This is a genomic window from Streptomyces sp. NPDC015032, from assembly GCF_043080425.1.
Classification (GTDB): domain Bacteria; phylum Actinomycetota; class Actinomycetes; order Streptomycetales; family Streptomycetaceae; genus Streptomyces.
Window position 1 is genome coordinate 57,672 of the sequence record NZ_JBIBVN010000004.1, and the last position, 55,683, is coordinate 113,354.

Here is a 55,683-nt window from a genome sequence, read left to right on the forward strand (position 1 = left end):
GAACTCTCCGCGGGCCGCACCCCCGTCGAGGGATCGCTCACCGCCTCGGACATCCGCCGGATGCTCTCGGGGGGTTTCCGGCCCACCACCAACCCGGCCGAACTGGGCCGGGTCCGTACCGCGGTGATCTGCGCGCCCACCCCGCTCGGCGCCGACCGCACCCTCGACCTCACCGCCGTCGGCGAAGCGGTCCGCGCCCTGGCCGCCCGGCTGCGTCCGCACACCACCGTCCTGCTGGAATCAGCCGTACAGCCCGGCACCACCGAGAGCTATGTACTGCCCCTCCTCGAAGAGGGCTCGGGGCTCCGCGCCGGCCGCGACTTCCACCTCGCCCATTCCCCCAACCGCCTCGACCCCGGCAACAGGACCCACGTCTACACCAGCATCCCCAAGGTCATCGGTGGCCTCACCCCCGCCTGCACCGAGTCCGCCGCCGCCTTCTACGGCCGCCTCACCGACAAGGTCGTCCGCGCCCGCGGGCTGCGCGAGGCCGAGATGACGAAGGTTCTGGAGACCAACTTCCGGCACATCAACATCGCCCTGGTCAACGAGATGGCGGTGCTCTGCCACGATCTCGGCGTCGACCTGTGGGACGTCATCCGGTGCGCCGAGACCAAGCCCTTCGGCTTCCAGCCGTTCCGTCCGGGCCCCGGCGTCGGCGGCCACGGCGCCCCCGTCGACCCGGGCTACCTCCCGTACAACAGCCGGACCCCCGGCCACCCCCTGCGGATGGTCTCGCTCGCCCAGGAGATCAACAACCGGATGCCGCAGTACGTGATCCAGCGCTGCGCCACTCTCCTGAACGAGCACGGCAAGTCCGTACGCGGCGCCCGGGTGCTGCTCCTCGGAGTCACCTACAAGCCGGACCTCGCCGACCAGGAGGCATCCCCCGCCCGGGAGGTCGCGACCCGGCTCATGGACATGGGCGCCCAGATCGGCTACCACGATCCGCACGTCCTGGACTGGCGGGTCCGTGATCTCCCGGTCCCGCGCGCCGACTCGCTGTACGAGGCGGCGTCGAGCGCCGACCTCACGGTGCTGCTCCAGCACCACCGCACGTACGACCTCCAGGGGCTCGCCGTAAAGGCCCAGCTCCTCCTGGACACGCGGGGCGCGACCCCCGCGGGGGCAGCACACCGGCTGTGAGAAGAAAGGTTCCCCGAGGATTCAAAAGGGTTCCCCAAGGATTCCGGTGGGCGATGTCGTAGGCGGCTGCTAGCCTGCGGCGTCACATCTCGCACAATCGTGCGCTTCCGTCCCAGGGGGGATCCCACCATGAGCCAGCCCGTGCCGCCGCCGAACCAACCGCAGTAGCCGTACGACGCGCAGCCCGGCGGCGGCAACCCGTTCGCGGGCCAGCAGCCGGGACAGCCCGGCGCGCCGACCGGCAACCCGTACGCGGGGCAGCAGCCCGGACAGCCCGGCGTCCCGTTCGGCGGCGCCCCGTTCGCCCCGCCGGCCCCGGCCCGCAACAACATCGGCCTCGGCCTGGTCGCCGCCGTCGTCGCGGTCGTCGTCGCCGCGGGCATCTATGGTGCGATCATCGGCGCCACCAAGCACGAGATCGGCTACGCGGCCGTGGGTGTCGGCGCCATCGTCGGCTTCGCCGCGGGCAAGCTCGGCGGCCGCAACCCCGTCCTGCCGGTCGCCAGCGCCGTCCTCGCCCTGGTCGGTGTCTACTTCGGCCAGCTGCTCGGTGAGGCCATCATCATCAGCAAGCAGCTCCCGCTCTCGATCAGCGAGATCTTCTTCGACCACTTCAGCGACCTGAACAAGGTGTGGAAGGAAGACGCCGACCCGCTGACGTTCGTCTTCATCGCGATCGCCGGAGTCGTCGCCTTCTCGGCCGCCCGCAAGGCGTCCGACTGACCGCGGCCGGCTGATCACGACACATGGGAGGGCCCGGACCGCGTGCGCGGTCCGGGCCCTCCCCTGTGTCACAGCCCCGCGGTGCCTCAGCGGCGGTGCTGGGAGTCCGCCACCGTCACCTCGACGCGCTGGAACTCCTTGAGGTCGCTGTAACCCGTCGTCGCCATCGCCCGGCGCAGCGCACCGAAGATGTTCATCGAGCCGTCGGGGGTGTGCGAAGGACCGGTGAGAACCTCCTCGGTCGTGCCGACGGAGCCCAGGTCCACCAGCTTGCCGCGCGGCACGTCCTCGTGGACGGCCTCCATGCCCCAGTGACGGCCGCGGCCCGGCGCGTCCGTCGCACGGGCCAGCGGGGAGCCCATCATCACGGCGTCCGCGCCGCAGGCGATGGCCTTGGGCAGGTCACCGGACCAGCCGACGCCGCCGTCCGCGATGACGTGCACGTACCGGCCGCCGGACTCGTCCATGTAGTCGCGGCGGGCCCCGGCCACGTCGGCCACCGCGGTCGCCATCGGGACCTGGATGCCGAAGACGTTGCGCGTGGTGTGCGCGGCGCCCCCGCCGAAACCGACGAGGACACCGGCCGCACCGGTACGCATCAGGTGCAGGGCGGCGGTGTACGTGGCGCAGCCGCCGACGATCACCGGGACGTCCAGCTCGTAGATGAACTGCTTGAGGTTGAGCGGCTCGGCCGCACCCGACACGTGTTCGGCGGAAACCGTCGTACCGCGGATGACGAAGATGTCCACGCCCGCGTCGACGACGGCCTTGGAGAACTGCGCGGTGCGCTGCGGGGAGAGCGCGGCGGCGGTGACGACACCGGAGTCGCGCACCTCCTTGATGCGCTGCCCGATCAGCTCCTCCTGGATCGGTGCGGAGTAGATCTCCTGGAGGCGGCGGGTCGCCGACTCGACGGGCATCTCGGCGATCTCGTCGAGCAGCGGCTGCGGGTCGGCGTGCCGGGTCCACAGTCCCTCGAGGTTGAGGACACCGAGGCCGCCCAGCTCACCGATGCGGATCGCGGTCTGCGGGGAGACCACGGAGTCCATGGGAGCCGCCAGGAACGGAAGCTCGAACCGGTAGGCGTCGATCTGCCAGGCGATCGAGACCTCCTTCGGGTCGCGGGTTCGGCGGCTCGGAACGACGGCGATGTCGTCGAATGCGTACGCCCGGCGGCCGCGCTTGCCGCGCCCGATCTCGATCTCAGTCACGATGGTGTGGCCTTTCCCTCTATGTCTGCGCTGTCCAGTATCCCCGACACACGGCTGAGGGGCGGTCCCGGGAACCCCCGGGCCGCCCCTCGGCTGCGCTGGACGCGTTACTTCCTGCTGTAGTTCGGTGCCTCGACCGTCATCTGGATGTCGTGCGGGTGGCTCTCCTTGAGACCCGCCGACGTGATCCGGACGAACCGGCCCTTGGTCTCCATCTCGTCGATGGAGGCGGCGCCCACATACCCCATCGTCTGGCGAAGGCCGCCGACGAGCTGGTGCAGCACGTTGGCCAGCGGGCCGCGGTAGGGCACCTGGCCCTCGATGCCCTCGGGCACGAGCTTGTCGTCCGAGGCCACGTCGGCCTGGAAGTAGCGGTCCTTGGAGTACGAGCGGCCCTGCCCGCGGGACTGCATCGCCCCGAGGGAACCCATGCCGCGGTACGACTTGAACTGCTTGCCGTTGATGAAGAGGAGCTCGCCGGGAGACTCCTCGCAGCCCGCGAGGAGGCTGCCCAGCATGACCGTGTCGGCACCGGCGGCGAGCGCCTTGCCGATGTCGCCGGAGTACTGGAGACCGCCGTCGCCGATGACCGGGACGCCGGCCGCACGGGCGGCGAGGGCGGCCTCGTAGATCGCGGTGACCTGCGGGACGCCGATACCGGCGACCACGCGCGTGGTGCAGATGGAGCCGGGGCCCACGCCGACCTTGACGCCGTCGACACCGGCGTCGATCAGGGCCTGCGCGCCGTCACGCGTCGCGACGTTGCCGCCGATGACATCGACGCCGACGCTGGACTTGATCTTCGCCATCCAGCTCAGCGCGTTGCTGTTGTGTCCGTGCGAGGTGTCGACGATGAGGAAGTCCACGCCCGCCCCCGCCAGGGCCTGCGCGCGCTCCAGGGCCTCGGGGCTGGCACCGACGGCCGCGCCGACGAGGAGTCGGCCCTCGGCGTCCTTGGCCGCGTTCGGGTACTGCTCGGCCTTCACGAAATCCTTGACCGTGATGAGGCCCTTGAGCACGCCCGCGTCGTCGACCAGCGGAAGCTTCTCGATCTTGTGGCGGCGCAGCAGCTCCATGGCGTCGACGCCGGAGATGCCGACCTTGCCGGTCACCAGCGGCATCGGCGTCATGACCTCGCGCACCTGGCGGCTGCGGTCGGACTCGAACGCCATGTCGCGGTTGGTGACGATGCCGAGCAGCTTGCCCGCCGGGTCGGTCACCGGGACGCCGCTGATGCGGAACTTGGCACACAGTGCGTCGGCCTCGGCCAGCGTCGCGTCCGGGTGCACGGTGATCGGGTCGGTCACCATGCCGGACTCGGAGCGCTTCACGAGGTCGACCTGGTTGACCTGGTCCTCGATGGACAGGTTGCGGTGCAGCACACCGACGCCGCCTTGCCGCGCCATGGCGATCGCCATGCGGGACTCGGTGACCTTGTCCATCGCCGCGGAGAGCAGCGGAATGTTCACGCGTACGTTGCGGGAGATGCGGGACGAGATGTCGACTGCGTTGGGCAGCACTTCGGATGCGCCGGGCAGCAGCAGCACGTCGTCGTATGTCAGCCCGAGCGTCGCGAATTTCTCGGGCACTCCGTCGACGTTTGCAGTCATGACACCTTCCCCAAATGGCCTTGATCGGTGCGGATGTCCATGCTAACGGCCTTCGGGGGTGTCTCATTCCACGAGCAAGATCAACCAGAGGTTCTGTAGCTTCGTACGGCTCCGTACGGGAGTTTCATGCGGCTCCGTACGGGCAGCCGGCCCGTTTTCGGAGGACGGCTCCGCACGGGCAGCCGGCCCGTTTTCGGAGGACGGCTCCGGACGGGCCCGGCTCACTGCTCCGCCAGGGCCCGCAGCCTGCTCAGCGCCCGGTGCTGGGCGACCCGGACCGCCCCCGGCGACATGCCCAGCATCTGCCCCGTCTCTTCCGCGGTCAGACCGACCGCGACCCGCAGGACCAGCAGCTCACGCTGGTTGTCCGGGAGATTGGCGAGAAGCTTCTTGGCCCAGGCCGCGTCGCTGCTGAGCAGCGCGCGCTCCTCGGGCCCGAGCGAATCGTCCGGTCGCTCGGGCATCTCGTCGGAGGGCACGGCCGTCGATCCCGGGTGCCGCATGGCGGCCCGCTGGAGATCGGCGACCTTGTGGCCCGCGATGGCGAAGACAAAGGCTTCGAAGGGCCTGCCGGTGTCCTTGTAGCGCGGCAGCGCCATCAGCACCGCGACACAGACCTCCTGCGCCAGGTCCTCCACGAAGTGGCGGGCATCACCGGGCAGCCGGTTCAGCCGGGACCTGCAGTAGCGCAGCGCGAGGGGGTGGACATGGGCCAGCAGATCATGGGTGGCCTGCGCGTCCCCCTCGACGGCACGGTGCACCAGTGCACCGATCACCGTCGTCTCGTCGTCGCGCATCGGACCATGGTGCCTCGGAGCCGCTTCTTCCGCTCCGCCGCGTCCGTAGTTGTGCACCGAAGCGTTATGAGCGGGTGCGCCGGAAGTCATGTCCTGCGCCCTCCCCTTCCGCTCGACCGAATCGTCCCCGAGGAACTCCACATCTCAAGGATGCGGCATCGGCCGGGAAGCGTCACATGTCGTCGGCGCGGAAGGCACCGCCGACGGACCGGAGCCCGCCCCGCGCTCCCCGGCCGCATCGCCCCGTCCGCCGGTGTGCGGACGGGGAATCGATCGGCTGCCGGCCATGACCGGTCCTCAGCGGACCAGGCCCCAGCGGAAGCCGAGCGCCACGGCGTGCGCACGGTCCGAGGCGCCGAGTTTCTTGAACAGACGCCTGGCGTGCGTCTTCACCGTGTCCTCGGAGAGGAACAGCTCACGGCCGATCTCGGCGTTCGAACGGCCGTGACTCATTCCTTCGAGCACCTGGATCTCACGCGCGGTGAGCGTCGGCGCCGCACCCATCTCGGCCGACCGCAGCCGACGCGGGGCGAGCCGCCACGTCGGATCGGCCAGCGCCTGGGTGACGGTGGCCCGCAGCTCCGCGCGGGAGGCGTCCTTGTGCAGATAGCCGCGGGCGCCGGCGGCGACCGCGAGCGCGACGCCGTCCAGGTCCTCGGCGACAGTCAGCATGATGATCCTGGCGCCGGGGTCGGCGGAGAGCAGCCGCCGCACCGTCTCCACGCCCCCCAGACCGGGCATGCGTACGTCCATGAGAATCAGATCCGAACGGTCGGCGCCCCAGCGGCGGAGGACTTCCTCGCCGTTGGCCGCCGTCGTCACACGCTCGACGCCGGGCACGGTCGCGACCGCGCGACGGAGCGCTTCTCGGGCAAGCGGGGAGTCGTCGCAGACGAGGACGGATGTCATGACCGTCCTCCGCAGCTGATGCGCGTCACCTTGAGCCTCCAGGCTGTTACAAGTCGTCACCTGAGCGGTTGACGCTCTCGGACATCTGCCCGATCGCCATTTCTGTCAACCGCCTCCGCCCTCTCAACGATGGTCACTCGAAAGAGTTACGGGCCGGACCATTGGGATCGGCACTCTACGTGATGGCGCGCACACGGAGGAGAGCGGCACGGATCATCCAACCGTCAACCGAAATTTCATATAAACCTTTGCCCCATTTAGCGGGTTTTCTTCCCTTTTACTGGTGTCTGTGGCTAGATTCGCAATCAGTCATATTTACATCTACTTACACCGTAGATGTAGTGTCATGAGCACGGCCAAACATGGATGACAACGACGATTCCGACTCAGCATGGTTTGAGGGGACAAACAATGGCAGATTTCTCCCGCCTTCCCGGACCCAACGCCGATCTGTGGGACTGGCAGCTGTTGGCGGCCTGCCGCGGGGTCGACAGCTCGCTGTTCTTCCACCCGGAGGGTGAACGCGGGGCGGCACGGAGCGCCCGCGAGAACTCGGCAAAAGAGGTCTGCATGCGATGCCCGGTGCGAGCCGAGTGCGCGGCACACGCGCTGGCCGTACGAGAGCCCTACGGAGTGTGGGGCGGACTGACCGAGGATGAACGCGAGGAGCTCATGGGACGGGCCCGTAATCGCCTGATCGCGGCAGGGGCGCCGTCGGGCGTTCCGTCCCCGGCGGGGCACGGCTGAACCCGCCCCGCCCGCACGGCACATACAAAAACGTTTTTGTACTTCACCCGGCCACCGAGGGGGGCCGGGTCACAGGCAGGCCCTGTTCAGCGGGCGGCCGCCAGGGACAGCCGGTCCAGGGTGGCCGCGACCGTCGGCACCTGGGCCAGGTCGGGCAGCGTCAGGGCGACGATCTCGCGCTCGATGGCCGGTTCCACCATGACGGTGCGGGCCTGCTTGGGACGTACCGACTCGATCGCCAGCTCCGGCAGTACGGCCACGCCCAGCCCCGCGCCGACCAGGCCGACGACCGCCGGGTAGTCGTCGGTGGCGAAGTCGATCCGGGGGGTGAAGCCGGACTCCTCGCAGACCTCGACCAGCTGGCTGCGGCAGCGCGGGCAGCCCGCGATCCACGACTCGTCGGCCAGCTCGGCGATGGAGACCGTGGCCGAACCCGCCAGCCGGTGCCCCTCTGGGACCAGGCCGATCAGCCGGTCGGTGAGCAGCGGGCGCACGACCAGATCGTCCCACTCGGCGCCGGAGGCGCCGTAGCGGAAAGCCAGCGCGATATCGCAGTCGCCCTCGCGCAGCATCTCGACCGAGCGCGGCGGCTCGGCCTCGACCAGGGAGACCCGGGTGCCGGGGTGGGCCGCGCGCAGCGCCGCGAGGGCACCGGGAACGAGGGTGGAGCTGCCGCTGGGGAACGAGACGAGCCGGACCCGGCCGGCCCGCAGCCCGGCGATGGCGGCGACCTCCTCCTCGGCGGCGGTGAGCCCGGCGAGGATGCCGGAGGCATGCCGGACGAGCACCTCGCCCGCCTGTGTGAGCCGCATCTCGCGCCCGGTACGAATCAGGAGCGTGGTCCCCGCGGAGGCTTCCAGGGCCTTCATCTGCTGGCTGACCGCGGGCTGGGTGCAGCCCAGCTCGCGGGCCGCGGCGGAGAACGAGCCGGTGGCGGCAACGGCGCGCAGGACACGGAGATGGCGGGCTTCGATCACTCTTCAACCATAAGCGAATCTTGGGCCTGACGCGCGTAATCAGCATGCGACTTTGATGGATCCGAACGGGGCCAGAGCCTCTCGTTCGGATCCGGACGAGAGAGGCCCTACAGCACAGCCCTTAGCGTGCTCCCCATGAAACCGATGGAGCAGACAGACCCGGCGGAGTCGACGGAGCGGACGGCACCGACCGGGCCGATGAAGGTGCTGACCGTGAATGCGGGGCGGCCCGAAGCGGTCGGCCACACCGATGCCGCCGACGGCGTGACCGGGATCGGCAAGCAGCCGGTCGACGGTCCCGTACGGGTCACCGACCCCGGCCCCAAGGGCACCGGCGGCAGTGGCCTCGCCGGGGACACGGTGTGCGACCTGCGTCATCACGGCGGCTCCGACCAGGCCGTGTACGCCTTCGCCCGCGAGGACCTCGACGGCTGGGAGCGGGTGCTCGGACGCCGGCTGGCCAATGGCGCGTTCGGCGAGAACCTGACGACCAGCGGGCTCGACGTGAACGGCGCGAGGATCGGCGAGCGCTGGCGGATCGGCCCCGATCTGGTGCTGGAGGTCACGTCGAGCCGGATTCCGTGCCGTACGTTCGCCGGTCACCTCGGTGAGAAGGGCTGGGTCAGGCGGTTCACGCAGGCGGGCGCCCCGGGTGCCTATCTGCGGGTGATCGAGCCGGGTGAGATCCGCTCCGGGGATCCGGTCGAGATCGTGCACCGGCCGGGCCACGAGGTCACCGTGCGGCTGGACTTCGAGGCATCGACGACACGACGGGAATTGCTCCCGCACCTGCTCGCGGCCGGCAACGCGCTGCATCCCGAGACGCTGCGGGCCGCCCTGAAGTACGTGGAGAAGAAGGCGCCGCGCGAGTGATCGCGATGACCGGCGGGGCAAGGGGCGCCTGTCGGCCGCGACGCACCGGTCAGACGCTACCGTGCCGCGTATGACGACTGCACTGATTACAGGAGCGACCGCGGGAATCGGAGCCGCCTTCGCGCGGCGGCTGGCGGCCGATGGGCACAACCTGGTGCTGGTGGCGCGTGACACCGAGCGGCTGCGCGAGCAGGCGACCGAGCTGCACGACCGGCATGGCATCGAGGCCGAGGTGCTGACGGCCGATCTGTCCGAGGACAAGGGGATCGCTGCGGTCGAGGACCGGTTGAGCGACCGTCAGCAGCCGGTCGATCTGCTGGTCAACAACGCCGGGTTCGGCAACAAGGGCCACTACCTGGAAGTGCCCATGGCCGATGAGCTGAACATGTTGAAGGTGCACTGCGAGGCCGTGCTGCGGCTGACCTCGGCGGCCGCGGCCGGAATGCGGGAGCGGGGGCGGGGCGGCGTCGTCAACGTGGCCTCGGTGGCGGCGTTCGTACCACGCGGGACGTACGGCGCGTCCAAGGCGTGGGTCGTGCAGTTCACCCAGGGCGCGGCGAAGGACCTGGACGGTTCGGGGGTGCGGCTGATGGCGCTGTGCCCCGGCTTCGTACGGACGGAGTTCCACGAGCGGGCGGGATTGGGCACCGGCAATGTTCCGGGCTGGATGTGGCTCGACGCGGACAAGCTGGTGGCGACGGCCCTGACGGACCTGGCACGCGGCAAGGCCCTCTCCGTCCCGGACCCGCGGTACAAGGCGCTGATGGGGATCGTGAAGGTGGCGCCGCGCGGCCTGCTCGGAGGGGTCACCTCCAAGACGGGCCGCAAGTACGGTCCTCAGTGAACGGTCGGCCGCCGGGTGCGCGGCTGCCGGATGGGCGGTCAGCGCACCCCGCGGCCCGCGTAGGCGCCGATGTTGGGGGCGCCCGGCTTCAGCTCGTTGCCGAAGTAGTCCCTGCCACCGTTGTTCTCGACCCTGGACTCGGATTGATCGAACGCCAATGGATAGCGTTTGAATGATCGAAACTCCCATCGTTCGATCACGGTGGTCTAGGGTCGGAACAACGGCCCCGACACCGGCCGGACCGGGGGGCCGGGCCACACACTTGCGAGGGGACTGCTGCCGTGCGCGAAAGTGCTGCTGAACGTCATGACCGCCTGCTGGGACTGGTACGGGAGCGGGGTTCGGCCCGGGTCTCGGATCTGGCCTCGCAGCTGGGGGTCTCACCCGTCACGGTGCGCCGCGACGTGGAGGAGCTGGCCGGCCGGGGCCTGCTCGACCGGGTCCACGGCTCGGTCTCCTGGCCGCGGGACGCCGGTTCCGCCGCCGCGGGGCCCGGTGGCGGCAGCGGCCTGGTTCTCGGCATGCTCGCGCCCTCGTCGACGTACTACTTCTCCGAGGTCATCCGCGGGGCCCACGAGGCCGCCGCCGGGGCGGGCGCCCGGCTGATCCTGCGGATCTCCGACTACCGGCCGCGGGAGGACCAGGCCCGCACCGAGGGGCTGCTCTCCGCGGGCGCCGAGGGGCTGCTGGTCGCACCGGGCTGGCAGCACCCCGGCGACCCCGCCGCGTTCGGCGACTGGATCGCCTCGCTGCCCGTGCCGACCGTCCTGCTGGAGCGCAGGCCCACCGCCGGCTCCCCGCTGGACGGCCTGGACCGGGTCTGCTCGGACCACGCGCACGGGGTGCTGCTCGCCGTCCGCCACCTGGTGAATCTCGGGCACGGGGCACCGCTGCTGATGGCCCGTGCGGACTCGCCGACCGCCGTCGCGGTGCGGTCCGGATACGAGGAGGCCCTGGCCGTGCTCGGGCTGCGCGCCCCGCAGGACGTGATCGATTCCGTACCGGCCGAGCTCGCCCCGGACGCGTTCGAGCAGGCCGTGCGGGCACTGCGCGAGGCGGTCCACTCGGGCATGGCAACAGCGGCGCTGATCCACAACGACGTGGACGCGATCCAGGTGGTGCAGCGCCTGGCCGAGCTGGGCGTACGGGTGCCGGACGACCTGGCGCTGATCGCCTACGACGACGAGGTGGCGGCCCTCGCGGACACCCCGCTCACGGCGGTGGCACCGCCCAAGCGCGACGTGGGCCGCCATGCGACGGAACTGCTGGTGGAACGGCTCGGCCAGGAAGCGGGCGCACCCCGGCGGCATCTGACGCTGCTGCCGCAGCTGCGGGTCAGGGCCTCCTGCGGAGCGTCCCTGTCGTAGACAGTGCGGCAGTCGTAGACAGTGCGGCAGTCGTAGAGAGTGCGGCGGGCGTCGCAGACAGCGCGGCGGGCGCCACGACGGGCCCGTGCGCCCCTCACGCAGGGCATTCCGCAGCGCTTCCGTACGTAACTTATCTGATCTTTTTTCGATCAATCGCTCTTTCGCTCTTGACTTCGGTCACGGCTGGTCCAAGGATCACGGCCAACGCCAATGCCGTCGCCAGTTCAGGAGCCTCGCTGTGAGCCGCAGTTCGAGCAGAACATCCCTCGCCGTCGTCGGCGCCGCCACCGCCCTCGCCGTTCTCACGGCCTGTGGCGGCAGCGGCGACGACAAATCCGCCGCCGGAAGCGACGGAAAGCCCGTCAGCATCACCTTCTGGGGCTGGACCAAGGGGTCCAAGGAGGTCGTTGACGCGTTCAACGCCTCGCACAAGAACATCAAGGTGGTGTACGAGGAGATCCCGTCCGGCAACGCGGGCGGGTACGCCAAGATCTCCAACGCTGTGAAGGCGGGCAACGCCCCCGACCTGGTCTCCATCGAGTACCCGCAGCTTCCGGAGTACGTCAGTCAGGGCGCGCTCCAGGACATCGGCCAGTACTTCACCGACGACATCAAGAAGAAGCTGCTGCCGCAGGCAGTCGAACTGACGACGCTCGGCGGCAAGAACTGGGCCGTCCCCTTCGACGCCTCGCCGCAGTCGTTCTACTACCGCAAGGACCTGTTCGAGAAGTACGGCGTCGAGGTCCCCAAGACCTGGGACGAGTTCCGCAAGGCCGCCGAGAAGATCAAGAAGGCCGACAAGAAGGCCCGCATCGGAACCTTCTTCCCCGATGACCCGACCACGTTCCAGGCGATGGCCTGGCAGGCCGGCGCCCAGTGGTACAAGCCCGAGGGCGACACCTGGAAGGTCAGCACGGCCGACGCGGCCACCAACAAGGTCGCCGACTACTGGCAGGGTCTGCTCGACGACGACCTGATCCGCGCCAACGCCTCGTTCAGCCCGGAGTGGACCAACTCCCTCAAGAACGGCGGCACCGTCGGCTACCTCGGCGCCGCCTGGGGCGCGGGCGTCCTCAAGGGCACGCTGCCCGAGCAGAGCGGCAAGTGGGCGGTCGCCCCGATGCCCAGCTGGGACGGCAAGCCGGCCAGCGGGATGCTCGGCGGCTCCACCTTCGCGGTGCCGAAGACCAGCAAGAAGGCCGAGGCCGCGGTCGAGTTCGCCACCTGGATGTCGACCACCGAGGAAGGCATCAAGGCCCGCATCGAGTCCGGCACATCGAGCGCCTTCCCGGCCGCGGCGGCGCTGCGCCCGGTGGCCAAGAAGTCCTTCGACGCCGGCTTCTACGGCGGCGAGGACATCTACCAGGTGTTCGAGGGCGCCGCGACATCGATCAGCCAGAACTGGAACTGGGGCCCGACGACCGGCACCACGAACACCACCATGAAGGACCAGTTCGGCAAGGTCGCGAGCGGCGGCACCACCATCAAGGACGCGGTGAAGGCCGGGCACGACGCCACGGTCGCCGAGCTGAAGAAGCGCGGTCTGAAGGTCGAGGACGCAGGCTGATGAAACGCGCCCGGACGACCAGAGCCGCCGCCATCCTGCTGGGGCCCTTCTTCGTACTGTTCACCGTGGCCATGGTGCTGCCGATCGGATACGCGGTCTGGCTCAGCCTGTTCACCGAGAAACAGTCCGGCCTGGGCTTCGGCGGCACCGAGACCGTCTTCAGCGGACTCGACAACTACATGGCGGCCCTGGGCGACCGGGCGTTCCGCGAGGGCTTCGGCGTACTCCTCGGTTACTGCCTCTTCTACATTCCGCTGCTGCTCATCGGGGCCCTCGCCCTCGCCCTGCTGCTGGACTCCGCGCTGGCCCGCGCCCGCCGGTTCTTCCAGCTCGCGCTCTTCCTGCCGCACGCCGTGCCCGGCATCATCGCCGCGCTGATCTGGGTCTACCTCTACACGCCCCAGCTCAGCCCGGTGGTCAGCGCCATGGAGTCCGGCGGCATCGGCTTCGACTTCTTCTCGCCCGAAGGCGCCCTCCCCTCCGTCGTCAACATCGCCCTGTGGGAGTGGCTCGGCTACAACATGGTGATCTTCTACGCCGCGTTGCAGGCCATCGACCGCTCCGTACTCGAAGCGGCCACGGTCGACGGAGCCGGTGCCTGGCGCATCGCGGTCGGCATCAAGGTCCCGTTGATCCGCGCGTCGGTCGTGATGGTCGCGCTGTTCACGGTCATCGGCTCGCTCCAGCTGTTCACCGAGCCGCTGATCCTCAACATGGGGACCGGCTCCGCCGTCACCTCCACCTGGACGCCGAACATGTACGCGTACACCGCGGCCTTCGGACGCAACGACTACGGTCTCGCCGCGGCCTCCTCCATCCTGCTGGCGCTCGCGGCCGCGCTGCTGTCCTTCGTCGTCACCCGCTTCACCGGCCGGAAGGGCAAGAAAGCATGAACTCCCCCGCCTCCCGAAGCCGCTGGATGTCGAAGACCGCGGTCAACGGCTTCCTCCTGCTCGCCGTCGTCTACATGCTCTTTCCCCTCGTCTGGCTGGTCACCGCCGCCACGAAGGACACCGGCGGGCTGCTCGCGGGCAACGCGTTCTCCTTCGAGGGCTTCAACCTCGGCGAGAACCTGTCGAACCTGGCCTCCTACGGCGACGGCATCTACTTCCGCTGGTACCTCAACAGCCTCCTGTACGCGGGCGTCGGCGCGCTCGTCTGCTCGCTGATCTGCGTGGCCGCGGGATATGCCTTCGACAAGTACGAGTTCCGGGGCAAGGAGAAGCTGTTCGGCCTCGTGCTGATGGGCGTGCTCGTCCCGACGACCGCGCTCGCCCTGCCGATGTACCTGCTGGCCTCCAAGACCGGTCTGGTCAACACCTACTGGTCCGTGCTGATCCCGGTGCTCGTCAACCCGTTCGGCGTGTATCTCTCCCGGGTGTTCAGCACCGGCTACATACCGGACGAGGCCCTGGAAGCCGCCCGTATCGACGGCGCCGGTGAGCTGCGCGTCTTCTGGTCCATCGGGCTGCGCATGCTCATGCCTGGCTTCGTGACCGTCTTCCTCTTCCAGTTCACCGCGATCTGGAACAACTTCTTCCTCCCCCTCGTGATGCTCTCGGACCGCAAGCTCTTCCCGCTGAGCCTCGGCCTGTACTCCTGGAACACCAACACCCACGGCGAGCCGAGCTTCTATCCGCTCGTCGTCACCGGCTCCCTCCTCGCCGTCATCCCCCTGATCGTCGCCTTCGTCTCGCTCCAGCGGCACTGGAAGGCCGGTCTGACCGCCGGAAGCGTCAAGTGACTCTCGCGCGAGCCCTGAGGAGTACGAGTTCCCCCATGCCCCACGCCACCGACACCCGGCCGACCGCCCTGCTCGCGATGGGCCCCGGCATCGACGCACGTCTCCTCGCCGACCGCCACCGCACCCGGCTGGCCGCCCTCACCCGCACCGACCCGCACCTCGTCGCCCACGACCTGGCCGACCCGACACCCGAGGTGGCCGCCGCGCTCGCCGATGCCGAGGTGCTGTTCACCTGCTGGGGTGCGACGCCGCTCACCGCCGAGGTGCTGGCGGCCGCGCCCCGGCTGCGGGCCGTGGTGCACGCAGCCGGTTCCGTGAAGCACCACATCACGGACGCCTGCTGGGAGCGCGGCATCGCCGTCACCTCGGCGGCCGGGGCCAACGCGCTGCCGGTCGCCGAATTCACCCTCGCCGCGATCCTGTTCGCGAACAAGCGTGTCCTGCACTCCGCCGACCGCTACCGCGCCCTGCGCACCGAACACGACTGGCTCGCGGAGCTGGACGGCTCCGGCAACTACCGGCGTACGGTCGGCGTCGTCGGCGCCTCGCGCATCGGCCGCCGGGTGATCGAGCTGCTGCGCCCCTTCGATCTGGACGTCCTGCTGTACGACCCGTACGTGGACGGTGCTCAGGCGGCTCGGCTCGGTGTCCGGCTCACCTCGCTCGACGAGCTGTGCACGAACAGTTCGGTCGTCTCGGTGCACGCGCCGCAGCTCCCGGAGACGCACCACATGATCGGCGCCGCGCAACTGTCGGCCATGGCGACCGGGACGACCCTGATCAACACAGCGCGGGGTTCGCTGGTCGACGAGGAGGCGCTGCTGCCCGAGCTGACGAGCGGGCGGCTGCACGCGGTGCTGGATGTGACGGAGCCCGAACTTCCGCCCGCGCACTCGCCGTTGTACGAGCTGCCGAATGTGCTGCTCACTCCGCATGTCGCGGGTTCGCTGGGCAATGAGCTGCACCGGATGGCCGACGAGGCGCTGGACGAGCTGGAGCGGTACGTGCAGGGGCGGCCGTTCGCGGACCCGGTCAGGGCGGGAGTGCTGCCGCGCTCGGCGTGACGCCGGGCCCACTGCTCCGTCGCCGGGCCCGCCCGGGGATCCCACGATCCCGGGGCGGGCCCGCTGCGTTCCCCGGGCGGGCGCCGATGTGGGCGGCACGTGCCGAGGCCCGGTACCCCGCGACGGGGTACCGGGCCTCAGAGCCTGTCGGGTGACCTCTGATCGGGCGGCCACGCCCTGGCACGCACGCTTCCCGCGTTGCCGAAATGCCCAAGTAGCTCCGCTACGAGGACATCCCGGCGCCTTGGAATCGCACGCACCAGACCGCGTCCGCTACCCGATCGAAGGTCACCCGACAGGCTCTCAGTGGCTGGGTGGGGCTACGGCGTCAGTGCGCGTGACCGTGGCCGCCGTGACCGGCCTCGGCCTCTTCCTCGGCCGGCTTCTCGACGACCAGCGTCTCGGTCGTGAGCAGCAGCGACGCGATGGACGCGGCGTTCTCCAGCGCGGAGCGGGTGACCTTGACCGGGTCGATGACGCCGGCCTTCACCAGGTCGCCGTACTCGCCGGTCGCGGCGTTGAAGCCCTGGCCCTTGTCGAGGTCGGCGACCTTCGAGGTGATGACGTAGCCCTCGAGGCCGGCGTTCTCGGCGATCCAGCGCAGCGGCTCGGCGGCGGCGCGGCGCACGACCGCGACACCGGTGGCCTCGTCGCCGGTCTTGTCGAGGTTGCCCTCCAGGACCTTGACGGCGTGGACCAGAGCGGAGCCACCACCGGAGACGATGCCCTCCTCGACCGCGGCGCGGGTCGCGGAGATGGCGTCCTCCAGACGGTGCTTCTTCTCCTTGAGCTCCACCTCGGTGGCGGCGCCGACACGGATCACGCACACGCCGCCGGCCAGCTTCGCGAGGCGCTCCTGGAGCTTCTCGCGGTCCCAGTCGGAGTCCGTGGCCTCGATCTCGGCCTTGATCTGGTTGACCCGGCCCTTGACGTCGCCGGGCTCGCCGCCGCCGTCCACGATCGTCGTGTCGTCCTTGGAGACGGTGACGCGGCGGGCGGTGCCCAGCACGTCCAGACCGGCCTGGTCGAGCTTGAGGCCGACCTCCTCGGCGATGACGGTCGCACCGGTGAGGGTGGCGATGTCGCCGAGCATGGCCTTGCGGCGGTCACCGAAGCCCGGGGCCTTCACCGCGACGGCGTTGAAGGTGCCACGGATCTTGTTGACGACCAGGGTCGACAGGGCCTCGCCCTCGACGTCCTCGGCGATGATCAGCAGCGGCTTGGAGCCACCGGCCTGGATGACCTTCTCCAGCAGCGGGAGCAGCTCCTGGATCGCGCCGATCTTGCCCTGGTGGATCAGGATGTACGGGTCGTCGAGGACGGCCTCCATACGCTCCTGGTCGGTCACCATGTACGGGGACAGGTAGCCCTTGTCGAAGGCCATGCCCTCGGTGAAGTCGAGGTCCAGACCGAAGGTGTTGGACTCCTCGACGGTGATGACGCCGTCCTTGCCGACCTTGTCCATCGCCTCGGCGATGAGCTCGCCGACCTGCGGGTCCTGCGCGGAGAGCGCGGCCACGGCGGCGATGTCGGTCTTGTCGTCGATCGGGCGGGCGGTCGCGAGGAGCTCCTCGGACACGGCCTTGACCGCGGCGTCGATGCCCTTCTTCAGGGCGGCCGGGGACGCACCCGCGGCGACGTTGCGCAGACCCTCGCGGACGAGCGCCTGGGCCAGCACGGTGGCGGTGGTCGTACCGTCACCCGCGACGTCGTTGGTCTTGGTCGCCACCTCCTTCACCAGCTGGGCACCGAGGTTCTCGTACGGGTCGTCGAGCTCGACCTCGCGCGCGATGGTGACACCGTCGTTGGTGATGGTGGGAGCGCCGAACTTCTTGTCGATGACGACGTTGCGGCCCCTGGGGCCGATCGTCACCTTGACCGTGTCGGCAAGCTTGTTGACGCCGCGCTCAAGGGCGCGACGGGCGTCCTCGTCGAACTTCAGGATCTTCGCCATGGGAGCTGAGCTTTCCTCTCGAACGAACTGCGCCCCCGGCCGCCCGGCTGGTTATTCGCGGGGGCCAGGGGCGCAGAACAGAAGCAAACGTGGGTGAATTACTTCTCGACGATCGCGAGCACGTCGCGGGCCGAGAGGACGAGGTACTCCTCGCCGTTGTACTTCACCTCGGTGCCGCCGTACTTGCTGTAGAGCACGACGTCGCCGGTCTTGACGTCGAGCGGAAGGCGCTCGCCGTTCTCGAAGCGGCCCGGGCCCACGGCCAGGACGACGCCCTCCTGGGGCTTCTCCTTGGCGGTGTCCGGAATGACCAGGCCGGAGGCCGTGGTCTGCTCGGCGTCGAGCGGCTGGACCACAATGCGGTCCTCGAGCGGCTTGATCGCAACCTTGGTGCTGGCGGTCGACACGATCCGGTCTCCCCCTTCGGAGATCTCACGGGGTAACAGTCTTTGGGTGGCGACCAGGTGGATCCGTCGTCGCGGGTGCCGGACCTGCCAGTCGCACAGTACTGCTGGCACTCTCCAGTGGTGAGTGCCAGCACCGAGACTATGACCGCGATTAGCACTCGGTCAAGCGGAGTGCCAATCCAGCCAGTCGTGGCGTCGGAAAATCCCCGCCCGGGAGCGAGCGGTCCGGATCCTGGTGGCGCTCCTGCTGTACGTGGCGACGGCACTGGCCGGGCGGGGACTACCGCCGCTCGCACCCGGCGCCGGGCGCCACCCCTTCGGACGGTCCCGGCCGGTCCGGCCACCAGTGCCTCAGCGGCGGTGACGACGACGAGTGCCCGGACTCCGGCGGCCGGCCGCAGACGATGACACCCGGTGACCCCGGCGCCCCGTGGTCGCCGTGGTTGCCATGGCCGCCGTGGTCGCCATGGGCGCCGTGGCCGCCATGCGGACGCGCCTGCGGGCCCGCCGCGGGGGCCGGCCGGGGGTGCGTCATTTTCTGTGCGGCCTTGCGGCCCAGCCGTTCGATCGGGTCCACCGACTGCGCGCACCCGGCGGTGGCGGTCAGGAGCGCACCGGCCAGCAGCAGCCCGGTGAGCAGCCGGTACGCCCTTCTCATACGTAGTCTTCCAGCCGGGCCACGGCGTACCCCTTGTCCGTGACGGTCTTCATGACCGCGCGGACCAGGTCGGCCATGCTGCCGTCCCACTCCTTCCGTCCCCGGAAGTGCGTGAGGATGATGTCGCCGGGGTGCAGGTCCTGGTCCAACTCGCGCCACTCCATGTGGTCCGGGAACGCCTCCGCGTTCCAGAGCGGCACGGCCTTGATGCCGCAGGACTTGGCGATCCGGAGCGTGTCGCCGTTGTAGTTGCCGTAGGGCGGCCGGAAGAGGGCGGGGCGCTTCCCGAACTGTTTCTCGATGATGGCCTGCTGGTCGCAGATCTCGCGCTCCTGCTCGCGGTACGAGAGACCGGGCAGGTAGGGGTGGTTGAGCGTGTGGTTGTTGAGGCCGACGCCCAGCCGCTGCGCCTCCCCGAAGTACCCGTAGTTGTCGCGCACCTCGTAGTCGCTGAGGAAGGCGCTGTACGGGATGTCCAGCTCGTCCATCATCTGCAGCAGTTCGGGGTCCTTCTCGGCTCCGTCGTCCATCGTCAGGAAGACGACCCGGTCCTCGGTCGGGACGGTGGTGAAGACCGGCGGCAGGGAGTCGTCGCCGCCCTCCACCTCGAAACCCTTCCGGGTGGTGATGTGCGGTTTGACGGCGGGCGGCGGGGGCGCGATCAGCGGGGGCCCGGCCAGCCCCCACTTCTTGGCGAGGGCCGCACGTACGGCCGGGCCGAACTTCGCGTTCTCATAGGACCCGGCGGGTGCGCGGCCCTGGGCGCCCGGCTGCCCGGAGCCGCCCGGCTGTCCGGCGGACGGCCGGGTCCGGCGTTCGTCGGCCCCGGAGGCACAGCCGGAGCCGACGGCGGCGATCAGGAGCGCGGCCAGGACCGCGCGGGCCGGCCGATGCCCGCCGGGGCCGCGCCCGCGCCGGGGTCCGCGCGCACCCGATTCGCCATAGTCCATGATAAATTTTTCCTTTTGTCGCACAAGACGCATGGCGTCGCATCCTGCCAGCACGGGCGAGGCGCTCCGGCCCGACACCTCCGCCGGGTCCACCGGTCAACCCGGCTGGCTCACAATGGGGCGGGTGAACGCACTCGCCCCGAACGACCCGAACGACCCGCCAAGCGGCCATGGCCGCCCGGCCGACGCCGACGGCCCCCTCGCCGCCTTCATGGCCCTGCGTACCCCCGAGGGCACGGCGCTCCTGGACGAGCTGCGGTCGTACGATCCCGCCCAGGAGCTCGCCACCGCCACCCGGCTGCGCCGCACCCACCCGGCCCCCCTGGTCTCGGCGGCCCTGGGGCAGGCGCGGCTGCGGCAGCGGGCGGTGGCGAAGTTCGGCGCCGAGGACGCGTACCGGATGTTCTTCACACCGAACGGCGTCGAGCAGGCGACCCGTACGTCGGTGGCGACCCATCGTGCACGGCGGTTCGTGGCGGCCGGCGGGGTGCGGAGCGTCGCCGACCTCTGCTGCGGGATCGGCGGCGACGCGATCGCGCTGGCGCGGGCGGGCATCTCCGTCCTCGCCGTGGACCGCGACCCGCTGACCGCCGAGGTGGCCCGCGCCAACGCCGCCGCGCTCGGGCTGGACGGTCTCATCGAGGTGCGGTGCGCCGATGTCACCGAGATCGACACCTCGCCGTACGACGCGGTCTTCGTCGACCCCGCCCGGCGCGGCGGCAGGGGCAGGATCTTCGACCCCGAGGCGTACTCGCCGCCGCTCTCCTGGGCGACCGGCGCGGCGCTGGGCGCCCCCCGCGCCGCACTGAAGATCGCCCCCGGCATCCCGCACGAGGCGATCCCGGCGCGCGCGGAGGCCGAGTGGATCTCGGACGGCGGCGATGTGAAGGAGGCCGTGCTCTGGTTCGGCGAGGGCTTCGCACCCGGTTCGTACCGGGCCACCGTGCTTCCGGCCGATGCCACCCTGTGGTCCGCGGCCCCGCTGCCCGCCCCGCCCGTCGGACCGGTCGGCCGCTATCTGTACGAGCCGGACGGCGCCGTCATCCGCGCCCACCTGGTCGCCGACATCGTGGCGCGGTGCGACGGCCGGCTGATCGACGAGACCATCGCGTACGTCACGAGCGACGAGCCGTACGACTCCCCCTACACCGCCGGGTACGAGATCACCGACCGGCTGCCGTTCAGCATGAAGAGGCTGAAGGCGCTGCTCCGGGAGCGGAAGGTCGGCGTCCTGACGGTGAAGAAGCGCGGCTCGGCCGTCGAACCGGAGGAGCTGCGCCGCAGGATGAAGCTCCAGGGGCCGAACTCCGCGACGGTCTTCCTGACCCGGGTGGCCGGAGCCCCGACGATGCTGATCGGCCACCCGGTGACCGGCCGGCCCACGCCGCCGAAGATGCCTTAGACCGCGCCCTGCACGGCCAGTTGGCATGTGTGCCGGCCATGAGAAGTGGACGGTGACAACGGATTGTTCCGGACAGACTGTGCCGGACCACCCTGCGGTCAGCGAGTGTCGGTGCGCTTTTCGAGGCGGGTGCCGTGGCGAGAGGTGATCGACATCAGGTCGCTGGGGGCGTCCAGTTCCAGGCGGTGCCAGCGGCCGCGAGGGACGATCACTGCGGTGCCCGCCATCAGTCGCACCATCTCCTCGGTGCCGTCGGGGGCGGCGGGGCGGAAGTAGAGACGCGCACCGCCGGTCAGGCAGCACACCGCTCCCGCACCTTCAGGCCAGGTCGGTCAGGTCCTCGGCGTACACCTGCGAGAGCGGCTGCGGACCCACGTACTGCTGGCAGTTGCACCGGTCCGACTCGAAGCGGACCGGCTTCTTGGACTCGTCCCAGGCCGTCGGCACCTCGACCCGCTCATGGCACTTGCCCTGTTTGTCATGCTTGGCGAGATGGTGTGTGCAGCCGCAGACCGGCTCCGGTGGCCGCTGGGCCGCTTCGACCGCCAGCCGCTCCTGCCTGGACACCTCCAGCAGCTCCAGCTTGCGGGTGTGCCGATTGCGCAGTGCGGTACGGACGTTGTCGACGGCCCATCCGAAGCCGCCCGTCCAGAAGATGATGAGGACCCACCAGTACCACTCCATGCGACGCTCCCCCTTGCGTGGCCCAGGTATCCGGACAGGATAGGTCCGGGCTCAGCGGTGCGCACCGCCCCCGACGGAGAACAGCGGCTCCGGAGCGCGCGCCCCGATCAGCACCCGCAGCACCCAACGGCGGTGGGCGAGCGCCTTGGTGATGCCGACCAGTCCGACGATCCAGCCGGTCATCCCGAGCCCCACGACCAGGGCGACCAGCCCGAAACTGCCCCGGGTCGCCTCGTCGGTCGCCGGGACGGCGACGCACACGTACAGCCCGAGTGCGCACAGCGCGAAGGACATCAGCAGCCAGACGAGGCTGATGCCCGGCATCCGCAAGCGCGCGTCGCGCACCGGATCACGGTCCAACTCACCCCAGGTGGCGAGCAGTCGGCGGATTTCGCGGTCCCGGAGCACACCGGCGACGACGAAGACGATCGCGGGCACCGCGCAGCAGGCGCCCATGCCGGCGAGGATCACACCGATCAGGGCGCTGAAGATGTCGTAGGTCTCCCCCAGCGTGATGAGCGCCGCGGCCACCAGCGACCAGCCGATCGCGAAGAGCGCTCCCCACAGCCACAGCACCACCAGCCGTCCCGGTGAGACATGCCTCCTCGCCAATTCTCCGAGCACTACGGCGCGGTCGGTGAGCAGCGCCTCCCGGTCGGGCCAGGTGCGTACCTCCACGGGCGGTGGCGGCGGCGGCAGTTGTGCGTGGTGAAACATGGGCCAGACCCTACCGACCGCGCACCCGCCCCCGCTGGCGGCATGGTGCGCCGGGGCCGCCGCGGTGCCATGCTGGAGAGGGACACACGGAGGTTCGCGATGGGGTTCTATGTCGAACGGGTCGTGCCCCGGATCGCCGATGCGGTCGGCGGAATGAAGTCGGTCGAGCCGTTGCGGCGCCGGGTCTGCGAAGGTCTGTACGGGGAGATCATCGAGATCGGGTTCGGTTCCGGGCACAACGTTCCGTTCTACCCGGATGCCGTCACCGATGTGGCCGCGGTCGAGCCGTCCGATCTCGGCTGGAAGCTGGCCCGCGACCGGATCGACGCGGGGCACACACCGGTACGGCGGGCCTGTCTGGACAGTCAGTACCTGCCGTTCGAGGACGACACCTTCGACGGCGCCCTGTCGACGTGGGCGCTGTGCACCATCCCCGATGCCGACGCGGCACTTCGCGAGGTGCGCCGGGTCCTCAAGCCCGGTGCGACCCTGCATTTCCTGGAGCACGGTCTGGCGCCGGAGGAGGACGAGAACGTACGCCGCTGGCAACGCCGCCTCGACCCGATGGAGCGGCGGCTCTTCGCCGGGTGCCGTCTGACCCGGCCGGTCGCCGAGATGCTGACGGCCGCGGGGTTCACGATCGTCGATCTCGACGTGTTCTACGCAGAGGGCGTACCGAAGGCGATGAGGGCCTACTCGATGGGCGTCGCCGCGCCCTGAGGGAGCGAGCGGGGGCCGGACGGGGCGGGCGGAGCCGGTCTGTCCCGGAGCCGACCGCACCGGCGCCCTCATCGCCGCCCTCATGAGCCCGGACCACCCGGTGTGCCGACAGCTCCACCGGAATTCTTCTGAGAATCTTCCGGGGCGGCCACCGGAGCAGCTGCTCAGTCGGCCGCCGGAGCGGTCGACGGGCCGACTGCCGGAGCGGTCCGCGCGTCCGCCGGAGCGGCCGGCGCGCCTGCCGCGGCGGCGGGCCGCGCGCGTGCCGGGAGCAGCACCAGGGCCGTCAGCGCCGCCACCGCGAGCAGGCCGGCGCAGACCCAGAACGCCGCCGAGTATCCCGCCGCGAGATCGGCCGGCCGGCCCCCGTCGCCGGTGACCTGGGCGGCGACGGTGACCAGGACCGCGAGCCCCAGCGAGCCGCCCACCTGGCGGGCGCTGTTCAGCAGTCCGGAGGCCATCCCCGTCTCGTCGGGCGCGACATCGGTCGTGGCCGCGGTGCCCAGTGGTACGAAGCAGATCCCGAATCCGAAGCTGCCGACCAGGGACGGGACGAGGATCGAGAGCAGGAAGCCGCCGTCCGCCCGCGCCGTCGCCGCGTACCCGGCGAGGCCGAGCGCGGCGAGGCCGGCGCCCGCCGCCAGCAGCCGCCGGGTGCCGAACGTCGCGACCGTACGGGTGGCGACGATCGAGCCCGCGACGATGCCCGCCGTGAATGGCAGGAAGGCGGCACCGGCGGCGGTGGGTCCGTAGCCGAGCACCAGCTGCATGTAGAGCGAGACGAAGTAGAACGCGGCGAACTGCCCCGAGCTCAGCAGCAGGACGAAGAGGTTCGCGGTCAGGACCGGGCGGCCCTTCAGCAGGCCCGGACGGAGCAGCGGGGTCCTGGTCCGCAGCTCGACGGCGACGAAGGCGGCCAGCAGGAGCACGGCAGACCCGAGCGTGCCCAGCGTCCGGGCGGACCCCCACGGGTGGGTGGACGTGCCGACGAGTCCGAGGACCAGCAGCGTCGTACCGGCGGTGGCCAGCAGTGCTCCGGCCACATCGATCCGGGCACCGGCCTTGGCGGGGCGGCTCTCCAGTCCGGTGCGGGCGGTCCCCACCAGCGCGAACAGCACGATCGGCACATTCACCAGCATCACCGCGCGCCAGCCCGCCGCATCGGTGAGCAGCCCGCCGGCGAGCACCCCGACCGCGCCGCCCGCCGCGCCGGCCATGCCCCACAGCCCCAGGGCGCGGGAGCGGGCGGGCCCGGCCGGGAAGGCGAGGGCGATCAGGGCGAAGGCGACCGGGGCGAGCGCGGCCGCGCCGATCCCCTGGACCGCCCGCGCGGCGATCAGCCCGCCGGGCGACCACGCGAGTCCGCCGAGCAGGCTCGCGCCGCCGAACAGCACCAGGCCCGCTGTCAGGATCCGGCGGCTGCCGATCAGGTCGGAGAGCCGTCCGCCGAGCATCAGCAGTCCGCCGAAGGCCAGCGCATAGGCATTCACCACCCAGAGGAGCCCTTCCGGGGTGAAGTCGAGATCGCTGCGCATGTCCGGCAGCGCGACGTTCACCACGGACATGTCCAACGCCACCATGAACTGCACGATGAGGGCCACCACCAGCAGCCAACGCTCATGCCGTGACTGGTCGTTCACGACTTCCCCTTCCTCGGAGATCACTCGGTACTGTCATTACTATACGCGTATAAAAATTAATCGCGGGCAACGGACGGGGGACAATGCCCGGATGCCAGGGACAGAGGAGACGCCAGGAGCGGCAAAGGCGTCAGGAACAACGAGGAAGCGGACCGCGGCGAAACGGTCCGTGGGGCGGCCCCGCAGGCTCGACCCGGACGCGATGGTCGCCACCGCGCGCCGCATCATCGAGGAAGAGGGCCTGGACGCCCTGAGCATGCGGCGGGTGGCGAAGGAGCTCGGCTCGACGCCGATGGCGCTCTACCACTACGTGCAGGACAAGGACGAGCTGCTCATGCTCACCCTGTCGGGCACCGCGGCCGCCTTCCCGCGCCCCGAACTGCCCGAGGACCCGCGCGAGCGGCTGCTCGCGGTGGCGGTGCACATGCACGGCATCCTGGCGCAGATCCCCTGGGTGCTGGACATCCTGGCGCTGGGCGAGCTGACCGACAGGAACGCGCTGTGGATGGTCGAGGAGATCATCGACTCGGCGCTCGCCTGCGGCCTCTCCCCCGCCCGTGCGGTACGCGCGTACCGGACGATCTGGAGTTACGTCTATGGCGACCTGGTCTTCCGCCGAGCGGCCGAACGCCGCGCGCAGCACCCGCCGAGCGGGCGCCACTTCCCCGAGATGGTCACCGAGGAGGACGCGTCCGCGCTGCCCCGGCTGACAGAGGTCAAGGACCGGTGGCGCGAGTACGCCGCCGACTACGAGGTGGCCGAGGAACTCGACGCGATCATCGAGGGGCTGATCAGCCGAGGGACTTCCCGGGGCTGATCAGCGCCCCGGGGCCGGGCCGCCTCCCGGGACCGAGCAACCTCCCGGACCGGGCCGCCGCCCGGGGCCGGGCAACTTCCCAGGGCCGGGCAACTTCCCAGGGCTGATCAGCGCCCCGGGGCCGAGGAACCTCCCGGGGCCGGTCAGCCGGGGGACTCGACGGCGCCCAGGGACTCGAAGCGCCAGCGGTGCACCGGGCGGGTGATCAACTCGGCGTCCGGCTCCGGGAGTTCGGGAAGCTCGTCACCGTACGCCCCTTCCCACCAGGTGATGACCAGGACCCGGTCCTGCGGGGCGCGCAGCAGCTCGCGCCGCAGCGGCTCGCGGGCCAGTTCGGCCGACCGGGCCCGTGCCCACTCCAGGAGCTCGGAGCCCCTGCCGCCGGCGGCGCGGGCCTCCCACATCAACGCGACGGTCGTACCGCTCATGAGTAGAGGTTGTCCTTGCTGATCTCGTGGACGTGATCGTGGTCGTGCGTGTGACCGTGGCCGTGCATGCCGGCACCGGGGACGTGGGGGTCGGTCACCGGCAGCGACGAGTCCGCGGACAGCTCCAGGTCCGAGGCCGCCCTGCCCCGGGCCACCATCTCCGCGCCCAGCGCCGCGACCATCGCCCCGTTGTCCGTGCACAGCCCCGGCCTCGGCACCCGCAGCCGGATGCCGGCCCGCTCGCACCGCTCCTCGGCCAGCGCCCGCAGCCGTGAATTGGCCGCGACACCGCCGCCGATCATCAGGTGGTCGACGCCCTCGTCCTTGCAGGCCCGGACGGCCTTGCGGGTGAGCACGTCCACCACGGCCTCCTGGAAGGACGCCGCCACATCCCGTACCGGCACCTCCTCGCCCGCCGCCCGCTTGGCCTCGATCCAGCGGGCCACGGAGGTCTTCAGGCCGGAGAAGGAGAAGTCGTACGCGGGATCGCGCGAACCGCTCAGTCCGCGCGGGAACGCGATCGCCTTCGGGTCGCCCTCCCTCGCCAGCCGGTCGATGACCGGGCCGCCGGGGAAGCCGAGGTCCAGCACCCGGGCGATCTTGTCGAAGGCCTCGCCCGCCGCGTCGTCGATGGTCGCGCCCAGCGGCCGTACGTCGTTGGTGATGTCCGGCGCGAGCAGCAGCGAGGAGTGGCCGCCGCTGACCAGCAGCGCCATGGTCGGCTCGGGCAGCGGGCCGTGCTCCAGCTGGTCGACGCAGATGTGCGAGGCGAGGTGGTTCACCCCGTAGAGGGGCTTGCCCAGCGCGTACGCGTACGCCTTCGCCGCGGAGACGCCGACGAGCAGCGCGCCCGCGAGCCCGGGACCGGCCGTGACGGAGATGCCGTCGAGGTCGCGGGCGCTGATCCCGGCCTCCTTCAGGGCGCGCTCGATGGTGGGGACCATCGCCTCCAGGTGCGCGCGGGAGGCGATCTCCGGGACGACGCCGCCGAAGCGGGCGTGCGTGTCGACGCTGGACGCGACGGCGTCGGCGAGCAGCGTCGTACCGCGGACGATGCCGACGCCGGTCTCGTCGCAGGAGGTCTCGATGCCGAGTACGAGCGGTTCGTCAGCCATCAGTCAGTCTCTGTTCCCTGTACGTGTTCTTGTACGTGTTCTTGTACGTGAAGGCGCATGACGAGTGCGTCGACGTTGCCCGGCTGGTAGTAGCCGCGGCGGAAGCCGATGGGTTCGAAGCCGAAGCGTTCGTACAGCTTCTGCGCCCGCGTGTTGTCGACGCGGACTTCGAGGAGCACCTCGGCGCACTCGAAGGCCGTGGCGTGTTTCAGCAGATCGGTGAGGAGTTCGGAGCCGAGGCCGCCGCCCCAGTGGCCGCGGGTGACACCGATCGTCTGCACGTCGGCGAGGTCGCCGGCCGCGGCGAGCCCGGCGTAGCCGACGATCCGGCCGGTGGCGGGGTCCTCGGCGACGACGTAGCGGCGGGTGGCCCGCGGGCCGCGGGAGTACGCCAGCTCGGACCAGAACATGCCGGCCGACCAGGCGTCGTCCGGGAACAGCTCGTGTTCGAGCTCCAGCACCGGATCGATGTCCCACCAGCGCATCTCGCGCAGTACGGCAGTCGTGCTCGTCACTTCGGGGTGACCACCTTGTAGTTCTTCGGGACCTGGGCGTCGGGCCTGCGGAGGTAGAGCGGCAGCGGCGGCAGCAGTTCCGCACCCGCGGCAAGCCGCTCGACGGCGACGGCGGCCAGCGCACCGGCACTGACGTGCTCGGGGCCGCGGGCGTCCCTGAACGCCTCGGGGTAGAGCACCGCGCCCGCCCCGACGACAGGGAGTCCGGCGAGCCGCTCGGCGAGGTCGGCAGGCCGGTCGACGGCGGGCTCCGTGACGCGCGTACGGAAGTCCTCGTAGCGCGCCCAGTAGACCTCCTTGCGGCGGGCGTCCGTCGCGACGGCGAACGGGCCTTCCAGTCCGGCGGCGTACGCGAGGCCGTCCAGGGTGCACACCCCGTGCACGGGTACGGAGAGGGCGGAGCCGAAGGTCGCGGCCGTGACCAGGCCGACCCGCAGCCCGGTGTACGGGCCGGGGCCGACGCCCACGACCACGTCCGTCACGGCGTCGAGTCTCACCCCGGCCTCGGCGAGGACCCGGTCGACGGCGGGCAGCAGGAGTTCCCCGTGCCTTCGGGCATCGACCTGACCGGACTCGGCGACGACGGAGGTCCCGTCGTGCAGGGCGACGGTGACGGCGGGGGTGGCGGTATCCACGGCGAGCAGGAGCACGCAAACAGCCTACGGCTCCCGCGACGGGGGTACGGCGTCATGTACGGCGTCCTGGCAGGACCTGTTCCGGCTGCTACCGTCACCGTGTACACGCGGGTACGACGTAATCGCTAAACGCTTGTACGACATACGGAAGCGAAAGGGGCGCGCACGGTGGCAAGGGGCAGCTCGGGAATCGTGGCCGGGCTCACCGCGGCGGCTCTCGCCGTGGTCGGCTTCCTGGCCTACCAGGCATCGGCGAACGCGCCCGACTCCGTCGCCGCCCCCAAGCCGAAGGTTTCCGGCAGCGCACCCGCCACCAGCCACGACAAGCCGAAGGAAAAGAAAAAGAAGCTGCCGCCGGCGCTTCCGGCCGACTCCGGCACCGGGAAGCGCGTGGTGTACGCCCTGGAGGACCGCCAGGTGTGGCTCGTCGACGAAGCCGGCAAGGCGGTCAGGACCTTCGCGGTCATGCCGAGCGCACTGAGCCCGAAGCCCGGGACGTACCAGGTGGGTACGCCGCGCCAGGGGCCGCCCACCAAGGGCTCGGACGGCGTGCTGATCGAGCACGTGGTGCGGTTCACGATGGTGGAGGGCGTGTCCGTCGGATTCAGCGCGGCGGTGGACGGCTCCATGGAGAGCCCGGACCCGTCGCTGAAGACGGGGGGCGTGCGGATGTCCCGGGCCGACGGGGACGCGGTGTGGGAGTTCGCGACGGTACGCACGAAGGTGGTCGTCGTCCCGTAACGGGGCCCGCGCACGGGCTATGCCGCGTCGCGCCGGGACGGCAGCCCGTCCGTCTCCTCCGCGGCCGGCTCGGCCGGTGGCGTGGACACCGCCGTGGCGGCGGCGCACGAGGCCAGCAGATCCTTCATCGACAGGGCGGACGGCGCCTGCGGCTCCGGCTGGGGCTGCGGCTGTGGCTGCGGGTCACGCTCGGACGTCGGCATGGATGCCTCCTGGAACTCCGGTGAGTGGAGGTCGTGGTTAGGCAGACCTAACCAGGTCTCCCATCCATGTGACCACGACCGCCGCTTTCCGCGCAACAATTTACCGACGGCTTGTCGGAAAGAGTGCGGGACGGCCGAATCAGCACTCGAACGCGCGCTCAGCCCCTCTCCGGCAGTCAGGTGTGTCACCCACCGGGACGGCCGGGCCGTCCCGGCGCTGGTGTTCCGGCGGTGTCCCCGTGGCCGGTGCCGAACGGGTCCACCCCGCGGAGCACACCCAGCGGCCCCTACCGGGCCGGTCGCCCCGGCAGTCCGCCCGCCAGTTCCTCGCGCAGGCCCGCCCAGCGCGCCCCGACGCCGATCAGCGTCACCGTGCGCCGTTCGTCGTCCGTGTCGCCGACCGCCCGGTGGATGACCACCTGGAGCCTGTCGTCGGACAGCTCCTCGACCTTGCCGTCGCCCCACTCCACGACCACCACCGACTCCGGCAGCGACACGTCGAGGTCCAGGTCCTCCATCTCGTCGAGTCCGCCGCCCAGGCGGTACGCGTCGACATGGACCAGCGCGGGACCGCCGGTCAGCGAGGGGTGGACGCGGGCGATCACGAAGGTGGGGGACGTGACGGCGCCACGCACCCCGAGGCCCTCGCCCAGCCCCCGGGTCAGTGTCGTCTTCCCGGCGCCGAGCTCGCCGGTGAGCATCACGAGGTCGCCGGGGCGCAGAACGGTGGCGATCCGGCGGCCGAGGGCCTGCATCTGTTCGGGGGACCCGACGGCCAGGGTCATGGCGGCGGTGCCGGGCGCGGCGCCCTCGCCGGCCTCAGTCGCCAGGCTGTTGTGCGGTGCTTCCATGCCCGCCAACGTTAGCCGCTGCCGGTACCGCCCCGACGCGTACCAACAGGTCCGCCAGCCGGTCGGTCACCGTCTCCGGGTGTTCCAGCATCACCAGATGACCGGCGTCCGGGACGATGACCAGCTCCGCCTCCGGGAGCTGGTCCGCGATGGCCTCGCTGTGCGAGCTGGGCGTCACCAGGTCTTTGTCGCCCGCCAGGATCAGCACCGGGAGTTCACGGAAGGCGGGCAGGACGTGGCTCTTGTCGTGTTCGGTGAAGGCCGGGTAGAACTCGGCGACCACATCGATCGGGGTGGACTCGATGAGCCGCTCGGCGAACCGTTCGACCGCCGGGTCCACGTCCCGCGAACCGAACGAGTACCGCTTGATCAGACCAGCGAAGAGATCGGCGGTCGCGCGACGGCCCCGTTCCACCAGCTCGGCCTGGGAGCCGAGCGCCCTGAGCACCCCGGGCAGCACCCGTCGCACCGCGTTCACCCCCGCGATCGGCAGCCCGAAACTGACCTCGCCCAGCTTCCCGCTCGATGTGCCGACGAAGGCGACGGAGGCGACCCGGTCCCGGATGAGCTGGGGGTACTGCTCGGCGAGCGCCATCATCGTCATGCCGCCCATCGAGTGCCCGACCAGCACCAGCCGGCCCTCGGGGGCGGCCGCGTCGATGACCGCCTTCAGATCCCGGCCCAGCTGGTCGATGCCGACCGTCACCCCGTCCGCCTGGGCCCGGCCCCGCTCGGAACGGCCGTGGCTGCGCTGGTCCCAGTGGACGGTGCGGACCAGACCGCGCAGCGCCGCCCGCTGGAAGTGCCAGGAGTCCTGGCTGAGGCAGTAGCCGTGGCTGAAGACGACGGTGACGGGCGCGGGCGCCTTGCGGCCGAAGAGCCTGCGACGGCGCGTACCGGCCCCCGCGGCGGCACCGGTGCCGCCCTCGCCACCCGCCGCGGCCCCGGTGCCGCCGTCGGGTTCGACCTCGTCCACCTCGTAGTACAGCTCGGTGCCGTCATCGGCCGCGGCCCGGCCCGGCAGTCCCCGCAACGAGCCGTACGGCCCCGAGGCGTCCAGCGCGAGCCTGGCCCGCCTGCGCATGCCGCGGCCCACGGTCAGCCGCTCGACGGCGACCCCGGCGGCCGCGCCTGCCGCGATCACACCTATGGCGGCTCCGGCGATCCCCGCCCGGCGCCAGCCGACCGCCGTGGCGGCCGTCGTCACCGAGTCCCCCGCGCTGATCTCGCTCACCGTGCCGCGCTCCTCGTCGGTCGTATCCGTCAGGTCAGGACCGGTCAGTTCCGGTCGTGCTCAGATCGTGCCTGGTCAGGGGCGCTTGACCGGTCAGGACTCGGCCGGGGTGCCATGCAGATGGACGCGCGGCACACGGGCGCCGATCCGGGTGACGATCTCGTACCCGATCGTGTCGGCGGCCCGCGCCCAGTCCTCGGCGCTCGGCTCGCCCCGGTCCCCGGGGCCGAAGAGCACCGCCTCGCTGCCCGCCTCGACCTCGTCCCCGTGGAGGTCGACGACGAACTGGTCCATGGCCACCCCGCCCGCGATCCGCCGCCACACCCCGCCGACCAGGACGGGGGCCCGGCCGGAGGCATGGCGCGGGATGCCGTCCGCGTAGCCGACCGGCACCAGGCCGAGGGTGGTCTCGGCGGAGGTCGTGTAGTGGTGTCCGTAGCCGACTCCGTGACCGGCCGGCACCTGCTTGACCAGGGCGATCGACGCGATGAGCGTCATGACGGGGCGCAGCCCGAAATCGGCCGGGGTGCCCAGCTCGGGGCTGGGCGAGATGCCGTATGTCGCGATCCCGGCCCGTACCAGATCGAAGTGCGCCTCGGGGATCGCCAGCGTCGCCGCGGAGTTCGCCAGGTGGCGCACCTCGGGGTCGACGCCCTGCTTCTCCGCATACGCGACCATGTCGCGGAAGACGTTCAGCTGGGCGGCGATGGAGGGGTGGCCGGGTTCGTCGGCGCAGGCGAAGTGGGACCAGAGGCCGACGATCCTGACGGTGCCCGCGTCCTCGGCGGCGCGGGCGGCGGCGACCAGTTCGGGCCAGTCGGCCGGCTGGCAGCCGTTGCGCCCGAGGCCGGTATCGACCTTGAGGTGGATACGGGCCGGAATACCGGCCTCCGTGGCCGCGGCGACGACCTCGCGCAGGGCCCACATCCCGCTCACCGACACATCGATGTCGGCCTCGATCGCCTCGCGCCAGGGCCCGCCCGGCGTCCACAGCCAGCACATCACGCGGCCGCCGAGCCCGGCCGCCCGCAGGGCGAGGGCCTCCTGCGGCGTCGCGGTGCCCAGCCAGGTCGCCCCGGCCTCCAGCGCGGCACGGGCGCAGGGCACCGCTCCGTGTCCGTACGCGTCGGATTTGACGACGGCCATCAGTTGCGCGCCGCCGGCCAGCGCGCGCAGTACGCGTACGTTGGCGCGCAATGCGGCGAGGTCGATCTCGGCACGGGCTCTCAAGGGCGCTGTCTCGTTCATTGCGCCCAGTCTCTCAGAGGCGTACGGCAGCCCCTTCGGGCGGCGGGCCGGGAGGGGCCGGCCGCCGGGGTCGCCGGCCCTGCCGCGCGCGTACACCTCAGAGGTCACCCGACAGGCTCTCAGCGGTGGCGCAGCTCGTGTTCCAGATGGTCGACGAGGACCGGGACATGGCTGTGCGGTAGGTCCTTGACCGCCGTGACCAAAGTCACCGGGCGGCCCTCGCGGACCAGTTCCACCAGCTCGTCGACGGCCGCCGCGTGGACGGGGTCGGCCAGTTCGGCGCGGTAGCGGTCGACGAAGCCGTCGTAGCGGCTTCCGGTGCGGTCCTCGTGGTACCAGGAGCGGAGCTCCTTCGACGGGGTGACGTCCTTGAGCCACTTGTCGATCCCGGCCCGGTCCTTGGCCACGCCGCGCGGCCAGAGCCGGTCGACGAGGACGCGGGTGCCGTCGCCGTCCTCCTGCGGGTCGTACACCCGGCGTACGCGCACATCGGTGCCGCTGCCCTTGCTGGTGCCCACGATCGGCCCTCCTGTCGGCGTCCGCACGCGGCTGCCCGGCACTGCTCGTCGGGGCCTGCCGCTGCTGGTTGTCGGTGCCTGCCGCTGTCTGCGCCCAGGATCACTCAGGCCCGTACGTCCCGCCACGCCGCCGGGATGGCCTCCGCGACGTCCTGCGCGGCGACCGGGGCGCCGTCCGAGGCGTGCCGGGCGGCCAGGCCGTGCAGGTACGCGCCGGCCGACGCGGCGTCGCGCGGGGCGAGGCCCGCCGCCAGCAGGGAGCCGGTCAGACCGGAGAGGACGTCACCGCTTCCGGCCGTGGCCAGCCAGGAGGTGCCGGTCGGGTTGACCCGTACGGGGGAATGTCCGGCGTCGGCGGCGACCAGGGTCGTCGATCCCTTGAGCAGGACCGTGGCACGGAACCGGGCGGCCAGTTCCCGTACGGCGGCGAGCCGCCCCGCCTCGACCTCCTCGCGCGGGACGCCGAGCAGGGCCGCGGCCTCACCGGCGTGCGGGGTGAGGAGGGTCGGGGCGGTGCGCGCGCGTACGGAGGCGGCGTCGAGCAGCCGCAGCCCGTCCGCGTCCACGAGCACCGGAACGTCCGTCCCCAGCACGTCATGGACCGCCTCCACGGCCTCCGTACCGTCACCGAGCCCCGGCCCGACGACCCATGCCTGCACCTGCCCCGCCTTGGCGGGCGGCCCCGCGTGGACCAGCGTCTCCGGATGGCGGGCGATCACCGCGTCGGCCCCCGGCCCGACGTACCGCACCGCTCCGGCACCGCCCCGCAGCGCCCCGGAGACGGCCAGCACCGCCGCCCCCGGATACCGCGCCGACCCGGCGACGACGCCCACGACACCGCGCCGGTACTTGTCGCTCTCGCTGCCGGGTACCGGCAGGAGCGCGGCGAGGTCCGCGTACTGCAACGCCTCCAGCTCGGGCACCTCGGGCAGCTCCGGGCCGAGCCCGATGTCGACGAGGTGCAACGCGCCCGCCAGCTCGGCGGCCGGGTCGACGAGCAGCCCGGGCTTGTACGTGCCGAAGGTGACGGTCGCGTCGGCCCGCACCGCGTCGCCGAGCACCTCGCCGGTGTCCGCCTCGACGCCGCTGGGCAGGTCGACGGCGACGAAGGCCGCACCGGTCGCCTCGAAGGCCCGCACCAGCGCGGCGGCCTCCGGGCGCAGTCCGCCGCGCCCGCCGATGCCGGTGATCCCGTCCACGACGAGATCGACGTGCCCGCCCCAGGCGCCCGCCACCGCGTCCGCCGCCGTCGCTCCGTCCGCGCCGCCCACCACGCGCCCGCCCGCCGCGAGCAGCGCCCCGAGCCCGCCTTGGTGGACCTGGACCGGCGAGGTGGGCACGGCGCGCACGCCCGCGCCGCGGCGGGCCAGCCGGGCGCCCGCGTACAGCGCGTCGCCCCCGTTGTCGCCGCTGCCGACGAGCAGGACGACCCGGGCCCCGTACACCCGGCCGCGCCGCCGCAGCACATCGGCGCAGGCCGCCGCGAGTCCCGCCGCGGCGCGCTGCATCAGGGCGCCCTCGGGGAGCTTGGCCATCAGGGCGCGCTCGGCGGCCCGTACGGTCTGAACGCTGTAGGCGGTACGCATGTACTCAACCCTCCGCGATCACCACGGCCGACGCCACCCCCGCGTCGTGGCTGAGCGACACGTGCCAGTGCCGTACACCCAGCTCGGCCGCGCGCGCGGCGACCGTGCCGCGGACCCGCAGCCGGGGCTGCCCGCTGTCCTCGACGCACACCTCGGCGTCCGTCCACAGCAGGCCCCCCGGTGCGCCGAGTGCCTTCGCGAGGGCCTCCTTGGCGGCGAACCGGGCGGCGAGCGAGGCGATTCCCCGCCGCTCGCCGCTGGGCAGCAGCAGCTCGCTCTCCAGGAAGAGCCGGTCGGCCAGATGCGGCGTTCGCTCCAGCGCCGCATCGAACCGTTCGATCTCGGCCACATCGATCCCGACCCCGATGATCACGCGTGTTCCCTCGACTCTCGCTACTCCACGGTCACGGACTTCGCCAGATTGCGCGGCTGGTCCACATCGTTGCCGCGGGCCGTCGCCAGTTCGCAGGCGAAGACCTGCAAGGGCACGGTCGACACCAGCGGCTGAAGCAGCGTAGGCGTAACGGGAATCCTGATCAGGTGGTCGGCGTACGGGACGACCGCCTCGTCGCCCTCCTCGGCGATGACGACGGTGCGCGCGCCACGGGCCCGGATCTCCTGGATGTTCGACACGATCTTGTCGTGCAGCACCGACCGGCCACGCGGCGAGGGCACGACCACGACGACCGGCAGACCGTCCTCGATGAGGGCGATCGGCCCGTGCTTGAGCTCGCCCGCGGCGAAACCCTCGGCGTGCATGTACGCGAGTTCCTTGAGCTTCAGCGCGCCTTCCAGGGCCACGGGGTAGCCGACGTGACGGCCCAGGAAGAGCACGGTGTCGTGGCCGGCGAGAGAGCGGGCCAGCGCGCGTACGGGTTCCATGGTCCGAAGGACCCGTCCGACCGCCCCGGAGATCTCGGCGAGCTGACGGATGACGGTCCGGATCTCGTCGCCCCACTTCGTCCCGCGGATCTGCCCGAGATACAGGGCGACGAGGTAGCAGGCGACGAGCTGGGTGAGGAACGCCTTGGTGGAGGCGACGGCGACCTCGGGCCCGGCGTGCGTGTAGAGCACGGCGTCGGACTCGCGGGGGATGGTGGAGCCGTTCGTGTTGCAGATGGCGAGAACCTTCGCGCCCTGCTCGCGGGCGTGCCGCAGGGCCATCAGGGTGTCCATCGTCTCGCCGGACTGCGAGATCGCGACGACGAGGGTGCGGTGGTCGAGGATCGGGTCGCGGTAGCGGAACTCGCTGGCCAGCTCGGTCTCGCAGGGGATCCGGGTCCAGTGCTCGATGGCGTACTTGGCGATCATCCCGGCGTGGAACGCGGTGCCGCAGGCGACGATGACGACCTTGTCGACCTCGCGGAGCTCGTGGGGCGGCATCCGCACCTCGTCGAGGTGGAGCGTGCCCGCGCCGTCGATCCGCCCGAGGAGCGTGTCGGCGACGGCCTTGGGCTGTTCGGCGATCTCCTTGAGCATGAAGGAGGCGTGGCCGCCCTTCTCGGCGGCGGAGACGTCCCAGTCCACGTGGTACTCGCGGACGTCGGCGGGCCGCCCGTCGAAGCCGGTGACGGTGACGCCGTCCCGGCGCAGCTCCACCACCTGGTCCTGGCCCAGCTCGATCGCCGAGCGGGTGTGCGCGATGAACGCGGCCACGTCGGAGGCCAGGAACGACTCGCCCTCCCCCACCCCCACCACGAGCGGTGAGTTGCGCCGGGCCCCGACCACCGTGCCGGGGTCGTCCGCGTGCAGGGCGACGAGGGTGAAGGCACCCTCCAGCCGCCGGCAGACCTGCCGCATCGCCTCCGCCAGGTCCGCGCAGGATGAGAACGCCTCGGCGAGGAGGTGGGCGACGACCTCGGTGTCGGTCTCGGAGGCCAGGTCGTGGCCGCGCTCGGCGAGTTCGGCGCGCAGGGAGGCGAAGTTCTCGATGATCCCGTTGTGTACGACGGCGACGCGTCCGGCGTTGTCGAGATGCGGGTGGGCGTTGGCGTCGGTGGGGGCGCCGTGAGTGGCCCAGCGGGTGTGCCCGATCCCGGTGGTCCCGGCCGGGAGCGGGGCCTCGGCCAGCGCCTTCTCCAGATTGACGAGCTTCCCGGCCTTCTTCGCGGCGGCCAGCCCGCCGTCCGCGAGGACGGCGATGCCCGCCGAGTCGTAGCCCCGGTATTCGAGGCGCTTGAGACCCATGACGACGACGTCCTGCGCCGACTGCCCACCGACGTACCCGACAATTCCGCACATACCATTGCCTTCCTGGTCGGATCATCCCGTTTCTCCGCATCGTCCCAGAAGGCGAACGGGGCGGCAGAAATCGAGCCGCCGGCGCGGAGAAGGCACTACGCCCGTAGGCCCTTGCCATGACCGACAACCGACGTGGGTGTCTCAGCCTCCCGGCCGAGTACCGCCGGGCCGGGCCCGGCGGTGCGAGGAGCGGCGGGGGTGGAGGACAGCCGGGACCGTCAGGGCGCCGGGGGGTGGTGGCGGGGCGCCGGGAGTCAGGCTGGAGACCAGGGCTGTCACCGCGGTCTCGGCGATCGTCGCGGGGTGCAGGGTCACGGTGCTCACCGGTGGATCGGTCTCGGCGTATGCCTGGTCCTCGCTGGCGCAGACGAGGAGGAGGTCGTCGGGGACCCGCAGGCCATGGCGGGCCGCCGCGGCCAGGGCCTGGCGACCGCCGGAGTCGTAGACCGTGTAGACCGCGTCGCAGGCGTGGGCGGCGAAGGCCGCGTCGAAGCCGTGGCCCGGGGCGTCGTGCGGGTCGAAGGTGAGGAGCAGTGGCGTCCGGCCGTGCTCGTGGCACCACTGCTCGTACACGCGGGTCACCACCCGGGTGTAGTGCTCGTCGCCGTACCCGGCGTGCAGAGCGATCCGCCGGGCGCCCGAGGCCGCCAGGTGGCTGAGCACCTCGCGGGTGGTGGCGGTGTGGTCGTTGTCGACCCAGACGTCCCCTGGCCTCGGATCGACGGGCCGGCCGTCGAAGACGAGCGGGATGTCCCGGGCGCGCAGCGCGCGCAGCACCGGGTCGTCCATGGGGCTGTCGATGAGCAGCATGCCGTCCACGGTGAGGGTGTGCCAGGGCGTCCCGGCCCCGCAGGTGGCGGGGAGGATCGTCAGGGCGTAGCCGTGCGCGTGCGCGGTGGCGGTGGCGGCGGTGAGGAACCGGGCGAAGTACGGGACGTCGAAGAAGTTCCAAGCCGATCCGGCGTAGGTCGTGACGGCCACGCCCAGGGTTTTCCCGGTCCGCGGGGTCCGCTGGTAGCCGTACCCGAGCGTGGTGGCCACCTCGCAGACCCGGCGGCGCGTGGAGTCGGCGAGCCGGCCGGTTCCGTTGAGAGCGTGCGAGACGGTGGCGGTGGAAACCTCCGCGGCTCGTGCCACATCGGCGAGAGTGGGCCCTGACATGACCTCATCCTACGGATTCCGTCGTTCCGGGCGGGTTCTGGTTACGGCGTTAATCAAAGAGTGTCCGGCCACAGCGAATGCAGTCGAACCCTTGGAGTGGTCATGACTTCTTCTCTCGCCCGGCGGACCATGCTCGCCGCAGGCGCGGCCGGACTGGTAGGTGTGGCGGCCGGCCCCGCCGCGGCCGCCACGAATCGGAGCGCCGCGGCCCTGGTTGTCCACAACGCACGGGTGTTCACCGGGCTCCCCGGCTCCCGACCCGTCGAGGCCGTGGCCGTCGGGCACGACGGCCGGATCATCGCCACCGGCCGGGGCCGCGAACTGCAGCGCCTGGTCGGACGGGGCACCGAAGTCGTCGACGCGCGCGGGGCGACCGTGATGAGCGGCATCCACGACGGCCATGTGCACCCGCTCAGCGCGGGCGAGCGCTCACTGCGCCCCTCTCTGGGGGGCGCCGAGACGACCGCCGACGAACTCCTCGCGATCCTCACCGGCTTCCTCCAGGACACGCCCGGCCAGGAGCCCGACGGCTGGCTGGTGGTCTCGGACTGGAACCCGATCGGGTTGCTGCCGCAGGGCACCCTCCCCCACCACTCCCTGCTCGACACTCTTCCCACCCGCCGCCCGATCGCCCTCCTCGGGGGCGACGGCCACAACGCCTGGGTCAACGCCCGCGCCCTGGAGATCGCCGGCATCACCGCGACAACCCCCGATCCGGTGGGCGGAAAGATCGTGAAGGGGCCGGACGGGAAGCCCAGCGGGGTACTCAAGGACGACGCCCAGAACCTGGTGAACCGTCACATCCCGGAGCCGAGCGAGGCCGAACTGGTCGCCGCCTGCTCCCGGGTCCTCGCCCAGGCGGCGGCCTCCGGGGTGACCACGATGATGGACGCGGTGGTCGGGCGGAGTCAGCTGACGACGTACCAGGCCCTCGCAAAGGCGGGGAAGCTGCCGCAGCGGATCGTCCCCGCGATCAGTATCGACTCGGACCTGGCGAAGGACCCGGCGGCGGCGCTCGCCCATGCACGCGGGCTGCGGGGCGCCTTCCAGGACGTACCGGGGCTGCGGTTCGGGACGATCAAGGTGTTCCTCGACGGGGTGATCGAGTACCCGGCGCAGACCGCGGCGCTCCTGGAGCCCTATCTGGACGGCTCCGGACACCCGACGGACAACCGGGGTGAGCTGTATGTCTCCGCGCAGGATTACGGGCGGCTGACCGCGGCCTTCAACCGGGCCGGCTGGCAGATGCATGCCCATGGGCTCGGTGACCGCGCGGTGCGTACGGCGCTGGACGGGTACGCGTACGCCCGGCGCACGACCGGGGTGCGCGGTGCCCGGAACACCATCGCTCACCTCCAGGTGGTGGACCCGGCGGACCTGGGGCGGTTCGCCGCACTGGACGTGGTGGCCTGCATGCAGCTCCAGTGGGCGACACAGGACACGTGGACGATGGAGGCGCTCCTGCCGTACATCGGGCCCGAGCGACACCGGTGGATGTACCCCGCCCGCTCCCTGGAGCGGGCAGGGGCCCGGCTCTCGGGCGGTTCGGACTGGCCGGTCGACCCGCTCCAGGTGTGGAACCAGATCCGTACGGCGATCGACCGCACGGGCTCGGAGGGCGAGGGTCCGCTCCACCGGGAGCTGGAGGGGCTGAGCCGTACGTCGACGCTGCGGATGCACACGTACGGCACGGCATGGCAGCTGCGCATGGACCGGCTGACGGGAACTGTCCGGCCCGGGCTGGCGGCGGATCTGATCGTTCTCGACCGTGATGTGACGGAATGCCCGGTGGCCGACATCAGCGACACCCGTGTCGAGCTGACCCTGGTGGGCGGCCGGGTCATCCACGACTCGAAGTCGTCGGCGGGCCGGGCCTCGGTCGCGCGACTCGACCGGGCCGCCGCCGTGCCCCGTCCGGCGGCGTACGCGGCGGTGCACGGCGGACGACACCGGGCCTGCGACCACGGCGACGACCGGTCGTAGCGATCCCGCCTCCGTATGGCCGCGGCCGGCGCTGCGGGCCCACACCTGGGCCCGCAGTGCGGAGGGACAGCGGAGCCGGGTGCGGGAGCAAGGAAGTCGCGCCGGAGCCGGAATCCCGGCAAACCGTCGCACGTCGGCCTGGCCCGGCCGACGGCCCGCATGCGCTATAGTTGATCTTGTCAGCACGCCGCAACATGCGGCGCCTGACGCTGCGTTGGTGGTCCAAGGAAAGACGCCCCACTTCCCGTGGGGAAATGCAGGTGCAAGGCCTGCCCAGCGCTCGCTCACGAAGCCCTTCCCTCCACCGGGGAAGGGCTTCGTCATGTTCCCCCGACGCGACGTTCGGCGGCGGCTTTCGTTTCCGCGACCGGGCCGGTCGATCGGCGTCGCCCCGCACTGGGCGATGGCCCCACCCGGCCGGAGCGTGAAGAAGCCGGGCCGCCGCCCTGAACGGCCCGGCTTCTTCACGGCGAACCGGTGGTTCAGCGTTCGAGGAACTCCAGGAGGTCCTTGTTGAACCTCTCCTTGTCGCCCGGTACGAGGGCGATGCCGTGGGAGCCGCCCTCGTAGACCTTGAGGGTCGCATCCGGGACGAGTGCGGCGGACTTGCGGCCCGTGGCGTCGATGGGGACGACCTGGTCGTCGTCGCCATGGACGACGAGCGTCGGGATGTCGAACTTCTTCAGGTCCTCGTGGAAGTCCGTGGCCGCGAAGGCGTCGACACAGGCGACACCGCCCTCGATGGTCTGGGCCATGGCCATGTACCAGAAGGCGTCCTGGTTGCCCCGGGTGACCTTGTTGCCGTCACGGTTCGCGCCGAAGAAGCCGACGGCGGTGTCCTTCCAGAACTGCGAACGCTCGGCGAGGATGCCCTTCTTGATGCCGTCGAAGACCGGCTGCGGTACGCCCTCGGGATTGTCGGGACCCTTGAGCATCAGCGGGGTGATCGCCGAGAGCAGGACGGCCGACCTGATCCGGCCGGTGCCGTGGCGGCCGATGTAACGGGCGAGTTCGCCGCCGCCCATCGAGTGCCCGACCAGCGTGACGTCCCGCAGGTCCAGTCGGGTGATCAGGTCGTTCAGGTCGTCCGCGAAGGTGTCGAAGTCGTAGCCGTCCCAGACCGGGGTCGAGCGGCCGTGCCCGCGCCGGTCGTGCGCGATGCCGCGGAACCCATGGTCCGCGACCAACTTGAGCTGGTCCTGCCAGGCGTCCCCGTTCAGGGGCCAGCCGTGGATGAAGACGACGGGGCGGCCGCGGCCCCAGTCCTTGTAGAAGATCTCGACACCGTCGCGCGTGGTCACCGTGGGCATACGTGTTGTCCTCTCGGGTGTGCCGGCCGGCCGCACCGATGCCGCCTGTACGAGGAGGCGGACCTGCGGACACGGACCGGGGGAAGTGGAGGCATGGCCGGGGCGAGCTTCGCGCCCGAACCTCTCCTGCCCAGCGTGTCGCCGAATACGGCATCCGCAATCCGAACCCTGGGACCGACAACCGTCTCCGCCACTCCGAGCCCGGCCCGGCGCCAAGGAACGTCCTCGCTCGGGAGCGCCGCCCCCGCCCTGAGGCCGAAAGGCACGCAGGCGTCCGAATGGGCACCCCGTGGTGCCGGCCCGGAGATCATCCGGCCGACCCGGTGCCGATGTCGACGCGGCACCTTCGCCGCCGACGTGGTCGAGGCGGACGGCTCCCGGGCGGCCTCACCGCCCCCGCATTCCTCCCGTAATTCCTCCCGCACCTGGCCGACCACGAAGCCCACGAAGGTCCGTGGCCGTAAAGTAGGAACGGCACATACTTTGAATGGTTCCTACTTCAGGGATGCCCATGGCCTTCACCGGACGCAGTCGTGAATTGCGCATTCTCGGATCCTGGCTGGACAAGGTCAGAACCGCTTCGGGCGGCAGCGCGGGACAGGCGCTGGTGATCAAAGGCCGGCGCCGGATCGGCAAGACCCGGCTGGTGCAGGAGTTCTGCGCACGGTCGGGGCAGCGGTACGTGTTCTTCCAGGCCACCCGAAGCCAGCCCGCGCCGATGGCCCGGCGGGCACTGTTCGAGGCGGTCGCCGGGGGAAATGGCATGACAGAACACGGAGCCGCCCTGGGACAGGCCGCCGCCCCCGAGGACTGGGGCCGGACGCTCGCCGCAGTGGCTGCGGCGCTGCCCGCGGACGAGCCGGTCGTTCTCGTGCTGGACGAGGTCCCCTGGCTGGCCGAGGCAGACGCGGGATTCGATGCGGCACTCAAGACCGCCTGGGACATGCACCTGTCCGCGAAGCCCGTGCTCCTGCTGCTGCTCGGCTCCGATCTCGCGATGATGGACCGGTTGACGTCGTACGAGCATCCCTTCTACGGGAGGGCCGGCCAGTACACCGTGGGACCGCTCAATCCTGCGGACATCCAGGATTCCACCGCGCTCGGCGCTGCGGACGCACTGGACGCATACCTGGTCACCGGGGGTTTCCCCGAGGTCGTGACCGACTGGCGGGCGGGTGAGTCGGTGGCCGGATATCTGACGCGCCAGGTGGAAGACCCTTCGTCGGTGCTGCTGACGACGGGCGAGCGTTCCCTCGCGGCGGAGTTTCCCGCACGGCTCCAGGCCGGCCGGGTGCTGCGTGCGATCGGTTCCGGCGAGCGGACGTTCTCCGGTATCGCCGCAAGCACGGGAGGCGCCGACGGACGCCCACTGGCACACGGCACCCTGGCGCCGATACTGACCGAACTCATCGAAGCGAAGAAGATCGTGGCCGCGGACGTTCCGCTGTCCACCCGGCCCGCCCCGAAGCTCAAGCGCTACCGGATCGACGACACCTACCTGCGGTTCTGGCTGGCGCACCTGGAGAACGCCGTTGCGCAGGCGGAGAGAGGCAGAGGCGACGTATCGGCTGCACGAATTCGACGGTCGTGGCCATCCTGGCGAGGCCGCGCGGTGGAGCCGGTGATCAGGGAGGCACTGGCACGCCGAGTGCCCGACGGACTGTTCCCCGAAGCGACTGAGGTGGGCGGCTGGTGGAACCGTCAGAACAACCCGGAGATCGACCTCGTCGGTGCGGACGCGCAGCCCGTCGCGCGCCGTGTCCTCTTCGTCGGATCGGTGAAGTGGCGTGACGAGACACCTTTCGGCGTACGCGATCTGACGGAGCTCGCGTCAGCGGCACAGCAGGTACCGGGCGCGGAGGGTGCAGCGCTCATCGCGGTCAGCCGCCGACCGCCGACGGGTACGGCAGCGGAAGGGCTGGTCGCCCACTGGGGGCCCGACGACGTACTCGCGGCGTGGCGCTGAACCGCCTGCTCCCCTGCTCAGTGACACCAGTCGGCACCAGCCGACACCAGCCCCTCAACGAAGGCCACCGAGTACAGCCCCCTCCCCCTCCGTCGGTGCCGGACTCACCGAAATGTCAGCGACCTTCCCGGGCGCCCCGAACCGCGCGAGGTAGTGCCACACTTTCTTGATCGCCTGGGGGGCATGGCGGCCGGCCCGCGCTGCATCCCCGACGATGCGCGGATCGAGTACGCCGTCGACGGCAATCTGTGCGCCCAAGTCGACGTACTCCTGACCGCGGTAGCCGGGATGGCGGAGAAGTTCCTCGACCCTGAGCCGGAAACCGGGGTGACACTCCACGGGGCAGCCCAGGCGTAGGGCCGCAGCCTCGACAGCCGTACCTCGATAACAGGGGTCCAGGACCAGCGCCTCCACGTGACAGTTCGGTCGCACAGGCCCGTGGACCTGCGCCTCGATGTAGTCGTCGAGGTCGTCCTGACGATCGGCGAGGGCAGGCTCGATGAGCCCCATGCGGGCCGCGACACCGAACTCCGAGGGTTCAAGGAAACTGTCCGGGTAGCAGAACGTGGTCCGCGTCAGCGTCTCAGCTGTCAGCCGGAAGTGGGCAGAACCGAACCGCGGCGCCCCGCCGACGGGCTTGCGACGGAAGTTCAACGCCCCATAGACGGGTCGCTCATGAGCGGGCGCTTCGTCGTACGCCCCGTCGAAGATCCGGCTCTCCCAGCGCCACCGGTCGCCGCCGGGATATGCGGTCAGCCCGCCGTTGCTGGTCCCCGTGACGAACTGCGAGCGGTAGACACCATCCTCGGCCATGGCATCCAGGATCGGCTTGCCGTGCAGCAGCAGGTCTGGGTGGAAGTTGAGAGTCACCCGCAGCGTCGGGTCCACCGGAGGGCCCGACGCCAGTTCCGCAACATGACCAAGGGCCCGTTCCTGTGATGTCCGGGAGGCTGCGGAGCTCATCCGCACAGTGTTCCTCAAGCCAATCAACCGCTGCACACGGATTGTCTACCGACAGTCCGGCCGTGCGGGAGACGGAGCTTTGCACACCCGTCGAGACGACCTCATAGATGTCATCTCATTTGGCAAGTCTGCAGTAGCAGATGAGGGTGCAGGCGATGCTGGCGAAGGCGAGGAAGTGGGTCGGCCTTGCGTTCGTAACGGCGGTGGAGTCGGCGGCAGCCGGCCGCCGACGCCCGGCCAGGCTGATCGGCCGCGTTCCCGAACCGGTGAGCGAGACAATCGCACGGCATGACCTACAAGTTGAGATTCTCGCCCTCGACCGCGTACACCATAGACAACAGGGCCTCCTGGCGTGCTCGGTGTCTCAGCAACTCCGAACTGCTCCAGAGGCCCTTTCCTCATGCGCAAACGCGACCAAGTCCACCCGCCCCGGCAGCCACTTTCAATCACACCGCACTCAAGATCGATAGAACAACGGCTTCTCAAGTAACCGCAGGTACGGACAGCCCGCGTCGGGAGAGGTTTGCGCCCTTTCCAGCGCCTGCGAGGCAGGTTCTCGCGCAGGGAAGATATACAAACCACTCCCGATTCAGGGGAGTGAGAGGTTACGCGTCAGCAGGCTCGCCAGGAGCTGATCCTGTCGTTCGCGGTCCGTCCGACGTTGGGGCGTGACTCGCCCGGCCCCACCCTCGCGAGGAGAGAGCCGCCGTAGCCCGTGTCGTCGTAGAAACAGATCGTGGAACCCGTGCGATTCCACAGGGCAGTTGTCAGGTCATTCATCCGATCGCCGACATTTTTTCGGCTGGTTCCCGGCACGAAGAGGAAGCGCCCCTCGTAGTTGCTGTCGCCCCAGACGCATACGTAGTCCTTAGGGCAGTCGTTGGGGTTGGCCATCGCCTGCGTACCACCCGTAACGACCGTGGTCGCCGTTACGCACACCCCGGCGATAATTCCGGCCAGCATGGTTTTCCTCACGGGATTCCGATTCCTTTCGCCATTCTCCGCACCACCCGACCGCAAGGGATTCTTCTTGCACGGGGCAGCATGGCGACATATTACCCATCCGTCGGGTCATCAATTATCTTCCTCGACCAGAATGAGCGTGCGAAGAATATGTTGGCGATTCAATCGCTATTCACGGCCCAAATTCGTGCACAGTCTCCTTTCTTGAACACCTCACCGAACCTCGTGTCACTCGCGGAAACTGACATTCGTCATACGGAGGTGAGTGCAACCGGCTCTGCCGCGCACCGGGGCCCGGCCGGGAGTCTGTACGTATCGAGAGCGGGAGCCGCCGATACGGGAGGAACCCGTCACGAGCAGCCCGGTCGCCGCTTTCGCCGCCGCGCTCTTGTGCGCACGGGCGAGGCCCGGCTGCTCACTGAGGTTTTCTCAACGAAATGATCTTCGTGCTCTCCGTGCAGTTCGGCGCGGGCATTGGCATCGTCATCCCCGTCCGACGCCCAAAGGGAAAGTCCGAACAGACACTTCACGTCGACACGCGCATGTTCAACACCCTGGTGCGGCGCGTGCGAGCCCTCGGCGAGCGCACCGCCGCCGAACTCAAGCAGCGATGGCGCACCCTGCAGTACGTCACACTCAGCCCCGGTCGGATCGGCGATATCGCCCGCGCCGCCCTCGCCCTCAACGGGATCTGGAAATGACCCGTGAAGACGAGGTCGCAAAAATCGCGCGAGGCGCTCGGCGTGCTTCGTTGAGGATGGTCACCATGACCCACGTGATCGAATGCCCTCGCGCTGACGACGCCTCGTCTCTGGGCCCCCTGCAGTTGAGGATCTGGCTGCAGACGTATCCCTGCGCGGACGCAGGGATTGACGAGACTTGGATCCGTGAGCACCGTGGCCCCTCTGCCACCACGGAGGGAATCGCCCAGTGGCGAGAGTTCATCGAGGCGGCAGGGAGGCAGCCGGACCTGCTGTTCTGCCGTGTCGTCCGCTCCGGGACGGAGATCGTCGGCTTCCTGTGCGGCCGCCGGGACGAGATGGTCACCCTCGGGCCGATGTACCTGCTGGACGAAGCCCAGGGCCGAGGCACCGGAGGCCGATTGATGGGCGAGTTCCTCACCTGGGCGGGGAGTGCACCTATACGCCTGTGGGTCACCGACTACAACGAGCGCGCGATCCGCTTCTACCAACGCTACGGATTCAAGGCCACCGGCGAGCGAGAGCTCTGGCGAGGGAAACTGCCGAACATGCGCATGATCCGCGACGCCACATCGAGCCACAATCTCAGCTGAGCAAGCATGGGACCAGCTCACCCGGGACGAGACACGATCTCCGTTGAGAAAACCTCACTGACCTGGGGCGGGCGTTCTGGCAGTGGGGCAAGCCGGAACAAGTCACCCAGCAGTTGTTACTTGCAGCCCGTATCAGTAGCGGTGAAGTCCGCGATTGCCCGGCAATCTCGCGAATCGTTCGCGAGCTCATCTCTCGGCACCCCAGGGTCTCCAGAGTGCGGGAACTCGCAGCGGTCGTCGGACCAGGGGCGTTGCCGACAGCACGACCGCCCCGCTCCCCCAAGAGGCAGGGGATCGGGGCGGGTGGTGGTGGGCGCGGTGTCAGTTGCCGGAGGCGTACGTGACGAACTCCGCCCAGGCGTGCGGGGCGAAACCGAGCTGGGGGCCGCCTGGCAGGTTCTTGGAGTCGCGTACATGGATCGTGGTCGCGGCTGCCGCTACCTCGACGCAGGAGGGGCCATCCGCAGTGCTGTAGCTGCTCTTGAACCACGTCAGCCCGGGCAGGTCCCCGGCCATGGGCTTGGCACTCATGTCTCTCCCAGCAGTTTCTCGATGAAGGTCCGTGAGAACCGAGGCGTGAACGCCTGGGCCCGGATCAAGCCGTATCGCATCTCAAGGATCTGGACCTCCTTGGGATCGGTGATCAAGCGGCTGGTGAGCTGGACCTCGTTGTGCCCCACAGCCTTGCCGTCCTTCAGCTTAAGCACCCGGTGCGAGCCGTCCAGCCCCGCATGCTCCTCCGCATCGGTCGGCATCACCTGGATCTCGACATGCCTCAACGAGGCCAGTTCTAGCAGGTGTTCGAGCTGCCGCCGCAACACCATTTTCCCACCGGTCGGCCGCCTCAGCGTTGCCTCTTCCTGGACGAACGTCAGCAGCGGGGTCGCTTCTCGCTCGAAGACGGACTGGCGGGCCAAACGTGCAGCCACCCGTCGTTCAACCTCGCCCTCGGAGAAAGCAGGGCGTCGCCCCTTGTAAAGGACTCGGGCGTACTCCTCGGTCTGAAGCAGGCCGTCCACGACATCGCTGGCGTACGACCCGATCTCGACCGCATCCGCCTCCAACTTCGCCAGGTCACGAACCTTCTTCGGGTACCGCGCCTCCGCCACGTCCTTCTTCATCGCGGCGAGCATCCCGCGCGCGCCCAGGACTTCGTCCGCCCTGTCCAGGAACTCCGGCTTGGGGATGCGCTTCCCGGCCTCCACCTTGTAGACCTGGTTCTCGCCGTAGCCGATCGCAGTGCCCAGTTCCGCCGCACGCAGGCCGGCCGCTTCGCGCCAGAGCCGGATCTGGCGGCCGACCGCCGCGATCACCGCGCCCGAGTCGTCCTCGATGTCGAACTCCCAGTCAGGGCCGTCCGCCATGTTGTCCCCGTTGTCCCTGTTGCCCTCACTCGCCATACGGCATCCGCCTCCACCCGTGCCCCGCACCGATTCGCGTTCGACGCCGTACCGGATGGACAGGCCCGTACAACCGCTGGACAGTCACTGTCCGTACACGCGTCATTGCTGTTCAGAGTAGGCATCTCCGGCCACGCTGAGTGACGTGAACCGAGAAATCACCCAACCGCGTGCTCGCAGCGGCCACTTCGCCGTGCAGCTCTCCGCCACCCGTCGGGGCGCCCGGCTCGCCCGGCTGCTCGCGACCGAGCAACTCCGTTCGTGGGGACTGCCGCTGGAGGACGCCGGGCATGTCATCGCCGAACTGGCGTCGAATGCTGCGCTGCACGGGTACGTGGCGGGGCGGGACTTCCGCATCATGCTGACCGTCGCCGGAGACACGCTCCGTATCGAGGTCGCCGATGCTCGCGGGGACGTGCTGCCCCGCCTCCCGGAGCGGAACGACGACTCCGAGGCGGGGCGCGGGCTGTTGCTCGTCGAGGCGATCGCCATCCGCTGGGGCGTGCAGGTGGGGCCCTTCCCGCGCAAAACCGTCTGGGCGGAGGTGGCCCTCACCGGGTCGTGACACCCGCGACCCGGTCCGCCGCGTCCCGACGAACCGTGACGCGGCGCGCCCCGACGCAAAAGGCTTTCAAGGCTTTATGGAGAAGAAACTTCCCAACCCAACCCAACCCCCCGTCCCCCACCCCGGCCACACACACGCCCCGTCACTCACACGGGTGAGGATCAGCAACTCAGCTGGATTTCCGTCCGGTTGGCAGGCATATGCTCGCCCTCACAACCCGAGACATACGTCGGCCCCCGGCCGGGACTCGCAATCCCGATCGAGGGCCTGACCAACGAGGAAGAAGCAACCTTCCCGATGGATACCCAGCAGGTTAGCGCGCCCCCGCGCGCCCCGTCTCCCGTTCCGGTGGACGCCGCGCCCTCGTCGGGCGTCATGCACATCAACTCCCGCCACACCAGCCGCTTCACGGTCGTCGGCAACCACCTCGCCCAGCATCGCGAGCTCTCCCTTCTCGCGATCGGCCTCGCCACCCACATCCAGTCGCTCCCCACCGGAGCGAAAATCGGGATCAAAACCCTCACCGAGCGGTTCCCGGAAAGCGAAGCCCGCATCGCCGCCGCCCTGCGCGAACTGGAAGCCCACGGCTATCTGAAGCGCACCCGCGAACGCCTTCCCAACGGCCGCGTCATCACCCGCACCTGCTCCTACAACCAGCCGGGCTCCGCCAACGCCCACCCCGTTCCCGCGCCCAAACGACGCCCCAAGCCCACCCACCCGGCCCCAGCCCCGGTGGCCCCAGCCCCCGTACCCCCGCCACCCGCGCTCTCCCCCGCACCGAGGCCCGCACCGAGGCCCGCACCGAAACCCGCACCGCGTCCCGAACCGCCCCGCATCCCCGCCCCCGCCGCTTCCAAACCTCCACCCCCACCGCTCCCCCAGCCCCGCGACCCCCTCCCCCAACACCAGCACGCCGCCCTCGCCCTCCTCACCGACCTCCACCACCACACACCCCAGCTCACCCTCGCCGAACGCGACGTCCATCACCTCGCCCCCGCCGTCGTCGCCTGGTACGAACGCGGTGCCACGTCCACCGCCATCCGCCACGCCCTCACCGCCGATCTCCCGCACCCCCTCAAACACCCCGCCAAACTCCTCCGCCACCGCCTCACCCGCCTCCTCCCGCCCCCGCGCACCCCCCACCGCGCACCCATCCCCCTCCAGAACTGCGACCACTGCGAACGCGTCTTCCGCTCCCCCACCCCCGGCAACTGCCGCGACTGCCGGGACGGGGGCGGAGGCGAGGGCGGAGGCGGGGGCGCGCTGCCGCTCGCGGAGTAGCCACGCGCGGTTCAGGGGCGGTCGTCGGCGCACCGTGTCCCGTCCACGAATGTCCCTGTCTCGCGGTCCGTACGGACTGCTAACCTGCGTTTTCTTCGCGTGGACCCCCGCACACGCGTTCGCCCCGCCGCACTCCTTCCATCCCACCTGCACGCCCATGCGTGCTCGGCACACCGAGCCCGTACAGCAGCCGGTCGCGTCCGCTCCGAGGTCCGTCATGTCTCCCACCGCTCCCCCGATACGCGCGGAGTTCGACCCGTGCGTCAACATCCCCTCGCTCGGCGAACTCCGGAACGCCATACGCAACAACGACTGGGCCTCCACCGAGGCGTATTTCGACTTCCTCGACCACGAGGACGACCGGGCGATCGCCGCGGGTCTCCTCTACGACCTCAGCTCCTCCGAGCAGTTCCTGGAGCGGGTCGTCGCCGAGCACCCCGGTTCCGCCCTCGCCCGGACTCTGCTGGCCATCCGGTACATCGGCGTCGGCTGGGAGATCCGCAGCTCCTACCGCGCCGAACACGTCTCGCGCGATCAGTTCCGGCAGTTCCACGAGTGGTTGCGGCGCGCGGAGAAGCTGCTCATCGACGTGTGCGCCGAGCACCCCGCGTACGCGCTTGCCTGGGCGACCCGTCTGACCACCGCACGGGGGCTCGAACTCGGACAGAGCGAGGCGCGGCGGCGCTACGACCGGCTGGCCGAGCACCACCCGCACCACATCCACGGGCAGACCCTGCTGCTCCAGCAGCTGTGCCCCAAATGGGGCGGCAGCTGGGAGGAGGCGCACGGGTTCGCCCGCGCCTGTCTGGATGCTGCGCCTCCGGGCAGCCACGCGGGCCGGCTCATCGCCCAACTGCACCTGGAGCGCTGGCTGGACACCGCCGAGAACGGCCGCAGCGATCATCTGCGCCCGGCCGAGGTCCGGGACGAGATCCTGGCCGCCGCCGCCCGTTCCGTGCAGCACCCCGACTACCGGCCCGGATTCCACTGGGTCGGCGACCACAACGACTTCGCCGGGGCGCTGAGTCTGGGCGGCCACCACCGCGAAGCCGCACCGTTCTTCCGCACCCTCGGCAACAAGGCCACCGCGTCGCCCTGGGACTACTTCGGCGGCAAAGAGGCCCAGTTCCTCAAGCACCGCAAGACCGCACTGTCGAAGGGCTGAGCCGATGTCCCAGGAAATCTCCGCGCACAGACCCGCCCCGGCCTCCGCACCGGCCCCCGGCCCGACCCCGGCTCCGGGCATCCGTGAGACCGAGGTCGACGGCATCCGTACGGTGCTCGCCGCAGCCCCCGGCCCCGTCACCGCGGGCCTCTTCTTCCGTGTGGGAGTCGCCGACGAGACCCTTGCCACCACGGGCGTCACGCACCTCGTCGAACACCTCGCGCTGCACCGCCACGGCGTGTCCGACCTGCACTACAACGGCGCCACGGCCGCCACGTACACGCTGTTCCACGTCACCGGCACGCCGGAGGAGGTCACCACCTACCTCAACGGTGTCTGCGCCGCCCTGCGCGATCTGCCGATGGAGCGGCTGGAGACCGAGCGCGAGATCCTGCGCACCGAGGCGGCGGGCCGCCGCGTCGGCCCCGACCACCAGCTGCCGCTGTGGCGTTACGGCGCCCAGGGCTACGGGCTCAGCAGCTACGACGAGCTCGGCGTCTGGCATCTGACCGCCGAGGACGTACGGGACTGGGCGCGCACCCGCTTCACCCGTGACAACGCCGTGCTGTGGATCACCGCCAACACGGTGCCGGAGGGCCTCGACCTCGCCCTCCCGGCAGGCACGCCGCAGCCGCTGCCCGCCCCGACGTCGGCGCTCCCCGTCACACCCGCGTACATCACGGGCCACAGCGGCGGCGTCGTCCTGAACGGCATCGTCCGGCGTTCGACGGCGGCGACGCTCTTCACCGAGGTACTCAGCCGTGCGCTCTTCACCGACCTGCGCCAGAAGGGCGGCTACTCGTACACCGCCGAAGCCGGGTACAGCCCCCGCGACAGCGACTTCGCGACCATCACCGCCTTCGCCGACGCGCTCCCGAAGAAGCACGGCGCGGTGGTCGGCGGCTTCGTCGACGCGCTGGCCCGCCTGCGGGCCGGCACCATCGAGCAGTCCGAACTCGACTCGGCCCGCGCCAAGTTCCTCAAGCAGTTCGACGCCCCGGACGTCGACGCGTCCCGGCTCCCCTCGTACGCCCTGAACCTGCTGACCGGGCATCGCAACCTCACCCCGGACGAGCACCGGGCCGAACTCGCCGCCGTCACCCTCGACGATCTGCGCGAGGTCGCCCGCGAGCTGCACGCCACGGCACTGCTCCAGGTCCCCGGCCGGGGCGCCGACTGGGCCGGGCTCACCGAGGCCCCCCAGTGGTCCACCTGGACCGGGACGAGCGCGGGCAGCCGGCACCGGTCGCTGGAGGACGACTCCGTCCTGCTGACGGTGTCCCGTGAGGCCGTGTCCCTGACCACCACCGCCGGCACGGTCGTCGTCCGGTACGACGCGTGCGCGGCGATGCTCGTCCACCCGGACGGCGGCCGCCACCTCACGGGGCTCGACGGCTTCCAGATCCGCGTCGAGCCCACGCTCTACAAGGACCTCGCACCGAACCGCCTGGCCGTGATCGACGCCGGCGTGCCGTCCTCCGCGGTGATCCCCATGCCGCCCCGCGCCCCGGACCGCGTCCCCCGCCCCGAGCGGCACGGCGGCCGTCCGGGCGGCACACCGCCGTCCAAGGGCGCGAGGCTGGCCCGGACCGCTCTCATCTGGCTGTCCGGCACCGCGACGGTGATCTGGGGCCTGATCGCCACCGTGGCCATGCTGATGGAGCTGGACGCACCGAACCCGGACCCCGTCACGATCATCCTGATCTGGCTGCTGATCGTCCCACCACTTGCCCTGCTCATCGCCCTGCGGAAGGGCCGCGACAAGCGGGGCGGCTGACGGGCGCCGCGCCGGAGCCCTCGCGCCGTGGCTCCGCGTCCCGGTCCGCGGACGGCTCCGCGCTCCGCGGGAATCGAGGGGAACAAGGTCCAGGCTCTACGGGAAACACGGGGAACAAGGTCCGGGCCCTGCGGGAATCGAGGGGAACAAGCTCCGCGCTCTGCGGGAAACACGGGGAACAAGGTCCGGGCCCTGCGGGAAACACGGGGCTGACACGCTCACCCGCAGTGGCCCGCGAACCGGGTCCGGTGTCCGGCACAGCGGTGCGGACACCGGCCCCTGCCGGTGTCCGCACGTGACCGAGCCCACCCCCCGCTCCGTTGAAACTCCCGCAACAATGAACACGTGATCACTTCGCCGCCACGAAGCAGCACCCCCCGACGCGCCGAGCACGCGGCGACGCCGTACGTCGATCTGTCGCGGGTCGAGTGGAGCGCCCTGCGCGACAAGACGCCGCTGCCGCTGACCGCCGACGAGGTGGAACAACTGCGCGGGCTCGGGGACGTCATCGACCTCGACGAGGTGCGGGACGTCTACCTGCCGCTCTCCCGGTTGCTCAACCTCTACGTCCAGGCCACCTCGGGCCTGCGCGGCGCCCTGAACACCTTCCTCGGGGACGCGGGCAACGGGCACGGCGCGCAGCGCGGCACCCCGTTCGTCATAGGGGTCGCGGGCAGCGTCGCGGTCGGCAAGTCCACCAGTGCCCGCATCCTCCAGGCGCTGCTGGCCCGCTGGCCCGAGCACCCGCGCGTCGAACTCGTCACCACGGACGGTTTCCTGCTGCCGATGAAGGAGCTCCGGGCGCGCGGGCTGATGTCGCGCAAGGGGTTCCCCGAGTCGTACGACCGGCGGGCCCTGACCCGTTTCGTCGCCGACATCAAGGCCGGCAAGGACGAGGTGACGGCGCCCGTCTACTCGCATCTGATCTACGACATCGTGCCGGGCGAGCGGCTCACCGTACGGCGCCCCGACATCCTGATCGTCGAGGGGCTGAACGTGCTGCAGCCCGCGCTGCCCGGCAAGGACGGGCGGACGAGGGTGGGGCTCGCCGACTATTTCGACTTCAGTGTGTACGTGGACGCGCGGACCGAGGACATCGAGACCTGGTATCTCAACCGGTTCCGCAAGCTGCGCGAGACGGCGTTCCAGAACCCGTTCTCGTACTTTCGCCAGTACACCCAGGTCTCCGAGGAGGAGGCCATGGAGTACGCGGCGACGATGTGGCGGACCATCAACAAGCCCAATCTGGTGGAGAACGTCGCGCCCACCCGGGGGCGTGCCACTCTGGTGCTGCGCAAGGGGCCGGACCACAAGGTCCAGCGGCTGTCCCTGCGCAAACTCTGAGACGTCGAGCCCTTCAGGAGTGTCCGCGTGCTGCATCTGCGCCTGATCGTCCCCGCCGGTCGCACGGACGAGGTGGTGCATCTGCTGGAGAGCACCGTCGGTACGACGCATCTCGTGGTGATGCCCGGGGTCGCCCGCGATCCGGTGGGGGACGTGGTGCTGTGCGATGTGGCCCGGGAGGCGGGCGACGAGCTGATCTCGGCGCTGCGCGGGCTCGGCATCGACAAGTCCGGTTCGATCACCGTCGAGAACGTGGACCTGACGCTCTCCGCGCACGCCGACAGGGCCGAGGAGCAGGCGCCGGGCGAGGGTGCGGACGCGGTGCTGTGGGAGGAGCTGACGGAGGCGACCCACGAGGAGTCGACGTTCAGCGTCACCTATGTGGCGTTCCTCGCGGTCGCGACGATGCTCGCCGCCTGCGGTGTGATGCTCGACAACGCGATCCTCATCGTGGGCGCGATGGCGGTCGGCCCGGAGTTCGGGCCGCTGGCCGGGATCTCCACCGCCCTGGTGCAGCGAGCCCCGCGGCTGGTGTGGCGGTCGCTGGTGGCGCTGCTCGGCGGCTTCGCCGTCGCGATGATACTGACGGCCGGATTCGCCTGGCTGATGGACGTCTTCGGGCTGTTCACCCGCTCGCTGATCGAGGCCGACCGGCCCAACACGGCGTTCATCTGGAAGCCGGACGCGATGTCGTTCGTGGTGGCGTTCCTGGCCGGGGTCGCCGGGACGCTCTCGCTCACGTCGGCGAAGTCCGGGGCGCTGATCGGAGTCGCCATCTCGGTGACCACCGTGCCGGCCGCGGCCAACGCGGCGGTGGCGTTCAGCTACCGCGACTACGGCCAGATGTGGGGCTCGGCCGCCCAGTTGCTGGCGAACCTCGGCGGGATCGTGGTCGCGGGGACGCTGACGCTGCTGGCCCAGAAGGCCCTGTGGGCAGCTCGCCGCCGCCGGACAGGCTAAGGGCTGTCCCGCAATCCCTGGCGAGACAGCCCTTACGTGACGAACCCGTCCGGCAAGTAGCGCGAACAGGCCCTCAATACCGATGACCTGCCTGTCCGTTCGAGACTGCACGGGCGTCCATGAAGTAGCGAAGCCCAGCAGTGAACGGCAGGGCAGACCCTGGCGGGGAGCTGTGCCGCCTCGTTGTCAGTGGCCTGTCCTAGTGTTCGTGCGGCTGACCGGAATTCCCCGGTCCGCGTGTCCACTTGGAAGGCGCGAGGCATGCGTTTCAGAAGTTCTGCCGTGCTCACCGCACTGGCTGTAGTCGCGGGTTCTGTCTCCTTGTTCGGCGTTGCGGCAGCACCTGCGGTAGCGGACAGCAGTACGCGGTTGCCCGTGAGTTCGTTCGGGGACATCGTTGTCGACGGTGTCCATGACCAGGTGTTCATCAGTGACCCGGAGGGCGGCAGCATTGTCGTCACGGATTACGACGGAACGGTCGTCAAGCACATCACGGCCGAGGACGGAGCCACAGGGCTCGCTCTCTCCGCCGATTCCAGCGAGCTCTACGTCGCCCTGTCGTCGGCCGGTGCGATAGCGACGGTCAGCACCAGCACGCTGGCCGAGACCGGCAGGTACCCGACCGGTGCGGGCACCTCGCCCAGGAATCTGGCTCTGGCCGGCGGGAAGCTCTGGTTCGGCTACGCGGTGGGCAGCAGCGGAGGCATC

General features: G+C 70.5%; 54 protein-coding genes and 2 pseudogenes (2 of these 56 running past the window's edge). 25 read left to right on the forward strand and 31 right to left on the reverse strand.

Translation table 11 applies throughout. From position 1 onward, the window contains the following. Both ACF08M_RS08680 and ACF08M_RS08685 read left to right on the forward strand, forming a co-directional pair. Positions 1 to 1,146: the 3' portion of a nucleotide sugar dehydrogenase gene (locus tag ACF08M_RS08680; RefSeq protein WP_392184532.1), read on the forward strand. It extends 117 nt beyond the left edge of the window; only the last 1,146 of its 1,263 coding nucleotides appear in the window; the start codon falls outside the window, past its left edge; it ends in the stop codon at positions 1,144 to 1,146. Positions 1,147 to 1,275: 129 nt separating this feature from the next. After that, positions 1,276 to 1,869 (forward strand): annotated as a pseudogene (locus ACF08M_RS08685) (hypothetical protein). A gap of 86 nt (positions 1,870 to 1,955) precedes the next feature. Here ACF08M_RS08685 and ACF08M_RS08690 read toward each other — a convergent pair. The 4 genes from ACF08M_RS08690 to ACF08M_RS08705 form a co-directional block, all read right to left on the reverse strand. Further along, positions 1,956 to 3,080, reverse strand: coding sequence for a GuaB3 family IMP dehydrogenase-related protein (locus ACF08M_RS08690; protein WP_072486665.1), 1,125 nt, complete (start codon positions 3,078 to 3,080; stop codon positions 1,956 to 1,958). A gap of 107 nt (positions 3,081 to 3,187) precedes the next feature. Next, entirely contained in the window at positions 3,188 to 4,690 is a 1,503-nt protein-coding gene (guaB, locus tag ACF08M_RS08695) for an IMP dehydrogenase (protein ID WP_392184533.1), read from the reverse strand. A gap of 221 nt (positions 4,691 to 4,911) precedes the next feature. Then, on the reverse strand, positions 4,912 to 5,487 hold the full coding sequence (locus tag ACF08M_RS08700; RefSeq protein WP_093893485.1) for a sigma-70 family RNA polymerase sigma factor: 576 nt from the start codon (positions 5,485 to 5,487) through the stop codon (positions 4,912 to 4,914). 297 nt (positions 5,488 to 5,784) lie between these two features. Further along, positions 5,785 to 6,396 carry a response regulator transcription factor gene (locus tag ACF08M_RS08705; RefSeq protein ID WP_003948568.1) on the reverse strand — a complete coding sequence of 204 codons (612 nt, stop codon included), beginning with the start codon at positions 6,394 to 6,396 and terminating at the stop codon, positions 5,785 to 5,787. A gap of 411 nt (positions 6,397 to 6,807) precedes the next feature. Between ACF08M_RS08705 and ACF08M_RS08710 the strand changes: the two genes are divergently transcribed. Then, positions 6,808 to 7,143, forward strand: a complete 336-nt coding sequence (locus ACF08M_RS08710; RefSeq protein ID WP_362207903.1) for a WhiB family transcriptional regulator — start codon at positions 6,808 to 6,810, stop codon at positions 7,141 to 7,143. A gap of 86 nt (positions 7,144 to 7,229) precedes the next feature. On the opposite strand, the gene ACF08M_RS08715 is transcribed toward ACF08M_RS08710, so the two are convergent. Beyond that, positions 7,230 to 8,120 carry a LysR family transcriptional regulator gene (locus tag ACF08M_RS08715; RefSeq protein WP_392184534.1) on the reverse strand — a complete coding sequence of 297 codons (891 nt, stop codon included), beginning with the start codon at positions 8,118 to 8,120 and terminating at the stop codon, positions 7,230 to 7,232. Positions 8,121 to 8,318: 198 nt separating this feature from the next. Between ACF08M_RS08715 and ACF08M_RS08720 the strand changes: the two genes are divergently transcribed. The 7 genes from ACF08M_RS08720 to ACF08M_RS08750 all read left to right on the forward strand — a co-directional run bounded on the left by ACF08M_RS08720 (position 8,319) and on the right by ACF08M_RS08750 (position 15,579). Further along, positions 8,319 to 8,993, forward strand: coding sequence for an MOSC domain-containing protein (locus ACF08M_RS08720; protein WP_392184801.1), 675 nt, complete (start codon positions 8,319 to 8,321; stop codon positions 8,991 to 8,993). A gap of 70 nt (positions 8,994 to 9,063) precedes the next feature. Continuing rightward, a complete protein-coding gene (locus tag ACF08M_RS08725; protein ID WP_392184535.1) occupies positions 9,064 to 9,837 on the forward strand; it encodes an SDR family NAD(P)-dependent oxidoreductase in 774 nt (257 codons plus the stop codon). Between the two features lie 281 nt (positions 9,838 to 10,118). Continuing rightward, the gene (locus tag ACF08M_RS08730; RefSeq protein WP_392184536.1) at positions 10,119 to 11,204 is read left to right on the forward strand and encodes a substrate-binding domain-containing protein; all 1,086 of its coding nucleotides are present in this window, start codon (positions 10,119 to 10,121) and stop codon (positions 11,202 to 11,204) included. Positions 11,205 to 11,442: 238 nt separating this feature from the next. Continuing rightward, a complete protein-coding gene (locus ACF08M_RS08735) occupies positions 11,443 to 12,771 on the forward strand; it encodes an ABC transporter substrate-binding protein (RefSeq protein WP_392184537.1) in 1,329 nt (442 codons plus the stop codon). Continuing rightward, positions 12,771 to 13,664: a carbohydrate ABC transporter permease gene (locus tag ACF08M_RS08740; protein WP_392184538.1), complete on the forward strand. Its 894-nt coding sequence runs from the start codon at positions 12,771 to 12,773 to the stop codon at positions 13,662 to 13,664. Before ACF08M_RS08735 ends, ACF08M_RS08740 begins: the two co-directional genes overlap by 1 nt. Continuing rightward, the gene (locus tag ACF08M_RS08745) at positions 13,661 to 14,515 is read left to right on the forward strand and encodes a carbohydrate ABC transporter permease (protein ID WP_392184539.1); all 855 of its coding nucleotides are present in this window, start codon (positions 13,661 to 13,663) and stop codon (positions 14,513 to 14,515) included. The genes ACF08M_RS08740 and ACF08M_RS08745 overlap by 4 nt, the downstream gene beginning before the upstream one ends. Before the next feature lie 35 nt (positions 14,516 to 14,550). Beyond that, positions 14,551 to 15,579, forward strand: coding sequence for a hydroxyacid dehydrogenase (locus ACF08M_RS08750; RefSeq protein ID WP_392184540.1), 1,029 nt, complete (start codon positions 14,551 to 14,553; stop codon positions 15,577 to 15,579). 328 nt (positions 15,580 to 15,907) lie between these two features. On the opposite strand, the gene groL is transcribed toward ACF08M_RS08750, so the two are convergent. The 4 genes from groL to ACF08M_RS08770 all read right to left on the reverse strand — a co-directional run bounded on the left by groL (position 15,908) and on the right by ACF08M_RS08770 (position 19,581). After that, positions 15,908 to 17,533, reverse strand: a complete 1,626-nt coding sequence (gene groL, locus ACF08M_RS08755) for a chaperonin GroEL (RefSeq protein ID WP_392184541.1) — start codon at positions 17,531 to 17,533, stop codon at positions 15,908 to 15,910. Between the two features lie 98 nt (positions 17,534 to 17,631). Then, a complete protein-coding gene (gene groES / locus ACF08M_RS08760) occupies positions 17,632 to 17,940 on the reverse strand; it encodes a co-chaperone GroES (protein WP_124716902.1) in 309 nt (102 codons plus the stop codon). 280 nt (positions 17,941 to 18,220) lie between these two features. Then, positions 18,221 to 18,598 carry a hypothetical protein gene (locus tag ACF08M_RS08765; protein WP_392184542.1) on the reverse strand — a complete coding sequence of 126 codons (378 nt, stop codon included), beginning with the start codon at positions 18,596 to 18,598 and terminating at the stop codon, positions 18,221 to 18,223. Beyond that, positions 18,595 to 19,581, reverse strand: a complete 987-nt coding sequence (locus ACF08M_RS08770) for a polysaccharide deacetylase family protein (RefSeq protein ID WP_392184543.1) — start codon at positions 19,579 to 19,581, stop codon at positions 18,595 to 18,597. The genes ACF08M_RS08765 and ACF08M_RS08770 overlap by 4 nt, the downstream gene beginning before the upstream one ends. Positions 19,582 to 19,663: 82 nt before the next feature. Here ACF08M_RS08770 and ACF08M_RS08775 point away from each other — a divergent pair, with 82 nt between their 5' ends. Further along, positions 19,664 to 20,950, forward strand: a complete 1,287-nt coding sequence (locus ACF08M_RS08775; protein WP_392184802.1) for a methyltransferase domain-containing protein — start codon at positions 19,664 to 19,666, stop codon at positions 20,948 to 20,950. A 98-nt stretch (positions 20,951 to 21,048) separates the two neighbouring features. Here the strand turns inward: ACF08M_RS08775 and ACF08M_RS08780 are convergent. The 3 genes and pseudogenes from ACF08M_RS08780 to ACF08M_RS08790 form a co-directional block, all read right to left on the reverse strand. Continuing rightward, a pseudogene (locus ACF08M_RS08780) lies at positions 21,049 to 21,273 on the reverse strand (cupin); the annotation flags it as partial. Beyond that, positions 21,269 to 21,634 carry a hypothetical protein gene (locus ACF08M_RS08785; RefSeq protein ID WP_392184544.1) on the reverse strand — a complete coding sequence of 122 codons (366 nt, stop codon included), beginning with the start codon at positions 21,632 to 21,634 and terminating at the stop codon, positions 21,269 to 21,271. The gene ACF08M_RS08785 and the pseudogene ACF08M_RS08780, both read right to left, overlap by 5 nt. A 51-nt stretch (positions 21,635 to 21,685) precedes the next feature. Further along, entirely contained in the window at positions 21,686 to 22,351 is a 666-nt protein-coding gene (locus ACF08M_RS08790; protein WP_392184545.1) for a hypothetical protein, read from the reverse strand. A 99-nt stretch (positions 22,352 to 22,450) separates the two neighbouring features. On the opposite strand from ACF08M_RS08790, the gene ACF08M_RS08795 reads away from it, so the two are divergent. Beyond that, positions 22,451 to 23,071, forward strand: a complete 621-nt coding sequence (locus ACF08M_RS08795) for a class I SAM-dependent methyltransferase (protein WP_392184546.1) — start codon at positions 22,451 to 22,453, stop codon at positions 23,069 to 23,071. 164 nt (positions 23,072 to 23,235) lie between these two features. Here ACF08M_RS08795 and ACF08M_RS08800 read toward each other — a convergent pair whose 3' ends face one another. Further along, on the reverse strand, positions 23,236 to 24,711 hold the full coding sequence (locus ACF08M_RS08800) for an MFS transporter (protein ID WP_392184547.1): 1,476 nt from the start codon (positions 24,709 to 24,711) through the stop codon (positions 23,236 to 23,238). A 91-nt stretch (positions 24,712 to 24,802) separates the two neighbouring features. Between ACF08M_RS08800 and ACF08M_RS08805 the strand changes: the two genes are divergently transcribed. Continuing rightward, complete coding sequence (locus tag ACF08M_RS08805; RefSeq protein WP_392184548.1) at positions 24,803 to 25,528, forward strand: TetR/AcrR family transcriptional regulator; 726 nt, start codon at positions 24,803 to 24,805, stop codon at positions 25,526 to 25,528. Positions 25,529 to 25,671: 143 nt separating this feature from the next. On the opposite strand, the gene ACF08M_RS08810 is transcribed toward ACF08M_RS08805, so the two are convergent. Genes ACF08M_RS08810 through tsaB form a run of 4 tightly spaced genes read right to left on the reverse strand, consistent with a single transcriptional unit; the run spans position 25,672 to position 28,236 of the window. Beyond that, positions 25,672 to 25,956, reverse strand: coding sequence for a hypothetical protein (locus ACF08M_RS08810; RefSeq protein ID WP_392184549.1), 285 nt, complete (start codon positions 25,954 to 25,956; stop codon positions 25,672 to 25,674). After that, the gene (tsaD, locus tag ACF08M_RS08815; RefSeq protein WP_392184550.1) at positions 25,953 to 27,071 is read right to left on the reverse strand and encodes a tRNA (adenosine(37)-N6)-threonylcarbamoyltransferase complex transferase subunit TsaD; all 1,119 of its coding nucleotides are present in this window, start codon (positions 27,069 to 27,071) and stop codon (positions 25,953 to 25,955) included. The genes ACF08M_RS08810 and tsaD overlap by 4 nt, the downstream gene beginning before the upstream one ends. Further along, entirely contained in the window at positions 27,071 to 27,586 is a 516-nt protein-coding gene (gene rimI / locus ACF08M_RS08820) for a ribosomal protein S18-alanine N-acetyltransferase (protein ID WP_392184551.1), read from the reverse strand. The genes tsaD and rimI overlap by 1 nt, the downstream gene beginning before the upstream one ends. Then, positions 27,583 to 28,236, reverse strand: a complete 654-nt coding sequence (tsaB, locus tag ACF08M_RS08825) for a tRNA (adenosine(37)-N6)-threonylcarbamoyltransferase complex dimerization subunit type 1 TsaB (RefSeq protein ID WP_392184552.1) — start codon at positions 28,234 to 28,236, stop codon at positions 27,583 to 27,585. Before tsaB ends, rimI begins: the two co-directional genes overlap by 4 nt. Positions 28,237 to 28,413: 177 nt before the next feature. On the opposite strand from tsaB, the gene ACF08M_RS08830 reads away from it, so the two are divergent. Then, positions 28,414 to 28,962, forward strand: coding sequence for a hypothetical protein (locus ACF08M_RS08830; RefSeq protein WP_392184803.1), 549 nt, complete (start codon positions 28,414 to 28,416; stop codon positions 28,960 to 28,962). Between the two features lie 17 nt (positions 28,963 to 28,979). On the opposite strand, the gene ACF08M_RS08835 is transcribed toward ACF08M_RS08830, so the two are convergent. From ACF08M_RS08835 to ACF08M_RS08875, 9 genes are all read right to left on the reverse strand, one after another. Then, positions 28,980 to 29,165, reverse strand: coding sequence for a hypothetical protein (locus ACF08M_RS08835; RefSeq protein WP_392184553.1), 186 nt, complete (start codon positions 29,163 to 29,165; stop codon positions 28,980 to 28,982). A gap of 287 nt (positions 29,166 to 29,452) precedes the next feature. After that, positions 29,453 to 30,016 carry a tRNA (adenosine(37)-N6)-threonylcarbamoyltransferase complex ATPase subunit type 1 TsaE gene (gene tsaE, locus ACF08M_RS08840; protein ID WP_392184554.1) on the reverse strand — a complete coding sequence of 188 codons (564 nt, stop codon included), beginning with the start codon at positions 30,014 to 30,016 and terminating at the stop codon, positions 29,453 to 29,455. Then, on the reverse strand, positions 29,985 to 31,250 hold the full coding sequence (locus ACF08M_RS08845; RefSeq protein WP_392184555.1) for an alpha/beta fold hydrolase: 1,266 nt from the start codon (positions 31,248 to 31,250) through the stop codon (positions 29,985 to 29,987). The genes tsaE and ACF08M_RS08845 overlap by 32 nt, the downstream gene beginning before the upstream one ends. A 93-nt stretch (positions 31,251 to 31,343) precedes the next feature. Continuing rightward, complete coding sequence (gene alr, locus ACF08M_RS08850) at positions 31,344 to 32,498, reverse strand: alanine racemase (protein WP_392184556.1); 1,155 nt, start codon at positions 32,496 to 32,498, stop codon at positions 31,344 to 31,346. A 119-nt stretch (positions 32,499 to 32,617) separates the two neighbouring features. Beyond that, positions 32,618 to 33,016 (reverse strand): DUF488 domain-containing protein, encoded by a 399-nt coding sequence (locus ACF08M_RS08855; protein ID WP_392184557.1) that lies wholly within the window; start codon positions 33,014 to 33,016, stop codon positions 32,618 to 32,620. A gap of 104 nt (positions 33,017 to 33,120) precedes the next feature. Beyond that, positions 33,121 to 34,602 carry an NAD(P)H-hydrate dehydratase gene (locus tag ACF08M_RS08860; protein WP_392184558.1) on the reverse strand — a complete coding sequence of 494 codons (1,482 nt, stop codon included), beginning with the start codon at positions 34,600 to 34,602 and terminating at the stop codon, positions 33,121 to 33,123. A 4-nt stretch (positions 34,603 to 34,606) separates the two neighbouring features. Continuing rightward, complete coding sequence (locus ACF08M_RS08865) at positions 34,607 to 34,975, reverse strand: holo-ACP synthase (RefSeq protein WP_389791336.1); 369 nt, start codon at positions 34,973 to 34,975, stop codon at positions 34,607 to 34,609. Between the two features lie 20 nt (positions 34,976 to 34,995). Next, entirely contained in the window at positions 34,996 to 36,843 is a 1,848-nt protein-coding gene (gene glmS / locus ACF08M_RS08870) for a glutamine--fructose-6-phosphate transaminase (isomerizing) (RefSeq protein WP_392184559.1), read from the reverse strand. Between the two features lie 141 nt (positions 36,844 to 36,984). Beyond that, a complete protein-coding gene (locus tag ACF08M_RS08875; protein ID WP_392184560.1) occupies positions 36,985 to 38,004 on the reverse strand; it encodes a LacI family DNA-binding transcriptional regulator in 1,020 nt (339 codons plus the stop codon). 102 nt (positions 38,005 to 38,106) lie between these two features. Here ACF08M_RS08875 and ACF08M_RS08880 point away from each other — a divergent pair, with 102 nt between their 5' ends. Next, entirely contained in the window at positions 38,107 to 39,987 is a 1,881-nt protein-coding gene (locus tag ACF08M_RS08880; RefSeq protein WP_392184561.1) for an amidohydrolase, read from the forward strand. A 482-nt stretch (positions 39,988 to 40,469) separates the two neighbouring features. On the opposite strand, the gene ACF08M_RS08885 is transcribed toward ACF08M_RS08880, so the two are convergent. After that, positions 40,470 to 41,297: an alpha/beta fold hydrolase gene (locus tag ACF08M_RS08885; protein WP_392184562.1), complete on the reverse strand. Its 828-nt coding sequence runs from the start codon at positions 41,295 to 41,297 to the stop codon at positions 40,470 to 40,472. Positions 41,298 to 41,808: 511 nt separating this feature from the next. Here ACF08M_RS08885 and ACF08M_RS08890 point away from each other — a divergent pair. After that, positions 41,809 to 43,263 (forward strand): ATP-binding protein, encoded by a 1,455-nt coding sequence (locus ACF08M_RS08890; protein ID WP_392184563.1) that lies wholly within the window; start codon positions 41,809 to 41,811, stop codon positions 43,261 to 43,263. Between the two features lie 54 nt (positions 43,264 to 43,317). Here the strand turns inward: ACF08M_RS08890 and ACF08M_RS08895 are convergent, their stop codons facing one another. Further along, positions 43,318 to 44,226, reverse strand: a complete 909-nt coding sequence (locus ACF08M_RS08895; protein WP_392184564.1) for a DUF3626 domain-containing protein — start codon at positions 44,224 to 44,226, stop codon at positions 43,318 to 43,320. A gap of 612 nt (positions 44,227 to 44,838) precedes the next feature. Continuing rightward, positions 44,839 to 45,201 (reverse strand): peptidase inhibitor family I36 protein, encoded by a 363-nt coding sequence (locus tag ACF08M_RS08900; RefSeq protein WP_392184565.1) that lies wholly within the window; start codon positions 45,199 to 45,201, stop codon positions 44,839 to 44,841. 425 nt (positions 45,202 to 45,626) lie between these two features. Between ACF08M_RS08900 and ACF08M_RS08905 the strand changes: the two genes are divergently transcribed. Together ACF08M_RS08905 and ACF08M_RS08910 are read left to right on the forward strand one after the other, a co-directional pair. Then, positions 45,627 to 45,890, forward strand: a complete 264-nt coding sequence (locus tag ACF08M_RS08905) for a transposase family protein (protein WP_392184566.1) — start codon at positions 45,627 to 45,629, stop codon at positions 45,888 to 45,890. A gap of 65 nt (positions 45,891 to 45,955) precedes the next feature. Then, positions 45,956 to 46,483, forward strand: a complete 528-nt coding sequence (locus tag ACF08M_RS08910; protein ID WP_392184567.1) for a GNAT family N-acetyltransferase — start codon at positions 45,956 to 45,958, stop codon at positions 46,481 to 46,483. Positions 46,484 to 46,804: 321 nt separating this feature from the next. On the opposite strand, the gene ACF08M_RS08915 is transcribed toward ACF08M_RS08910, so the two are convergent. Together ACF08M_RS08915 and ACF08M_RS08920 are read right to left on the reverse strand one after the other, a co-directional pair. Beyond that, positions 46,805 to 47,014: a DUF397 domain-containing protein gene (locus ACF08M_RS08915; protein ID WP_392184568.1), complete on the reverse strand. Its 210-nt coding sequence runs from the start codon at positions 47,012 to 47,014 to the stop codon at positions 46,805 to 46,807. Next, the gene (locus ACF08M_RS08920) at positions 47,011 to 47,847 is read right to left on the reverse strand and encodes a helix-turn-helix domain-containing protein (RefSeq protein WP_392184804.1); all 837 of its coding nucleotides are present in this window, start codon (positions 47,845 to 47,847) and stop codon (positions 47,011 to 47,013) included. The genes ACF08M_RS08915 and ACF08M_RS08920 overlap by 4 nt, the downstream gene beginning before the upstream one ends. Positions 47,848 to 48,028: 181 nt before the next feature. Between ACF08M_RS08920 and ACF08M_RS08925 the strand changes: the two genes are divergently transcribed. The 7 genes from ACF08M_RS08925 to ACF08M_RS08955 form a co-directional block, all read left to right on the forward strand. Next, on the forward strand, positions 48,029 to 48,448 hold the full coding sequence (locus ACF08M_RS08925; protein ID WP_392184569.1) for an ATP-binding protein: 420 nt from the start codon (positions 48,029 to 48,031) through the stop codon (positions 48,446 to 48,448). Between the two features lie 297 nt (positions 48,449 to 48,745). Further along, positions 48,746 to 49,729, forward strand: coding sequence for a helix-turn-helix domain-containing protein (locus ACF08M_RS08930; protein ID WP_392184570.1), 984 nt, complete (start codon positions 48,746 to 48,748; stop codon positions 49,727 to 49,729). A gap of 217 nt (positions 49,730 to 49,946) precedes the next feature. Then, the gene (locus ACF08M_RS08935) at positions 49,947 to 50,894 is read left to right on the forward strand and encodes a hypothetical protein (RefSeq protein ID WP_392184571.1); all 948 of its coding nucleotides are present in this window, start codon (positions 49,947 to 49,949) and stop codon (positions 50,892 to 50,894) included. A 4-nt stretch (positions 50,895 to 50,898) separates the two neighbouring features. Next, the gene (locus tag ACF08M_RS08940; RefSeq protein WP_392184572.1) at positions 50,899 to 52,671 is read left to right on the forward strand and encodes a M16 family metallopeptidase; all 1,773 of its coding nucleotides are present in this window, start codon (positions 50,899 to 50,901) and stop codon (positions 52,669 to 52,671) included. A gap of 345 nt (positions 52,672 to 53,016) precedes the next feature. Continuing rightward, entirely contained in the window at positions 53,017 to 54,015 is a 999-nt protein-coding gene (gene coaA / locus ACF08M_RS08945) for a type I pantothenate kinase (RefSeq protein WP_392184573.1), read from the forward strand. Between the two features lie 27 nt (positions 54,016 to 54,042). After that, a complete protein-coding gene (locus tag ACF08M_RS08950) occupies positions 54,043 to 54,975 on the forward strand; it encodes a DUF389 domain-containing protein (RefSeq protein WP_392184574.1) in 933 nt (310 codons plus the stop codon). 375 nt (positions 54,976 to 55,350) lie between these two features. Further along, positions 55,351 to 55,683, forward strand: partial view of a hypothetical protein gene (locus tag ACF08M_RS08955; RefSeq protein ID WP_392184575.1) — the 5' portion only. 873 nt of this gene lie beyond the right edge of the window; the window shows 333 of its 1,206 coding nt (coding positions 1-333); the start codon lies at positions 55,351 to 55,353; the stop codon falls past the right edge of the window.

What these genes read in the sequence shown, in the direction of transcription:
- ACF08M_RS08775 (WP_392184802.1), top strand. Translation starts at nt 19,664, where the DNA reads ATGGGGCGGGTGAACGCACTCGCCCCGAACGACCCGAACGACCCGCCA.
- ACF08M_RS08920 (WP_392184804.1), bottom strand. Translation starts at nt 47,847, where the DNA reads ATGGCGGACGGCCCTGACTGGGAGTTCGACATCGAGGACGACTCGGGC.
- ACF08M_RS08930 (WP_392184570.1), top strand. Translation starts at nt 48,746, where the DNA reads ATGGATACCCAGCAGGTTAGCGCGCCCCCGCGCGCCCCGTCTCCCGTT.
- guaB (WP_392184533.1), bottom strand. Translation starts at nt 4,690, where the DNA reads ATGACTGCAAACGTCGACGGAGTGCCCGAGAAATTCGCGACGCTCGGG.
- ACF08M_RS08765 (WP_392184542.1), bottom strand. Translation starts at nt 18,598, where the DNA reads ATGAGAAGGGCGTACCGGCTGCTCACCGGGCTGCTGCTGGCCGGTGCG.
- ACF08M_RS08910 (WP_392184567.1), top strand. Translation starts at nt 45,956, where the DNA reads ATGACCCACGTGATCGAATGCCCTCGCGCTGACGACGCCTCGTCTCTG.
- ACF08M_RS08890 (WP_392184563.1), top strand. Translation starts at nt 41,809, where the DNA reads ATGGCCTTCACCGGACGCAGTCGTGAATTGCGCATTCTCGGATCCTGG.
- groL (WP_392184541.1), bottom strand. Translation starts at nt 17,533, where the DNA reads ATGGCGAAGATCCTGAAGTTCGACGAGGACGCCCGTCGCGCCCTTGAG.
- ACF08M_RS08790 (WP_392184545.1), bottom strand. Translation starts at nt 22,351, where the DNA reads ATGTTTCACCACGCACAACTGCCGCCGCCGCCACCGCCCGTGGAGGTA.
- ACF08M_RS08860 (WP_392184558.1), bottom strand. Translation starts at nt 34,602, where the DNA reads ATGCGTACCGCCTACAGCGTTCAGACCGTACGGGCCGCCGAGCGCGCC.
- ACF08M_RS08875 (WP_392184560.1), bottom strand. Translation starts at nt 38,004, where the DNA reads ATGTCAGGGCCCACTCTCGCCGATGTGGCACGAGCCGCGGAGGTTTCC.
- ACF08M_RS08940 (WP_392184572.1), top strand. Translation starts at nt 50,899, where the DNA reads ATGTCCCAGGAAATCTCCGCGCACAGACCCGCCCCGGCCTCCGCACCG.
- ACF08M_RS08710 (WP_362207903.1), top strand. Translation starts at nt 6,808, where the DNA reads ATGGCAGATTTCTCCCGCCTTCCCGGACCCAACGCCGATCTGTGGGAC.
- tsaD (WP_392184550.1), bottom strand. Translation starts at nt 27,071, where the DNA reads ATGGCTGACGAACCGCTCGTACTCGGCATCGAGACCTCCTGCGACGAG.
- ACF08M_RS08835 (WP_392184553.1), bottom strand. Translation starts at nt 29,165, where the DNA reads ATGCCGACGTCCGAGCGTGACCCGCAGCCACAGCCGCAGCCCCAGCCG.
- glmS (WP_392184559.1), bottom strand. Translation starts at nt 36,843, where the DNA reads ATGTGCGGAATTGTCGGGTACGTCGGTGGGCAGTCGGCGCAGGACGTC.
- ACF08M_RS08745 (WP_392184539.1), top strand. Translation starts at nt 13,661, where the DNA reads ATGAACTCCCCCGCCTCCCGAAGCCGCTGGATGTCGAAGACCGCGGTC.
- ACF08M_RS08785 (WP_392184544.1), bottom strand. Translation starts at nt 21,634, where the DNA reads ATGGAGTGGTACTGGTGGGTCCTCATCATCTTCTGGACGGGCGGCTTC.
- ACF08M_RS08905 (WP_392184566.1), top strand. Translation starts at nt 45,627, where the DNA reads ATGATCTTCGTGCTCTCCGTGCAGTTCGGCGCGGGCATTGGCATCGTC.
- tsaE (WP_392184554.1), bottom strand. Translation starts at nt 30,016, where the DNA reads ATGGAAGCACCGCACAACAGCCTGGCGACTGAGGCCGGCGAGGGCGCC.
- ACF08M_RS08720 (WP_392184801.1), top strand. Translation starts at nt 8,319, where the DNA reads ATGAAGGTGCTGACCGTGAATGCGGGGCGGCCCGAAGCGGTCGGCCAC.
- ACF08M_RS08750 (WP_392184540.1), top strand. Translation starts at nt 14,551, where the DNA reads ATGCCCCACGCCACCGACACCCGGCCGACCGCCCTGCTCGCGATGGGC.
- ACF08M_RS08880 (WP_392184561.1), top strand. Translation starts at nt 38,107, where the DNA reads ATGACTTCTTCTCTCGCCCGGCGGACCATGCTCGCCGCAGGCGCGGCC.
- ACF08M_RS08805 (WP_392184548.1), top strand. Translation starts at nt 24,803, where the DNA reads ATGCCAGGGACAGAGGAGACGCCAGGAGCGGCAAAGGCGTCAGGAACA.
- ACF08M_RS08885 (WP_392184562.1), bottom strand. Translation starts at nt 41,297, where the DNA reads ATGCCCACGGTGACCACGCGCGACGGTGTCGAGATCTTCTACAAGGAC.
- ACF08M_RS08795 (WP_392184546.1), top strand. Translation starts at nt 22,451, where the DNA reads ATGGGGTTCTATGTCGAACGGGTCGTGCCCCGGATCGCCGATGCGGTC.
- ACF08M_RS08705 (WP_003948568.1), bottom strand. Translation starts at nt 6,396, where the DNA reads ATGACATCCGTCCTCGTCTGCGACGACTCCCCGCTTGCCCGAGAAGCG.
- ACF08M_RS08725 (WP_392184535.1), top strand. Translation starts at nt 9,064, where the DNA reads ATGACGACTGCACTGATTACAGGAGCGACCGCGGGAATCGGAGCCGCC.
- ACF08M_RS08770 (WP_392184543.1), bottom strand. Translation starts at nt 19,581, where the DNA reads ATGCGTCTTGTGCGACAAAAGGAAAAATTTATCATGGACTATGGCGAA.
- ACF08M_RS08915 (WP_392184568.1), bottom strand. Translation starts at nt 47,014, where the DNA reads ATGAGTGCCAAGCCCATGGCCGGGGACCTGCCCGGGCTGACGTGGTTC.
- ACF08M_RS08700 (WP_093893485.1), bottom strand. Translation starts at nt 5,487, where the DNA reads ATGCGCGACGACGAGACGACGGTGATCGGTGCACTGGTGCACCGTGCC.
- ACF08M_RS08935 (WP_392184571.1), top strand. Translation starts at nt 49,947, where the DNA reads ATGTCTCCCACCGCTCCCCCGATACGCGCGGAGTTCGACCCGTGCGTC.
- alr (WP_392184556.1), bottom strand. Translation starts at nt 32,498, where the DNA reads ATGAACGAGACAGCGCCCTTGAGAGCCCGTGCCGAGATCGACCTCGCC.
- ACF08M_RS08895 (WP_392184564.1), bottom strand. Translation starts at nt 44,226, where the DNA reads ATGAGCTCCGCAGCCTCCCGGACATCACAGGAACGGGCCCTTGGTCAT.
- ACF08M_RS08810 (WP_392184549.1), bottom strand. Translation starts at nt 25,956, where the DNA reads ATGAGCGGTACGACCGTCGCGTTGATGTGGGAGGCCCGCGCCGCCGGC.
- ACF08M_RS08740 (WP_392184538.1), top strand. Translation starts at nt 12,771, where the DNA reads ATGAAACGCGCCCGGACGACCAGAGCCGCCGCCATCCTGCTGGGGCCC.